Here is a 45,472-nt window from a genome sequence, read left to right as displayed (position 1 = left end):
ATTTATAAACTTGTTTTTTTACACTCTTGCCCTACCCTACGCTTTTCCGATCTGGGCCTTCGGCCCTCCGTTCGCGGCCGCCCTTCGGACGGCCGGCGGACCCGCTCCGCGTGTCCGTGACCTGACCTTCGGTCAGGTCGGCCCGGCTCCGCTCGGGCCTCGGCATCACTCCGCTTCGCTCCATGATGCCGATGGGCTGATGCCTGCTCAAGCCGTTGAGCAGGCATTTGGGCTGGACTCACGGCAGGCTGACTGGGGGGAGGGGGTGGGCGCCGGGGGCGCGTGCAGGTCGACTTCACTCCAGCCTGCGGGGGCTGGTTCACCGCCGGACCAACCCTGGGACCAGGACTGGTGGCGAGCTTGCCAGGTGACCGTACGTCAGCAAGTGTATCAGTTGTTGCCTGTCAGGAAACCCTGCCGGATGTGCGGTGTGGATCCTGACTCTCCGGGAATTCGCCGGGGCGGCAGAATTCCCTGCCCTGGCCTCCGCTGGGGTGTTTCAGAATTCGACTGTCGGGAATTCCTGCCGTTTTCCCTGCGCGGGTTGGACGAGGTGCGGTCCCGGGTGGCCTTGCGGCGGCCCGGGACCAGGGCGTCAGAGGTCGATCATGAGCCGCAGGTAGGTACGGATCTCGTCGGCTTCCTTGTCGATGACGGTGCCGAGCGGCCTGGATCCGAGGAGCCGTTGCTCGGAGATGGTGCGCACGTCGTCGGTGCGGGCCCAGCTGGGGCGGTCGAGGCCGGAATCGCGGGAGGTGACGGGGACGTGGTGGGGCAGGCCGCGGTCGGCGGTGGTGAGGGGGACCACGATGGCCATGGCAGTGGGGAAGGCGGCGAACAGGGGGCTGGAGACGACCACGACGGGGCGTCGGCCTGCCTGCTCGGAGCCGATGACCGGGGACAGGTCGGCCATCCAGACCTGCCAGGGGGCGGACTTGCGGCTCACGCCTCACCGCCCAGGCCGTCGCCGGCCACGCCGTCCCACTGGTCCAGCTCGTTCTGGTAGTCGGCCCAGGCGGTCCCGTCGGCCTCCAAGCGGGCGTAGGCGGCGAGGATCTGGCTCTTGCGGTGCTCGGTCAGCAGGTGTTCCAGGGCGGCGTTCAGCGTGACTCCGCCGAGGTCGTCGGCCGCCAGGCGCGCGAGCTCGTCGCGCACCCCGGCCTGCACCTTTATGGTCGTCATCGTCATACCGTCGAGGATACCCAGAGGTATACCGTCTGGCATCCCGACGGGGGCGCCTCCGGGGGTCCCGGGCAGGCCGCCGGGAGGCCGGCCGTCCGGGGTATGCGCCCTCGTTCTCCAGAGCATGGGTCTTCCTGAGCGCTTCTGCATCCCTGCTGGAGACGGGTAATTCCGCGACAGAAAACGCTTCAGCCGCTATGTCTGGAATCGACATAGCGGCCAAAGAATGAACATTTCTTCAATGCGCCGTTCTTGTCGCTCTACGGAATGGACCGTCCATACGGAATCTGAGTCATGCTGTAGGGGGTTTCTCCGTTGCTTCTGGTCTGCTTCGGCCAGCGTTTTGCGTGGAGAAGGCGTACCTGCCACCAGGGGTCGTCCTCGGGCGGGCTGTTCTTCTCGGCGCGGCGGAGGGCGCGGGCGGTGGGCAGCTCCAGGATGATCGGCCGCCCCTTGGCGGTTCGGCGCCGGCGGTCGCAGGACGGGCACTCCAGGCGGTCCGGGTCGGCGTTCGCGTCCAGCTCGTCCTCGGAGTCGTGGGCGCCTCCCAGCGGGCCCTTGCAGGTGTGGCACGGGTGCAGCGCGTCGTTGTGGGCGCGGGCGGCGAGCAGCCGGGCGCGGTACCTGGCGTCGACGGCGTCCTGCTCGGCCTTCTTGGCCCGCCGTTCCTCGGCTTTCTCCTGGTCCTCGCGTTCCTGGCGGCACTGGGCGATGAGGTCCCAGTTGGGTTCGTCGTCGAGGGCGTCGGTGAGGGAGTGCCGACCGGGCCGGCCGAAGCGCCACCAGGCGGGCCCTTGCCAGCCGTGCTCGCGCAGGCGCTCGACGGTGGTGCCGAGCACGGGGATCTTGCCGTCGAAGGTCGCGTAGGTGACGCCCTCCTGCTCGTGTGCCTGGCCCTGCCAGTGCTCCCGGGTGGCGTTACGCAGGTCTTCGAGGCGCTGTTCCAGGGCCTCGGGGCTGTAGCGGGGGCGGCTGCCCCTGGTCCCCTGGTCCAGGACGAACAGGACCGGCGGGCGGACGGCGCGGTGGTGCCGGTAGCCGTAGGCGGGTTCGGGGACGTTGTAGCGGACCTCGACCTCCAGGCGCTCCTGGCCGCCGTCCTGGACGGTGCGGTCGAAGTACCGCTTGTAGTTGTCGAGCTTGCCGGCGACCTTGCGGATGTCGGTCATGGTGCCCCGGTCAAGTTCCAGGAAGGCCACCGGGATGCCGAGCTCGGGCAGGCGGACGACGGCGTCGGGGATGACGTTGACCTTGCCGGTGATGGTATGGGGTGTCTCGGTGGCCCAGGCCTCGATACCGCCGGGCAGCGGGCCGGTGGGCAGCGCGCGGCGTGGCGGTGCCTGGCGCTTGTCGGTGCGGGGCGGGGCGCCGTGGGTGGTGGTGCCGGTGACGGCGGTGATGATGAGCTCGTTGACGAGCATGGCGTGCGGGGCGCCGGTGAGGCCGGCGCCGCGGGCGTGGCCACCCATGTCGCGGTCGTCGCCGAGGGCTTCGGCGGCGGCGGCCAGGCCGAGCGGGGTGAGGCCGACGATCTTCTCCGCTCCGGGCCCGCCCGGCTTCGGCTTCGCGGTCCCCTCGTCTCCTCCGGCTCCCTCAGCTTCTCCGGTGAGCGGGGCTGTCTTGGAGGCGGGGCGGCCCGGCGGCGAGGTGGTGCCGCGGACGTCGACCAGTTTGTGCTTCTCCAGGTCCCGAACCGCTTCGGCCACGTGCTCCACGCGGTGGTGGTCGCGGTACTCGTCGGCGGCGATCAGGGCGTGCAGCTGCTTGTAGGTGGCGATCTTCAGCACGCCCAGCGCCGCGAGGACGTCGGCGCGCAGCGGGGCCGTGCTGCCGTTGGGGTTGCGGGCGGAGCGGCGGAAGTGCACCCGGCCGGGCCGGGCCGGCTGTTCGTCGCCGTGCCGCTCGCCCTGGCCGCCGTGGTCGTCGTCCTGGTCGTGGTCCATGCCCTGCCCCCTGGTGTTCGTGGTGCTGATCTTCTCTGCTGTACCGCACACCACCGACACCGGGCCCGCCCCGCCCGCCGCTCGCCGCTCGCCGCCGCCCGCCTCACCGCGCGCCGACCTTCGGGAGGCGCCCGGCCTCCCCGGCCGGGAAGGGGGGAGGGCCCCAGCGGCGATGGAGCGGGTAGGGCAGCACTGGACCTGGCGGTGAACCCGAGCCCGCCCTACCCAACTGCACCACCAACCACCAACAGCTCAAAGATAGGGAAGGGAGAGGGTTGTCGGCAGCCCTGGGCGGCCCGAATGTTGGGGCTGAGCTGGGGAAATGTCGAAAGGTCGGCGGATGCTTCCCCCCGGGGCATCACCCGGGGACGGCCCCGGGGAGACACCCGGGGAACTCCAGCAGCCTCTTTCGCCTCGCCGGGCCCGTACGCGCGCCGTGACGGCGGCTCAGGCTCTGATCAGAACCGTACCCCGGGCAGGCCGCGCGCGCCGGGTCGGCCGGCCTCGTGCTGCCCGGGTCTGCGGTGCGGGGTGACGAATCGAGTGGCAGCGGCGTTGGAGCGGAGGTGAGCAGCACGAGCAGCACTTCCTCTCCCCGCCCTCGGCGCGGCGCCGGGTTGGGGCCGGGCGTCGCCGGGCGGGCCTTCACGGTCGTGGGCCGGGCGCCGCGGTCCCCGCTTCCCTGGTCGCAGGAGTCGGTCGACGACGGGCTGCAGAGCGTGCTGGTCGGCCATCAGCGGCTGGTGGCCGCGCGGTGGGAGGCCGTGTTCGAGGACCTGGACGAGGACGTCCTCGGCGAGGTCGCCCAGGAGGCCCGCCAGGACGGGCGGGACCCGGCCGGGGCCGTCGACGTCTTCGTGCGGGGCCTGGTCCGGCAGCTGGAGGACTGGAAGCAGGCCGACACCGCGCTGGCGAAGGCGCTGAACGAGGCGGCGCTCGGGCGACCGATGCCGGTGTGGGCGGCCGACGCCCTGGCCGCCGAGCAAGGCCGGCTGTGGGGCGCGCGGCAGGCGCTGCTGGAGGCGATCGCCCGGCACCACCATGGTGGTCCTGGCGCCTGGTGAGGGCCGGTCAGCGGGCGGGGGTCGGCCTGGTGGGCCGGTGGGCGCGCAGGATGGCGTCGAGCGCCAGATCCGCGGTGGGATGGGTCTTGGGGCGGGAGAAGTGGTCGACGAGGAGCCGGGCGGTGCCGCGCGGCTGGTAGAGGAGGGCGATCCAGCCGGCCTGGCCCCACGGTCCGTCGGGCAGGGGCGCGGTCCATCCGACCGGCCTGCTGTGGTGGCGCAGTTGGAGGACGCCCTTGGCGTCGGGGGTGAGCCAGGAGCCGAGTTCCCAGCCGGGGCCGAAGGTGACCTCCAGGTCGTCCAGGAGGTCGGGGAAGTCGAAGCGGCGCTCGGGATCGGTGCACGCCGCGCGCCGGGCTTCCTCGGCGGCGTCGGCCGCCGACTGCCATAGCGGCGCCTCCTCGGCGGCCACCTCGGTCGCGGCGGCCGGCTCCGGAGCGGGAGCGACCGGGTCGGGGGCGAGGGTTTCGCTCCGCGAGGCGTTTGTCTCCTCCGGGGCGGCGCCGTCGTCGTCCGGGCCGTCGAGGCCCCAGCGGTCGATCCGCTCGCGGGAGCGGGCAACGACGCGCTCGTGCGCGCTCAGGTGAGGCCAGCGGGCCTTGTCCCGGATGTCCTGCGCGGCCATGTAGGCGCGGGTGCCGTAGACGGGCAGCACCTTGGCCAGCTCTGCGAACGCGGCGGCCGGATCGCCGGCGGCGGTCTCCTCCATGAAGCGGGTCAGCCGGCGGCGCAGCGCCTCGGCGACGCCGAGGAGGTGTCGGCCGTCCTCTCCCCAGCGGGCCAGGACGTCGTCAGCCCCGACGGCCGCCGCCGGGGCAGCAGGTGCTGCATTGGGTGGTGCAGCGGCGGGGTCGGCTGCTGCACCGGGCGATGCAGCGGCCGGGGCGGGTGCAGCAAGGCCTGCCGCTGCTTGTGCTGCTTCGTCGCGGGCCTTGGCCTTGGCGCGGTCGACCTTGCTGCGGCAGGACCGCGAGCAGTAGGTGCGCGGCCGCCCGGTGGGGCCCTTGAGCGCCGGGTTCGAGCAGCCGGGCCGCGCACATACCCGGGCCTGGTCTGCCCCTTCGGCCGGCTGGTCGGTGGCGGTCGGCGGGGCGCTGTCCATAGCCGGGATCGTAGCCGCCGGGGCCGGCGGCCCGTCCAGGTTTCGCCCCACGCCCGGCGGCGGGGCGAAACCCCGGAGCCAGCTCGGCGGGGCAAGGGGTCTGTTGCGCTTCGGCACGAAGCCGCAGCAGGTGCAGCATGGCCTGGCGCTACTACCCGCGTAGTGGTGGCGAGGAGTTCGACGAGGCGAAACTCATCGGCCGGGCGGGGCGAAACTCGCTGGCCCGGCCGCTGACGTGGGCGCAGGCCGCCCGCCTTTCAGGTCACCGGATAAGACTCCGCAGGACAGGAATGCTGCCGCCCGCGCTCATCAACCCGGCGATGGGAGCCGCGGCTATGGGAGCACCGGTGAGTGCTGTCAGCCCTCCGATGATGAGGCCGATGACGAGCCCGGCGAGCAGGACCACCGTTGTGTGCAGCGACAGAAAGGGCGGTTCGGGCGGGCCGGGCTCGTCCGGGGCCGGCGAAGTGACGGACGGTCGATGCTGAGTACTCATGCCCCAAATATTTCTGGATGCCCTGACGCCCCCTCAGTAAACCCGTTGCCCCTGAAAACCTCGACGGGGCGAGAGCACCAGCTTGGCGGGGCGAAACTCACCGGCCGGGCGTGACCTTGATGGCGCTGGTGAGTTCACCGGTCATGACGAACCCGACTCCCCTGCCCGGCGGCCGGCACCACCGCGACGAACACGTTGGCGGTGGTGGCGCGGTGTCGGTCTTCGCCGCCGAGCGAGCCGCCTTCGAGGCCGCCCGCGCCGCCCGGGCGCAGCAGGACCCAGCGGAGGCGATGGAGGCGGCGCGGGTCGAGGCGCAGTACCGCGCGCAGGTCGCGGCCGCGGTGGGGATCGCGGCGGCCGCGGCCGGGCGGGCGGCGGCGTGGGTGGAGGGGCTTGCCGCCCGTACCGGCAGTCGGCGCCTGGCCGAGTACGCGGCCGCGGTGCTCGCTTGCGGCCGGGACCTGGCCCCTGAGGACGACGAGGACGGCGGCGTGGACGAGGACCTCGCCTTCGTCCTCAGCGGGCTGGTGCTGGTCCACGAGAGCAGCCTGACCACCGGCGAGGGCCTCGCCCTGGCGGCGGTGGGCGCGATCGCCCTCGCGATGCCCCGCACCATCACCGTCGACAACGACCCGGTCGGGCAGCTGCCCGAGCTCGCCCACCACCTCGACCAGGCCGTCGCCGCCGGCCGCGCCGCCGACGTGGCACCGCGCGCGGCGGGACCGGCGTCGCACCGGTCCTGACCTGCGGTGGGGAGTTTGGCGGGGCGAAACTCACCGGCCGTGCGTGACCTTGATGAGGGGGCGAGGTGGGCTGGCAGGCCGCCAGCTGGGAGGTCGTCCCGGGCGGCGACGGGCAGCTGTACGGTGCGCTCGCGTTCGCGGGCGGCCGCCGTCGGCTCCTTCTGCCGATCGCCGAGCCGACGGTGCCCGCCGGCGACGGCCCGTGGTTGTGCGTCCGGGTCCGGCAGGCGCCCCGGGGGCAGCGTAGCCGGGTTCGGCCCTGTGTCGGTGGTCGCCCGGCTGGTGGCGCGGTGGCATCCAGCGTGCTGCGGGGCATGGCTTCAAGGCTGGCGATCCGGTGCGCTGGTCACCGAGGGAGACTTGTGAACGGCCCGGGTGGCGACAGCGACATGCCACAGCGGATGTGCGCCTTTACTTTGAAAGCGCCCGACCTTGACAGGGCTGGGCGCTTTCAAGTTTTCCACTGCTGCAACCGCCGCAGTTCAGGCGGAATTTGCTATTCCACGCGCAGCGTTGTCCCGCTCGCGTAGACCAAAAATCCTACAGCAATGCTGCGGGAAGTGGAGGTGCCCACGGAAAGGCCAGTGCCAGTGCCACCACGAGCCCAGTTTGACCAGATCGTGTCATAGTCGTCTTGGATTGCCACCCTGTAGTCCACGTTCTTGGGGGTATATCCGTTCACCCACGCTTGCCCTTCCGAGCGCCAGTGCACGGCGACCCAGTCGCCGTTGTACCACCTGGAACCGGTGTAACTGATGCGGCAAGCTGTATCTCCGCCGCTCCAAACCTCATCAGGGCAGCGCTGATTACTTGCCCCAGTAAGGGCCGAAGCAGACATCTGGGATGCCGAGGCCGTGGTGCCTGCTCCAAGAGAAACGGCGGCGAGTGCCATTAGAGTGGCAGCCAGTGCCCCAACAAGCCTTTTCTGCACAACAGGCGATTTCCTCACCTCTCCATGCCGAGTTCGCGTGGAAACGCTGTCAAAATCTTCCAAGGCAGCTACCTCCTTGAGTGCGAGCACCTTCAGCCGCCCCTGGCGACCGGAAACTGTGATGCCAGCAAAGCATCTCCAGTAACAACGCGTAGGTGAACAACTACTCACAACTATGACCAGAAGAAGGCTTCGACTGGCCGGGCGCGTCGACTTGACACCCAGGCCGCCCACTCGACCCCCTTGCGGCCCCGGGAACGCTGGGAACCGCCCGAGCCTCCCACCGCGGGCTGGTACGGGGCCTTCACTTGGCCTGTGCTGCGGCCCGGGGTCGGCAGGCGCCTCGGGGGCCGCGTAGCCGGGCGGCCCTGGGTCGGTGGCCGCATTGGCACGACGGGGAGCCGCTCCGTACACGGCCTGCTCCTTCGCTGGAGCGGGTCACCGCCGCGGCCTGGGATGAAACCCATGCGGCGGGGCGAAAGGGGAGCCTTGGCGGGGCGAAACCCGTCGCCTCGCCCGTGACCTCGGCGGCCCCGATGAGTTCACCGGCCATGACGAACACGACCGTCCAGGTGGACAAGGTGGCTGTCGAGGACGACGGCCAGGAGCAGCGGGAGCGCGAGCGGCGGCACGCGGTGAACGAGGTGCTCGCCGAGGCGGGCGAGGCGGGGCGGCGGGCGGCCGGGTGGGTGCGCGGGCTCGCCGAGCGGCAGGTGGAGGAGCGGCACCGCATCGTGTTGGGGCGGGCCGCCGACGCGATCGAGCGGGCCGCCGGCCGGGAGGTCGTCCCCGGCGGCGAGGGGCAGCTGGACGAGGAGCTGGCCTACGACCTGTCCGCCGGCGTCGTCACCGGCAGCCCCTACGCCGAGGAACTGCCCGAGCTGGCGATGGGCGAGCGGATCGCGCTGGTCGCGGTCTGCGCGCTCGCTGCGGCGATGCCCGGCACGGTGCTCGGCGACCTGGAGCGCGAGCTGCTCGCCCTCGCCGCCACGATGGACGCCGCCGTCGAGGCCGGCCGCGCCGCCGCCCCCAACCCGCCGGTTCAGCGCCCGGCGCCCTGAAGAACGCCGGCCTCGGCGGCGGCCGGGCCGGTGCGGTCGGACGGCGGGCAGACGCGCGCCTCCAGCCGCTCCAGCTGCTGCGCGCTGTCCCCGCACTCGGCGGCGTCGCCGCCGAGTCCTCGCGCGTCCAGCTCGCGGCCGATCGCGAGGACGCCCTCGCGCAGGCACAGCAGCGCGCCGCTGGTGCGGGCCGGCTCGCGGGCCGGGGCGGGGTTCTTCTTGGTGGCGGGGAAGGTCTTGGTGTCGAGGTGGTCGACCGCATCCTGGACGCTCTCCCAGGCATCCAGGAGGAGGGTCTGCTGGGTGCTGAGCTGGGGGAGCAGGGTGACGGGGGTACCGTCGGCGGTGTGGCTGACCGCGCCGTCGATGCCAAGGGCCATGCTTCCGTGGACGGCGGCCAGGGTCTGGACGGCGGTCAGCAGCATGTCGGCGGCCTCGCGCAGGGCGGTGCGCGCCTTCCGGGCCCGGCGTCCCTCGGGCGTGTCCTCCTTCTCGGCTGCCAGCAGTGCCAGCGCCTCGTCACCGAGCTGGTCGTGGGCCGCCAGCAGCGCGATCACGGCTTCGGCGAGATGGCTCCCGTGAGTGGTCTGCTGGTCGGTCACCGGACTCCTTCGCTCTTCGATGTCTCAGGTCTGGGCGCGTTTCGCTGTGACCTGGGGAAACGGGGTGAGACAGTCCTAGGACCGTCCCAGCAAACCGGACATAGCGGGCGCGGTGGGACAGTGTTGGGACAGGGGTGTCCCAGGTCTGTCCCAGCCCCCGGGCAGCCGGGGCCGGCCCGCTGCTGGCGACGGTATCGGCCCGCGCTGCGGCCTGTGGGCCGTTCCGGTCGACCTCACCCCGCCGACACGGGCACGGCGCCGCTGGTCGCACGGGCGTGCGACCTACGATGGCCGCATGTCCGACTCCTCCGGTTTTCCCGAAGACCTGCTCGCCCTCCAGCGCCGCTGGTACGCCGCCGAGGCCGCCTGGAGCGCCGACCCGACCGAGGAGAACCGCTTCGCGCTCGCCGAGGTCGGCGCCGAGCTGTACGCCCACTCGTTCTGGGCCAAGGCCGGCAACCGGCACGAGGCCGCCATGAAGCTGAAGCAGGCCGCCCGGCCGGCGGACCCGGCGCAGGACCCGGCCGCGGCCTGACCCTCGCGGCCGGGTTCCGGCGCCCGAGCCGGGGAAGGGGTCGGGTATGGGCGAGCGCGGCGACCGGAGCCGGGAGCCCGTCGGCCCGGCCTCGCAGGCCGAGGCCCGGCGGCTGACCGGGGAACTGCGGGATGCGATCGAGGAGGTCCGCTCGGCCGTCCTGGTCCTCGCCGCGCGGGTGCGCGCCGCCCACCAGGCACGGGTGTGGACCGCGCTCGGGTACAGCGGGTGGGCCGCGTACGCGAGCGCCGAGTTCGGCGTGAGCCGCTCGACCGCCTACCGGCTGCTCGACCTGGCGGCCGCGGCCGAGGCGATCGAGGACGTCGTCGCCCGCCAGACGGGCCCCGAGCTGTCCCACGCGTGGGACACCGGCCTGGTGCTACCGGTGCGGGCGGTCGTCGACCTCAAGGGCCGGATCGCGGAGCTCACCGACCTGATCGCCGAGCGCCTGGCCGACGCCCAGGCCGAGGCCGGCGGCGCGCCGCTGGAGCCCGGCCGGGTCGGCGAGATCGTCGCCGGGGCCGTCGCCGAACTGCGCGAGCGCCCGGACGTGCCGATCGCCGAGCTCGCCGTCGCCGGCGGGCCCGACGGGTACAACACCGAGGCATGGCGGCGCCACGTCACCACCGGCCGAACCCTGGCCGCCGAGCAGCAGCAGAACGACCGGGCACTGGGCGAGATCGCCCTGCGCCTCGCGCCCGCGCACCTCTCGGACCGCAGCGCCCTGACCGTCCTCGCGGTCTACGCCGACGACGTCGGGGAGGACCCGGAGCTGTTCCTGGCCTGCCGCCGGTACCTCATCACCGGCGACTGGCGCGCCGTCGACGACGACTACCGCGCCCGCCAGGCCCGCGACTTCCTCGCCCGGCACGGCGAGAAACGGTAAGCGCCGCGGCGCAGCGGCCGGGACCGGGTGCGGGGCGGCGCGGGGGCGGTCAGGGTGCCGGGATGGTTCGGACGTCGTAGGCCCAGCCGCGCGGTACGGGGTTGCCCTGGTCCATGCGCAGCGCTTCGTAGATGTCGCATTCGAGGCGCTCGGCGGCGTCGGCAGCGGTGATCAGGTCGATCGGGTAGGGGCCGACGACCAGGACAGGGCGCTGCAGGCCGTCGTCGCCGTCCCGGCGGAAGTCGATGTGGAAGCGCTGGGCCTGCTCCTCGTCGGGCACCCGCAGCCGGGGGCGGACGGGCTGCTGGAGCCAGCCCGTGCCCTGGGTGTACTCGTCGAAGTGCTCGATGACGTCCCGGGCCTCCTTGCCGCCGGGAACGGCGGCGGTGAACGCGGCCAGGCCCTCGTCGAGGATCGCCCGGCCCTCGGCGGTGGTCAGGTGCTTGCGGCTCATCTGGGCGCCGCGCAGGACCATCCGCAGCGCCATCACCAGCTGGCGAGCGTCGATGATGCCGCTCTCGCCGTCGTCCTCGTGCAGGATCCTGCGCAGCTGCAGCCGCACGGTGCGCCCCCAGCACCACGCCTCGGTGTGCCCGATGGTGGCGCCGTGCTCGGTGCGCAGCCACGGCCGCTGCTCGGCGTCGGCGGTGTCGGTCGTCATCTTCTCCCCCTGGTCCGCGGATCGGTGAGCGGCTCAGCGTAGAGGCCCGGCCCGACTCCCGGCGACCGGGTTCTCCCGTGTGCGCCGCTCTGCGGAACGGGCGATGGTGGACAGGGAGAAGAAGCGGGTGCGGCGGGAGGCGGCGGTGAGCGAGGCCGGGGATGGCGGGAGCAGGGCGGGCGAGCGCGGGATGCAGGCGGCCGGGTCCCGGGGAACGAAGGGGGGGCGTTCTACGGGGCCCGGCCGGTGGGAGGCCAGCCGCACGGGAAGGACATGGCGCGACTGCTCTGCTCGGCGGCCCGGTAGTGCTGTGGCGGGGCCGCCGTGGCGGGAATGCTAGACCCGCTCCGCCGATGGTGGCCAGGGCTTTGACCTGCAAGATTTCGGCCGCGAACATGCCATCGGCGGGGCTCGATCCCGTCGGTTGGAATCCGGCCCCGCCGAACCTCGGGCCTACAGGTGCGGGCCGATCACCAGCACCGTGATGACCGGGACCGGCTCGCCCTGGTCGGTCTTCTCGTCCGGCCCGTACATCCAGTAGATCCGCCAGGCGGACGCGTTGTGGTTCTCCACGTAGGAGTCCCAGACCTTCTCCGTGGTGTGCCCGGGGAAGGCCTCGTACTGGTGGGAGTGCAGGCCGGGGTAGCGCGGGTCAGCCTGGAGCAGGGCGAGGGCCTTGCGGACCTTCCTCAGCTTGACCGGGTCGGCCTTGGCGCCCGCCGCCAGGCGCCGCAGCGTCTCGGCGGCGTCTTCGGTGAACCGCAGAACGTGCACCGTGCTCTATTCCTCACCGTCTTCGTGGTCGAGGTACTTCGAGAAGTCGCCGAGATCGACGGTCTCGCCGCGCTGCGCCTGCTCGATGCCGGCGCGGATGCGTTCGGCGAGCAGCGGGTCGGTCCACACCTGCATCTCGCGCTCCGGGATGGAGACGACGGGGGTCAGCAGCAGGACTCCGTCCGGGTTGGACTCCACCCGGTAGCGGCGGCCCGGCTTGGCGCCGGCCCGGCCGAGGGACACCCGGCCGCGGCTGTCGACTTCGGTCTCGGCGACGGTCTCGAACTCCTCACTCTGCATGATCGTCATAAAGCCCTGGCTCCCTGGTGGGCCCCCTGGGCGTAGAGCTAAAGGGGGTCGGTTCGTTGTCGGTAGAACCCACAGTACCCACTCCAGGCAAGTGGGTAAATCCCACTTACCCCAACTCGACCATAGCGGACCCAGCGGCAGACTCGGCCGGTCAGCGGTGCGGGCCGATCAGCAGCACGGTGAGCACCGCGCCGTTGTCCTGGCCGCCGGCCCCACGGTGGCCGGCGCCAGCGTCCTCGCCCCAGGTCCAGTAGATCCGCCAGGCGTCGGCGCCGGTCTCCACGTAGGAGTCGAAGACGCGGCGGTGGGCGTGGCCGGGCAGGGCGTGGTAGCGGTGGGTGCGCAGGCCGGGGTGGCGCGGGTCGGCGGCGAGCCGGTCGAGCGCGCGGCGTACCCGGCGCAGCTTCACCGAGTCGGCCCGCCGTCCGCGTTCCAGGCAGGTGAGGGTGCGGGTGGCGGCGGGGGTGTAGTGCAGTGTCGGCATCGCGGTCTCCTTCGTCCGGGGCATGCGAAGAGGGCCCGGCTCCCCGTGTGGGGAGGGCGGGCCCTCGGTGGGCGGGTCAGTCGGCGGGCAGGGTCAGCCGGCGGGGTCGGCTTCCCGGCCGGTGGCTGCGATGCACTGGACGTCGAGCTGGTCGGCGTAGCCGGTGAGGTCGGCGGCGTAGAACTCCGCAGTCCGGCGGCAGTCGGTGTCCTCGCAGGGGGAGGCGGTCCAGTTGGCGGCGATGGTGCGCAGCAGGAGGGTGACGGCGGCGGTCGGCATCATCAGCTGGCCGCTGAGCAGGTCGTGGACGACGGTCAGCGGCAGACGGTCGTCGTCGGTGTGGTCGAAGTGGTCGCTCATTTCGTTCTCCGAATTTCGTCGGTGTTTTCTGTTCGGGTCGCGTAAATAGAAAGTCCCGGCCGCTTGGGAGCGGCCGGGACGGTGTTTTTGGCGACACGGAGGGTGTCGGAGGGGGTCAGAGTTCGATGTCCATCCAGTTGAGGCTGTTGAGCTCGACCTTCGAGACGCCGCGGGCGCGGTGGCCGTTGTCCTTGAAGTAGTGCTCGCGCAGGGCGTTGGCGAGCAGCTCTTCCTGTTCGGCTTCGGTGGCTCCGGCGTCGCGCAGCGCGTAGAGGGCCTGGGCGACGCTGCCGGGCATCTTCAAGTTCTCCAGGACCCGGTCGCGGGGGTCGTCGGTAGAGCCGGCGGATGAGGTGAAGCCGAAGGCGCCGCTGATGTGGAGGGTGAAGCCGTTGGTCTCGGCGGCCTTGCGGGTGCGGTCCTTCACCCTGGGCTGCCACTTCGCCCGGACTTGCTGCTCGACCTTCTTCGCGGCTGCGGGCTTGGGGGTGCCCTGGCCCTTGAGCCAGCGCTGCACGGTGCGCTGGCTGACGCCGAGCTCCTGGGCGAGCTGCTTGGTGGAGCCCTTCGTGCCCTTGAGCAGGAACCGCATCCGGGCGGCGGTGGACTGCGGGATCGGGCGGGTGCGCTCGGCGCGCTCCAGGCCCTCGTCGATCTCCCCCATCGAGGTCTCCTTCCGTGGAGGGTGGCAGTGCGGTGGTGGGCGGCCTGCCCGGCCGCCGGTCGGCGACCGCTGCTGATGGCCACGGCCGGCCGGGCCTCGTGGCCTGGCCGGCCGGGTGCTACTCGTCGTCGGAGACGACGCCGCCCGGCTTGATGTTGCTGGCCGGGTTCGCCCCGTCCGCGAGCAGTTCGACGATCTCCGCGATCGGCCGGGAGCCCTCGAACTTCACGTGCCCGGGGCTGACGCCGAGGCGCAGCGCGGTGGTGAGGGTGCCGTCCGGCTTGGTGAGGACGTCGAGCGCGCCGGGGCCCGGGGAGGCGAAGACCGCGCAGTCGGACAGCACCGCGAGCGGGCGCAGGCCGGTCTCGCTGTGCATCTTGCGGAGCTTGCGGTGCAGGTTGATGGTGGCGGTGTCGATGACCAAGGCGCGGGTGAGCGGCTCCCAGGTCGGCCGCTCCAGGGCTGCCCAGGGCTCGCCCGGCTTGTAGTTGCGCTGGCCCCTGGGGCGCTGGCGGAAGGCGCCGATGGTGGCCTTCGCGGTCTGCTTGATGGCGGCCAGGACGGCCAGCTCGGCCGGGTCGCCAGCGCTCTTGAGGGCCGCCATCGCGTCGAGGAACGCGGCCGGGTCGCGGTCGGCCAGGTCGAGCGGGATGCCGAGAGCTGCCATGGTGTCGACGTACGCCGCCCGGAGGCGCTTGTGCCACGGGTCGAGGTAGGGCCCGTGCTCGTGCCGCAGCCACCCCTCGGTCGGCGCCACGTCGAAGCCGAGCTCGATCGCGTACGCGACCTTCACCGTGGTGTACCAGCCGGGGCCGGTCGGCCGCTCGCCGTCCTGGGAGAACGGCGAGGGGAGCAGCGGGTCCGTCTCCACGTGGGAGAGGTCGACCCACCAGGAGCCGGGGATGCGCTTGTCGAAGACGGGGTTCAGCTCGTGGACTGCGTCGGACAGGGGCAGGGAGAGCCGGCCAGCCGCCGCCAGGAAGGCGGTGTTGATGTCGAGGCCCACCGCGAACGGTGCCGCGGCTTCCTCGGTGGTGAGCTCGCGGAACCAGTCCCATGCCTCGGTGATCAGTTCTCCGTCGGCCGGGCGGCCCTGGGCAAGCGGGTGGATCGAGGGCACCTCTGGCGGCGCCGGCTGCAGCGCCCGCTGTCGGGAGCCTTCCACCGGCCCGGACTTCCAGCCGGCCTCGGTGCGCACCGCCATGGTCGGTGGGCGCAGCGCGGTGACGAGCTCCAGGCCGGAGGAGGCGGTGGAGCCGCGGGGGGTGAGGACGCGGGTGGCGTAGGTGCCGAGCAGGCGGGCCAGGTCGGCCGGGGCGAGGCCTGCGGGGATGTTCCAGCCGCTGGTGCCGCCGAAGGCGTGCCAGGCCGGGATGCACAGCTGGACGCACTGCCGCTTGCCGTCCTCGGGGGTGCGGTAGATCCGGGCCCAGGGCCCCAGGCCCCGCTGGGTCAGCAGCCATCCCGCCTTCTCGACCTGCTTCACGGCCTTGTGGGTCTTCGGCAGCTGGCCGAGCCGGGGCACGTACTCAGTCTTCTCGTCGCGGCCGAGCGGCGGCAGGCCGATCTCGGCCAGCGCGGTGTCGGTGAGCACCACCAGGGCGTCGCCGTCCCGGCCGTGCCGGTGCAGCCGGGCCGACCCGAGCTTCACCTCCAGAGCCCACTCGACGACGTCGGCCAGGGCGCGCCCGGCCGGGGTGGTCGGCGCCTGGGTGCCGTCGGCGAGGTAGGCGACCAGGCCCTTGCCAGACGGGGCGACGTCCACCACCGCGAGCGGCCCGGCCGGGAACCGCGCGGCCGCCGCGGCCTCCCAGTCCGCCGGGCCCGCCTCGGCGGCCGGCTTCTTCGCCGCCGTCTTCCGCCCCCGCGACACCGCACCGGTGGCGGGGCGGGACGGCGTACCACGCCGAACCGGCGTCGGCGCGGGGGCGCCGGGGACGGCCTGGCGGGGCGCAGCGACCGGAGCGACCGAGACGGCCGGCTCCGGCAACACCACGGCGGCCGCCGACTGTCCGGCGGGGGCGGGGGCGCACCAGCCGCCCATGTGCACCGGGCGGCCCTGCGAGCGGTACGGCGTCGGCCGGCCGCACCGCACACACGGCGCGGGCTCGGCGGCGACCAGGTCCCCGGCCGCCGTCCGGTCGAGTTCCACCACGGCCTGATCCGGCTGCCCGCCGCCGAACGCGGCCGGCGCCACCGGCGTCGGCTGCCCGGCCACCGCGGCGGCGGTGAACACCCCGGGCTCCGGCGGCGGGGCCACTGCAGCGGCGGCGGACTCCGGGACAGCCGGCTGCCGCGCCGTCTCGGCGGGTACGGCGGCCACGGCCGGGGCGGTCGGCGGCCGGTCGAGGGGCCGCACGAGGCCGGCGGCCTGCGCGCGGCGCAGCCACTCGGTGGGCTCGACCGTGCCATGCTGCAGCGCCAGCGTCGCGAGGAACCGGATGTACACCTCGCGCTTGGGCGGGCGGGGCTCGCTCGTCCCGGCCTCCCAGCGCACGATCGTCTCCCTGCGGGTCTTCAGCGCCGCGGCCAGCTCCTCCTGGGTGTAGTCGCCGGCCTTGCGCAGCCGCTCCCGCTCGGCCGGGACCGGCAGGTCTTCCACCGGCTTCGGCCGGGCCAGCAGCGCATCGATCGACGCGAACAGGTCCTCACTCATCGACACCTCACCTCCACCACACACCCTAGCGTGAAAGTAACTTATGGATCGCACATTTCAAACGAACATCACCGATTCGGGGCATGCCGAGGGCGCACTGCTGACAGCTGGGTCTGGTCACCAGCCACGCACGCAAGGCCTTCTATCGGGCGATCACGGCCCCGCCCGGCCCCTCCGGCGCGGGCGGGGCTGCCAGGCGCTCTGTGGGGCGCTCAGGCTGTTTCTCGCGCCCTTCAGGGGCCGAGGGCTGACGCCGCGTTGGAGCTGGGGCTCCACACACCTCACGTAACGTCGCGGGTCATATCGACGAAACGCGAGTAGTGGAGCTGCGCGGCCAGGGTGATCGTCGCGGTCGGGCCGTTGCGGTGCTTGCCGACGATCAGGTCGACCTCGCCCGCGCGGGGGTGCTCCTTCTCGTAGGCGTCGGGGCGGTGCAGCAGGATGATGATGTCGGCGTCCTGCTCCAGCGAGCCGGATTCGCGCAGGTCGGCGACCATCGGGGTCTTGTCGGTGCGCATCTCGGGGCCGCGGTTGAGCTGGGCCAGGATGATGATCGGAATGCCGAGCTCCTTGGCCAGCAGCTTGATGTTGCGGCTGATGTCGGAGACCTCCTGCTGGCGGTTGTCGTCGCCGCGCCGCTTGGTGCCGGCGGTGATGAGCTGGACGTAGTCGATGATGATCAGCGACAGCGCCGGCACGCGGTGCTTGAGCCGGCGGCACTTGGCCTGGATCTCGGGCAGCGACTGGGCGGACTCGTTGATGTAGAGCGGGGCGTCGCTGTAGCGCGGGGCGGCTACGGCCAGGCTGTGCCAGGACTCGTCGGTCAGGGTTCCGGCCCGCAGGTGGTGCAGCCCGACCTTGGCTTCCGCCGACAGGGCCCGCATGTTCAGCTCGTCGACCGACATCTCCAGCGTGATGAACGCGGCCGCCCTCCCGGCGCCCTCGATCGGCTGGTCCGCGGCGTTGCGCGGCATGGTGCAGGCCCGTGCGAAGTCCATGGCCACCGTCGACTTCCCGTGGCCCGGCCGTCCCGCGACGATGATCACCTGGCCGGGCTGCCAGCCCTGGGTGAGCGCGTCCAGGTCGGCAAAGCCGGTCGGCACGCCGGTGATGCCCGTCCGGGTGCCGGCGGCCTCGATGTTGTCGAGGGTGGTGCCGACGGTGTCGCGCGGCAGCACGAAGTCGTCCTCGCGGCCGCGGGTCTCCACCACGGCCGCGATCTCGGCCGCGGCGGCGGCGGCGATCTCGTCGATCTCGCCCTCACCGGCGTAGCCCATGCCGACGATCCGGGTGCCGGCCTCCACCAGGCGGCGCAGCACCGCCTGCTCGCGCACGCCCTCGGCGTAGTACTCGGCGTTCGCCGCGGTGGGCACCGAGTTGACCAGGGTGTGCAGGTACGAGGCGCCGCCCACACGCTCCAGCTCGCCGAGCTTGCCGAGCTCGCGGGCGACGGTGATCGGGTCGGCCGGCTCCTTGCGCTTGTGCAGGTCGAGGATCGCGCGGTGGATCGTCTGGTGCGCGGGCCGGTAGTAGTCGTCCGGGCTGAGCACGTTGGAGACGTCGATGATGGCCGACGACGACAGCAACATGCCGCCGAGCACGGACTGCTCGGCCGTCAGGTCCTCGTCCCGGCCGCCCGGCGGCACCCGCTCGAAGCCGGTCTCGGCCCGCTCCGGCTTCGCCTTGCGGCGCCGGGCCTTCGGCGACGCCTCCTCGGCCGGCGGCTCGGTGTCGGCCCAGTCGATCTCGTCCGGGACGTGCTGGGTGGGTACGCTCGCGGTGGATTCCACGGGTCACTCCTGGGGTCCGGACACGGCCACCGGGGCCTGGCGAGGTTCTTCCGGCGGCCGTGTCGTGCTGTCGAGGGTCGGGCAGGGTCAGATGTTCGGCTTGCGAAGCGAGGCCAGCAGATTGGCCACCTCGGCCGGAGCCGGGACCGGCTTGAAGTCCGGGTCCGCCTTCGGCAGCCGCGGCGGCCGGGACTGCCCGTTCTGGGACGGGATGCTGCTCACACCAGCCACGGCCTCAAACAACGGCAGGTCCGGGATGCGGTACTTCTCCAGCACCGAGCTGTAGTTGTTGACCTTCTCGGGGTTCTTGACCAGCTGGCCCACCAGCAGTCGGTGGGACCGGTCGTCCAGTTCGGTGATCCTCGGCCAACCCTGATCGGCCATCGCGTCCAGGAGCGCCCAGGCGAGGGCCTTGGCCTTCGCCCTACCGACCGACCACGGCGGCGGGAGCAGCTGGAGGAACCGAACGGCGGCTGCGGTTTCCTTCGGGTCGAAGACCCTCCCCTCCTCCTCCCCCGGCGCAGCCGGCACGCGACCGGTGGTGTCCGTGAGGGGGCTGGGGGAGGAGGTAGTTACCTCCTCCTGGAGGTGTGGAACCAATTCGCCATTGCCGGAAGCAGACCTGACCTGCGGAAACGTCCGTCGGCGGCCTCTGCTTTCGGCATTGCTGCTTCCGGCATTGCCGGAAGCAGGCCTGACCTGCGGAGATCGCTTTTTTGTGCCGGTTCGCTCTCTGCTTTTGGCATTGCTGCTTCCGGCATTGCCGGAAGCAGGCCTGACCTGCGGAGATTCGTCATCAGCCGGATCGGCGTCGGGCCGGTAGTCCGGGTTGTAGGCGGGCCACTCGTAGTACTCATAGGCCACGCCTGCGGAGTGTCGGCCGTCCTCGGACCGGAGGTTGATCCGGCGGATGTACCCCTTCTCGATGAGGCGCTTGAACGAGTCGTACACCGAGTTCCGGGAGACCAGGCCGGAGCCGTTGGCGCTGACGACGCCCTGGCCCTGGAGGCGCTCGACCAGCGCGGAAGGGGTGACGATCAGGGGGGCCGCGTCCTGCGGCTGGCGGGCCTGCTCACCGAACATGAAGCCGAGCTCCACCAGGATCAGCAGGTCTAGTGGGTACACAACTCGTGTAGGGCCGCCGCGCATGTGAGCGAACACCGACACCGAGGGGACCGGTCCGCGCTGGCTGATGGAGTTGCTCTCGGGCTGGCTCTGGGCGGTCTGGGAGCTCACCTGGTCACCTCCGATCCGGCGACGGGCACCAGGACCGGCGCGGCCTGGACGGCCGGACGGTGGCAGGGACGGATCTGGGTGGTGTGACCCGAGACGGGGTGACGTGCGTCACCGGTGAACGGCGCGGCCGGGACGACACGGCGGCGCCGGGGGGCGGGGCGGTGCAACGAGTGCTCTCTTTCCCGCTGTTGCCAGTCCGACGGCACCAGGTGATCGCCCGGCCGGGCGAGGAGACAGGTGTCTCTCGCCGGGAGCCGGGTACGACTGGTACCGTCGGACCGACAACAGCTAATTGGTTAGGTCAACGAGAGCGGCCCAGATTCTTGGCGGAATTGGTGGGGCCGCTTTCGCATGTTCATGTTCAGTTGTGATGGCAACAGTTCGTCAGGAGCCTAGACCCCCGATGAGACCGTTCACGAATGGCTGACCCCAGCGGGCGTGTCCGTCGGGGTCAGCGTGGGACGCCTCGCCTGTGGATAGAGTTCTCGGCTCTCAGGAACGCTTGATCCAGGCGTGAAGGGCCTCGGCGCGTTCCCGCATCACGTTCATCCGGGCTTCCCACTCCTCGCCGGTCGAGTGGTGAGGGTGGCGGGTGATCTGGTGCTCGTGAAGGCGGTACATCATGCCGACCTCCGGGATGAACCAGCCGCTGCTTAGAGCGTCGAGCCCGAGCAACAAGCCGGTGTCGCCGGAGGCCGGCAGGGCAAGCCAGCCCCCGAGCAGCGCGACCAGCTCGCGGCGGGCGCAGAGGGTAGCGGGGTGGACCTGGGCGCGGCGGTGCTGCTTCCAATGCTCCAGGACGGTGCCGCTGCTGAGGATTCCCTCCGGCGGGTCCATGTCGAAGCCGCGGGTGCTGCCGTCCTCCAAGAGGTCGAGCACCCGGGAGGTGGTCCAGCCGACCTCCGGGTGGTCCGTCAGGACCGTGATGTCTCGGTGCAGAGTACCGGCCGGGAGCAGGTCGTCGGCGTCGACCACTTTGATCAGAGAGCCGCATGACCGGCCGAACGCCACGGTCCTGGCCACCTGCGGGCCGCCTCGCCGGGAGGCGGAGATCCGGATGCGCGAGTCGTCGGTCGGCAGGTGGCCAGCCGCGCCGACGTCGTCGCCGTCTTCCTGGACGAGCCACTCCCAGGTCCAGCCATCGGGCAGTTCCTGGTCGAGCAGCGACTTGTACGCCTCCGGCAGGAACTGGACGCCGGGTCCGTAGACCGGGGTGACGATGGAGATCAGGTTGGTCACGAGGTTGCCTTCGCAGTGAGGTCGGTGGTGGGGGTCCAGTGCCAGCCGAGCTGGCGCAGCGCGTCGAGTCGGGTGAGCAGCACGGACGCGAGTGCGTCGCGCTCGGCCTGATCCCAGTGCGCCGCCTGGGCGGTCACCTGGGCCGGGTGCTTGCGGTAGATCTCGCCCGGCTCGGCCAGCATCCATCCAGGGGAGACCGCCTCCAGCAGGACGAGCAACGCCACGTCCTCGGAGGCCGGGACGGCCGGCCAGCCGCCGACCGCGTGCAGCAGATCGGTGTAGACCGTCACGGTCGTGCCCATCACGGCGAATGCCTCGGCGCGGTAACTGTCGGCGATCAGCCCTGGGGCCAAGAGTCCAGGCGGCGGGTCGATCGGCGATCCATGCAGCGTGCCGTCGGGCAGCAAGTCGAGTGCCGGCGAAACCACCCAACCCACCCCGGGGTGCTCGATCAGGGCCTCGATCCCCCGATGCAAGGCACCAGGGGGCAGGAGGTCGTCTGCATCGAGCGGTCGGACCACCGGGCCCTTGACTCGGGCCAGCGCCATCGTTCGTGCCATCGCCGCGCCGCCGCGGCGGCCCGTGCCGTACGAGATTCGCGGATCGTCGGGAAGCGCCCCCCTCGGAACTCCGGTTTCGCCGTCCTCCTGAACCACCCACTGCCAGCCCCAGCCGTCGGGCAGTTCCTGGGCCAGCAGCGACTCGTATGCCTTCCCGAGGAAGTGGTGTCCGCCGTCGTAGACGGGGGTGATCACGCTGATGATGTTCACTGTGACCACCTCGGGAGGGGGGTACGGAAGACCATCTCGACGCGGTCGCCGGGCAGGGGGATGAACGCCACCTCCACCGGCCGCCCGGTCGTGTCGTAGGTGACCTTTTGGATGTGGATCAGGGGCACGCCCGGCGGAATGTCGTAGTCGTGACTCTCCTCGGCCGTCGGCATTGCGACCGTGACGTGATCCACGATTTCCCCGGCTTCGATCCTGACGGTCCAGAGCTCGTTCATCAGTCCACCAGGCCAGCGAGCGAGCTTCTCCGCGTTGAGGAGGTCCGGGTTGTCCTTGATCAGTTCGTAGGGAACATACGCGGTGGACCGGCTCAGGCCGGCCTTCTCCTGGTGTCGACGTTCGTAGATGACCTGTCGGACCCTCTCGCCGGGGGCGAGGCGCAGGATGGCGGCGACGTCTTCGGGTGCCGGGATCACATCGACCTTGACGCCGTTGTGGTGTAGTGCGTCGACCTTGACACCGGTGTCGTACTCGCTGACGCCGAATGCACCGCGCTCGTTCAGATCCGTCAGTTGCGCGCGGCCCTTCTCGTCCAGGTATCGCTTCGTGTCGCGCACCGCCATGACGGGCGGCACGCGAACCCACGTCTTGCCCCCGGCCGCTCCGGAGAGGAGGCCGGCGCCCTTCAGCGCTTGGATCACCTTGCTGGCGGTCTGGGGGCTGACCCCGTGCTGGGTGGCGAAGGCGCTGGTTGTGGGGAACTGGTCGCCCGGCTGCAGCCCGGGTTGGTCACCGCGGGAGATGGCCTCCGTCAGCTCGGTGATCAGCCTCTGCGTAGGCCGAGGGTCTCGTGTGCTCATGGCTGAACCTTTTCACCCTGGAGACACGAAGGCAAGACCTTTCATGAAAGGTCCTTGCGTGTCGGCTGACGGTGTGCCAGTCTTCTTCTCGCAGCAACCTTTCGGGAAAGGTCGGATGTAGCGCCGACTCTTCATGAAAGGAAGCAGCCCTGACGATGCTTGCCGGCGGTCAGGGCTGCTCCACGGACCAACTCGTCAAGGGAGTGATCCGCATGACCAGCATCGCCTACAAGCACACGATCAGGAGCACCGGGGCCACCCTGACGCTCCACCCCCAGCAGCTCAGCGCTCACGGCATCGTCGACGCCCTCGCCACTCACCGCAGCGCCCCGTTGCAGATCCAGTACGAGGACCGGGTCCGGTCCCTCATCGCCCGAGACCTCGCGGCCATCGCCCCGACGGCCGACGAGACCACGGTGTCGGCGCTCGTCGCCGACGTCTGGCGGCAGGCCGAGGAACACCTCGCCAGGGCCGGCCATACCGGCTGGGCCCACCTGTCGTGGTTCGTCCAGAACGCCATTGCCCGGCTTCTCGGCGGCGCGCGGCCGCAGATGGCGGGGTGCTGACGATGTCGCAGCAGCCCGATGCGGTGCAGGCCGCGGCCCTGGACGCGGTGATCGCGGAGCGCCTGCGCTCCGCCCAGGAGGCCGCCGCGGCCGCGGAGCGGGCCCGCCAGGAGGCGGACCGGCTGCGCGAGCAGATGGCGCAGCAGGCGGGGGGTCGGTGATGGCTCTGTTCTCCCGCCGCTCCTCCGAGTCCCGGCCCGCCACCCGTACGGACACGCCCGACCACGTCGCCGCCGACGGCCGTGTGTGGACGGGGTCGGACTACGACGAGGCCCGCGCCAACGGCCGCCGGCTCGTCGCCCCCCGGACCACGGGCAGCGCGGACGGGTTCGGCCGGTCCTGCGACCTGCACGACGGTGGGGGTGCGCGGTGACGATCGGCCCCCTCTGCCGCAGCTACGCCGGCGGCGGTACCCCCACCCCGCCGAAGACCCCGCCCGCCGCCCCGAAGGGAGGCAGCCGGTGATCCTCTCCAACCAGGCCGACGAGGCGCTGCGCCGGATGCGCGAGGACCAGGCCCGCCGGGACGCCGCGAAGGCCGGCTCCGGCTCCGGCGAGTAGCTCCTTCTCCTCTTCTCTGCAGTTCGGTTTCCCGCCGCCTGCCACCGGAACCGCTCTGGCATGCACATGTCTGAGCGGGGCCGGGAGTGGTGCGGCGGGCCCGCCAGGGCCCCGCCACTAACCCCGCCCCACCCGATCCAGGAGGTACCGCCATGTCCCGCACGCTCACCGGCCGCCGCCAGGCCGCCACCGTCGCCCAGATCACCGCGACGACGTCGACCTGGGCCTGGGTCGCCGAAGCCGACGGCCAGGAGCGCACCCGCCGCGCCACCGCCCGCCGCATCGCCCGCCTGACCGACACCGAGCCCATCCGCTGGGACGGCGAGATCAGCGACGAGGACTGGCAGACCGTCCTGGCCGCCGGCGCCGACGCGCTGCTCGCCCACGCCGCCGCCGAGGAGGACGCCTTCGCGCTCGACCTGGTCGCCGCCGCCGAGGAGATCACCGCCGAGGCCGCCGCCGCGACCGACGCCGTGCTGGAGCGCACCACCGTCCTGACCGGCAGCCAGGTCCCCGTGCCCGGCAGGGCCGTCGCCGCGGCCGCCGCCTTCCCGGACCGCAGCACCTGGGAAGAGCAGCAGGTCAAGCGGTGGTCGCCCTGGCAGGACGGTCCGCGCTGGAGCGAGACCGCGCGGGCCCTGTCCGGCCCGCGCCGCCCCGCCGCCGACGACTAGCCACCCGACGCACAGCCAGCACCACCCCGTCGCCCGCACCGGCCCCGTTCCACCGGCTCCGTCCGGAGCCACCCGCCAAGACCCGTTCACCACCGCACAGACGAGGAGGCCTCGATGGCCGACCCGAAGTTCCCGATGACGCCCGCCGAGTACGACGCCTGGCAGGCCGACCTCGACCGCATGCACGCCGCGTACGAGGAGGCCGACCAGGCCGAGTACGAGGCCTACCTCGACGGGCTCGACGCCCGGGACGCGCAGAACGGCTGACGCCACCCGTCCGGGAGCCGCCCGCCACGGCGGCGCGGCTCCCGGACAGGCCACCACCCCTCGCACCACCACCCAGTCCCGCATGGAGCCGGAGGCCCACGATGAAGCACCGCGCCCGCACCTCCTCCCCCGCCCGCCGCGCGTACTACGAGGCGGACAGCACCCGCCGCTGGATCGCCCGCGCGATCGGCCCGCGCCGCGTCGGCGGCACCTACCGCGGCGCCTACCGCGGCGACACCCCCTACGAGGTCCTGGCGATCGACCCGGGCCCGCGCGAGGGCTGGCCGGTCTGGCAGATCACCGTGCGCACCGTCGGCGAGGACCAGGTCCGCCCGCACTGCACCGCGTGGGACCACGAGCGCGACGTCGTCGTCGCGCAGCCCGAGGACGAGGACTTCGCCCAGGCCTGGGCGGCCTGGCAGCTGACCCACTCCCCGGCCCCGTGGGCGCGGCGCGAGTCGGACAGCCCGGCCTGGCAGCACGTCCTGGACGAGATCGCCCACCCGGTGAGCACCAACGCGTTCCAGCACCTCGCCGCCCGGATCAGCTGACCGTTCGACCGGAGGTCGTCCATGGACCAGTTCTTCTTCACCTTCTTCGCCGGCAGCGCCGCCACCGCCTTCCTGGTGCTGGTCGCCGAGGCCGCCACCGCCTTCCTGAACCCGACAACAGAGGAGGAGGACTCCGATGGCTGACCAGCCGATCGAGCCGACCCGCGTCGTCCTGGCCGGCGAGCGCGACGGCGCCACCCCGCCGCCGCCCCCCGAGCCGCCGACCGTCGGCATGCCGGACGCGTTCCTGCCGCCGCCCAGGCGCGGCGGCGCCCCTCCGCCCCCGCCGTCGTCGGGCCCGCCGCCGGGCTTCGGTGGGCCGGCCGGGGGAGCACCGGAGCCGTGGGAGCCCTGGCGCAAGCCCGGCGGCGGGCGCGGTGGCGGGGTGGCGACGGCCCCGGCCCCGGTGTACGCGCCGCCGGTCGAGGTCCACCACCACTACTACCCGGCCGCCCCCGCGCCGGCCGCCCCCGCCGCGCCGCGGTTCGACGTCCGGCGGATCCACCCGGTCGCCAACGGCCTCGCGGCCGCGACCGGAGTGGTCCTCGCCCGCGGGCCGGTGAACGAGGCCTTCCACTGGGTCTCCGACCCGATCGGCCTGCCCGTGTGCGGCCTGGTCGTCGCCGGTGTCCTGGAGTGGTGCTGGCACCGCTACCGGGGCCTGTGCTGGCTGGCGCGGGTCTTCACCTTCTCGATGGTCGCCTCGACGGTCATCACCCCGGCCGGGCAGCAGCTGATCGGCTACCTCATGACGCGGGCCGCCTGGTGAGCCCGGCCCAGCTCTCCCTCGGCGGCCTGGCCCTGGCCGTCGCCGTCCTGGTCTTCACCGTCGCCCGCTGGTGGCGCCGCGGCTGCGAGATGCCCGGCGCCGCCGCCCTGGCCGCCGGACTGCTGACCGGCCTCCTCGCCGCCCTGTGCTCCGGAGGCCTGCTCGGCTGGGCCGCGCACCGCCTGGTCACCGAGGCCACCAACCCGCTCGGCAACCGCCTCGCGGGCACCGGCTCCGCCCAGCTCCTCCCCCAGGCCGCCCCGGCCGGACTGAGCATCGGCGGCGGCGTCGCCACCACTGTGCTCCTGGCCGTCGCCGCGCTGGCCTGGCGCTGCTGCGACTACCAGCTGCGCCGCCAGCTCACCGCCGGGATCGTCTCCGGCTCCGCGCTCGGCCTCGCCGGCGGCATCTCCGGCCTGGCCGCCATCACCCTCGTCCCCGCCGTCAACGCCCTGGGCGGCCAGATCCTCGCCGCCTTCCACTGACCGTCAGGAGACCACAGTGGACCTGCACCTGCTGTCCCCCGTCCCCGTACCGGCCGGCCTGCTCCTCGCGGGCCTCGCCGCCCCCTACCTGACCAACACGGTCCGGATCCTCACCCGGCGCCCGCGCCCCGCCGACCGCGGCGCCCGCCTGCTGAGCACCGCCCCCGGGCTCGGCATGGTCGCCGGCGTCGCCACCATCTGGTCCCCGTACCTGGCCGACGACGTGCCCCTGCCGTCCGGGCCCGCCGCCGTCGCCGCCGTCTACCTGCTGGGCGCCTGCGTCAGCTCCTGGCGGATGCCGGCGCAGCCCAGCCCGGCCCGCCGGGCCGTGTACCACCGGCTCGCCACCCCGCACGCCTGGATGGTCGCCGGCACCGGCCTGCTCACCGCCTCCTACCTGGCCACCAGCCTGATCACGGCCCTGAGCGGGATGTGAGCGGCATGGACCACCTCGACCGCCTGCCCCTGGCCGTCGCCCTCGGCGCCGCGTACGGCGCCCTCCTGCACCACTTCGCCCCGCGCCCCGCCTGGAAGACCACCCGCCTCGGCCGGCTGCGCCCGGTCCTGTGGGGCGCGGGCCTGGGCGCGGCGCTCGGCGTCGTGCGGTGCACACCGCTCCTGCGGCACGCCGCCTGGGTCGTCCTGATCGACCACCCCTGGTGGATCGACCCCGCCGTCTGTGGCGCCGCCGCGGCGGCCGTCGCCGCCCTGGCCGTCCGGATCCGGCGCCGGGAGCGCGACAACCCCGAGCAGACCGACCAGACCTGACCCTCTCGGCCCGCAGCGGCCGTCCTTCTCCTCGTCTCTCTTCTCCGGAGGTCACCACCGTGTTCGTCCCCGCCACCACGCTCACCATCGGCGGCCTGTTCGTCGGCATGGCACTGCCGCTGTGGCACATCAGCAGGTTCGCCGTCGGCAGCATCAAGGGCAGCGCCGGCGCGACCAAGGGCGCCCTGGACCTGCTGCCGCTCGGCGTCGGCATGCTCTACGGCGGCATCGCCACCGCCACCACCTCGGGTTTGATCGGATTCTCGACCGGCGCGATCACCTGGTTCGGCAACGCCGCCGGGAGTCTGACGATGTGGGGCGGCACCGGCGGCCACACCACCCTCAACGCCCGCTCCAGCCACCTGGAGCTCACGGGCATGGGCAACCTCGTCCTGCTGCTGCTCACCGTCGCGGTCCTGGGCGCCTGGAAGGCCGTCCCGAAGAAGGCCAAGCCGAAGATGCGCCTCGGCATCATCAGCGGGATCCTCCTCGGCTTGTCCGCCACCCTCGGCGGCCTGGTCATGGCCACCGTCATCCCGCTGGTCAACTCGGCCGGCGCCGCCCTCGTCGGCACCATCGCCTGACCCGGCCCGGACGCCACCGGTCGCCCACGCCCCGCACCGCGCCCCCAAGCGCGGCCGCGGCGCGCGGGCGGCCGCAACCGCCCGGACCGAACCCGCCCAGCAGAGCGCCCTGGAGACGCACCATGACGACCTATCCGCCCGAACGCGTCATCATCGACCTCGCCGACGAGGGCGAGTTCCTCGGCCCCGACGACCCGGGCCCGGACACCCGCACCGGCGCGGGCACCGACAGCCCGACCGCCGAGAAGGCCGGCTCCGGCTGGGCCGCCCGCCTCACCAAGACCATCGGCGCGGCCGTCACCGCGCAGGCCCGGCGCGAGTACGCCGCGTTCCGTGAGGGCTTGACCGTCCTCAAGGACGAGACCGGCGCTTGGGCGGCCGCCTCCCAGGAGACGCCCGCCCACCTGCGCGCCGCCCTGCTCAACCGCCGCTACTCCACCTGGCAGGTCAAGCGCAGCTCCGAGATCGAGGCCTTGGAGGAGAAGGCCGCCGAGTTGGAGAAGCAGGCCCGCCGCGCCGCGGCCGCCGGCCAGGTCGACGACGCCACCGCCGCCGACCACAAGCAGGCCGCCACCGCCGCCGCCGTGCTGCGGGAGGAGGCCGCGGCCTGGCGCCAGCGGGTCCGCGAGATCCACCAGCAGCCCTACACCGGCCACATCGACCCCAGCGACGACGAACTCGAAGGGCAACGCCGCCGCACCGCCAACCGCCGCTGGGCCGCGCTCGCCACCCTCGGCCTCGCCATCGGCGGATTCGAACTGGCCGTCGGCAGCCTGCTCCTCCCGGCGCTCACCACCACCGGCATCCTCCTCACCGGCTGGGCGAAGGGCCGCATCCCCGGCTGGCGCTGGGCCCTCCCCGACGTCCCCGCGCTCGCGTACGAGACCGAGAATGGCAAGCCCACCAAGGACAAGAAGGACAAGGACAAGGCGCGGGAGGAGAAGAAGGAGCAGGCGCGGGCGGCGGCCGGCCCGGCCGACGAGGACACCCTTCTGTTCCCCGGGGACACCGGCGCCCCGTTCCCGATCCACGACGTCACCGACCCGGCCATCGCCGCCGAGTGCGTGCGCCGGGCGATCCTCGCCCAGAACATCGACCTAGCCGAGATCACCGACACGGTGCGCACCCCGGTCGGCTGGTCGATGACGGTCACCGTCGCCTCGGGAGACCCGGCCGACATCGACACCGACCGCAACGCGGCCGCGATCCGAACCCTGCTCAAGCTGCCCCGCGGCGGCCTGGCCGTCGAGTGCTGGCCGGACGCCAGCGACACCGCCACCGTCCGCGCGCAGACCCGGCCCGGCTTCACCGACATGGGACCGATCCCCGAAAACCCGGCCCTCGCCAACTCGATCATGGACGCCGGAACCTTCGGACAGGGCCTGGACGGCACCGAGCTCGCCTTCCCGCTCGCCGGGGTGATGGGCTTCCTGGTCGCCGACTCCGGCGGAGGCAAGAGCAGCATCATGCTGGCCCTCGCCGACTGGGCCACCTCCTGCCGCGACGCCGTCGTGATCTCCGTCGACCCCCGCGGCGAGGGCGTCGAAGCCCTCGGCGACGCCGTCCAGCTCGCCGTCAGCGACGACAAGCACGTCCTCAAGACCCTCGACTGGCTCGACAAGCTGTGCGAGGGCCGCACCCGGCTGCGCAAGACCCTCGGCTACGGCAAGGTCTGGCGGCCCAGCCCCGAACACCCCGCCGTCATAGTGTTCGTCGACGAGTGGCACGACCTGCCCACCAAGGCCAAGGCGAAGCTCCTGCGGCTGCTGCGCATCGGCCGCAAGGAAGCCGTGTGGATCATCGGAGCCTCCCAGTTCGGCACCGTGCAGGACCTCGGCTCCGCCATCGCGCCGAAGATGTCGCTCAAGATGGCCGGCTGCTGCCGGGGCGCCGACGTCACCGGCCTGTTCGGCCAGGGCGCGCTGCGCGAGGGCTACCGGGCCGACCGGCTCCAGCCCGGCACCCACACCGACCCGGCCGACGCCGGCACCGTCTACATCCAGGGCCTGCCCGGCCAGCGCAACCGCCCGATGCGGTGGAAGTTCCGGCACCTCACTGACAGTGACGCCACCCGCCGGGGCAACCAGCGGGCGCGGGCGGGCCTGCCGGACCTGACCGCCAGCGCGGCGGCGGTCGGCCTGGACTGGCCCGCGCTCCTGGTCTCGCTCGGTGCGAGCAGGCCCACCCCGGCCTTCACCCCCGGCACCGGCCCCACCGTCGCCGCCGCGCCGTCGATCCTGGACGTCCTCGACGCGATGGGCGGGGAGCGCACCATCCACACCGGCCCGCTCCTGGAGCGCCTCGCCCAGGCCCGCCCCGACGTCTACGGCGGCTTCACCGCGGAGGACCTGGAGGACCTGCTCGCCCCGTACGGCGTCGAGTCCCGCCAGGCCCGGGCCGTGACGGAAAGTGAGGGCGTCAAGAACCGCATGGGCTACTACCTCGACGACCTCCAGAACGCCCTCGACGCCGACGACGAGGACGACGAAGACGACCCGGACGAGGACGACGAGGCGTAGCCGGACGCTCTACACCCCCTCTACGGGCCCGCTACACACAAGATCACGTAGCGGGCCCGTAGAGCACCAGTAGAGGCCCTACAAGCCATCTGACCTGCCATGTAGAGCTGTAGAGCCCGTAGAGCCGCCCCACCCTTCCGGGCCCGAAACCGGCTCCCGGGGCCGCGGAGACCCCCGGCCCTGCGCCGCTCTACAACCCCACCACCGTCCCGCCCGCGCCCCGGCCACGAGCCGCGCCGCCGCCCCGCACCAGGGTCGCCGCGCTGCCGCTCCGGGCCACCCGGAACCGCCACGCAAAGTCACCGCTCAGGACAGGAGTCCCCGGCCATGACCCCGGCCCGCACCACCACCCGCCGCACCCGCGGCACCACCCCGAAGCCCCCCACCAAGCCCCGCGCGCAGAAGCCCGCGGACCGCCCCGGTATCCCCGCCGAGGCCTCCGTAGGGGTGCCCGCGGCCATCACGGCGCGCCCGGCCGCCGACCCGGTCTTGGCCGACGCCGCCGACCGTGCGGCTGACGTTCTGGCCCTCGCCGAGGACCAGGCCCTCGCCGTCCTGGCCCGCGCCGCCAACGCCGCCGGCCGCGACACGGCCACCGCCCAGCAGTGGGCCGAGGAGGCCCAGCAGCTGCGTGCGGACGCCGTCGCCGAGGCCGAGACGGTCACGCAGCGTGCCGAACTGGCGGTCCGGCGGATCCTGGACCTGGCCACCGACCAGGCCGACCTGATCCGCCAGGCCGCCGCCGAGGACGCCCAGGCGCGGCGCGAGGAGGCCGACACCGACGCCCACACGGCGGCCGACCGGCTGCTGGAGGACGCCACCGAACGGGCCGGCCGGCTGCTGGCCGACGCCGAGCGGCGCGCCACCGCCGTCCGTACCCAGGCGCAGCAGGACGCCGTGCGGATCGTCGCCGACGCCGAGGAGCGCGCCCAGGCCGTGGCGGCCGGCATCACCGCCACCGCTGAGGAACAGGCCGCCAAGGTGCTCGGCGAGGCCGGCCGTGAGGCCGAGCGGACCCGCCGTCAGGCCGCCACCGACCTCACCGACGCCCAGGACCAGGTCGCCGACGCCCGCCACCAGCTGGCGCGCACCCGGGAACTCGCCGCCACCGACCGCGCCCGGGCCGAGCACGAGCTGACCGGCGCCCGGGAACTCGCCGCCACCGTCCAGCGCGACGCCACCTCGGCCGCCGACCGGACCCTGACCGAGGCCGCCACCGAGGCCGAGGCGATCCGCACCCGCGCCGCCGCCACCGCCCGACAGATCCTCAAGACGGCCGAGGACCGGGCCGAGGAGACCCGCGAGGACGCCGAGGCGACGGCCGGGCGCGTCACCGAGGCCGCCCGAGCCGAGGCCGACACCGCCCGGGAGGAGGCCGCCGCGGCCGCCGACCGGATCCGCGAGGACGCCGAGGCCGAGGCCGCGGAGCTGCGCGAGGAGGCCGGACGACAGGCCGCCGAGCTGCGCCGGCGCGGCCTGGCCGAGGCCCAGGAGCTCCAGGACGACGCCCAGGAGCAGATCGAGCAGGCCCGCCAGCGGGCCGGGGAGCAGCTGCGGCAGGCCGGCTCCGTCCGCGGCAAGGCCGAGGCGGACGCCCAGCGCCTGCTGGTGGCCGCGCGCCGGGACGCCGAGCAGGTCACCGCCACCGCGCTGGCCGAACTCGCCGAGACGCAGGAGCAGGTCGCCGCCCAGCGCGCCGAGCAGGAGCAGCTGGATCAGCGCCGGGCCCAACGGCAGCAGCGCTGGTGGCGCCGGACGCTGCGCCGGGCGGCGGCGAACCGGGCCGGCCTGGTGCCGTTCCTGCTGACGCGGGCCGTGCTCGGGTCCGGCCTGGCGTACACCTCGTACAAGGAGCACCAGCTGGCGGTCACGGCCGGCATGCACTCCGCGCTGGCCTGGCTGCTCGCGGTCTGCCTGGACGGGTGGGTGGTCGCCGCGACCCGCAGCAAGCTTCAGCGGGAGATGCGGATCGCGCTCGCCGTGATGGTGCTGTGCCAGATCGCCGCGATCCTGACCGACCTGCACGTCGTCGGGGTCGAGCTGGACGCTGACGGACAGTGGCGACTGCAGGGGTGGATGGCGATCCCGCTCGCCACGGTCGTCCCGATCGCCATCTGGCGCGTGCACGAGATCATCGACCACGCCAAGGGCGCTCGCGCCGGGCACCCGGTGAGCGCTCCGCCCGCCGGACCGCTCACCGGCCCCGACAGCGGCGCTCACGACGACCAGGGCCAGCGCCCGCCGCACGACGGCCAGCCCCTGCCCACCGCCCACGGCGAACTGATCCCCGCGCAGAGCGTCTACGTCCCACGCTCACCTGAGCGCGAGATCACCGCAGGTGGCGGGACCAGCAGCGCTCACCGCACACTCACCGGCACTCACCCGCAGGACACCGACGCGCACCCGACGGAGACCCTGTCCGGACCCGCGCTCACCTACGCCCGCCGCGCAACCGTCCGCCAGCTCTACACCACTCTCGACCGCCGCCCGCTCGTCTCCGAGATCCACGCCGCGCTCACCGCCAAGCGTCTGATCACCGGCGACGAGAAGACCACGCGCTCAACCTGCCAGCGGCTGCGCGCAGACGTCGAGAAGGCGGAGCCCGCGCTCGCCCCGGCCGTTCGCTCTGCGTAACCGAGCGCTCAAGCACGACGGCCTCCGGGATGAAGAAGACACCCCGGAGGCCAGCCGCACCCGAGGGTGCCGGCAGGCCGGTCTCGCCACCGGCCCGCCCCCATCCTCCCGCACCCGAACCGCACACCACCCCCGTCCCCGGAAAGGACCGCCGCACTCTTGATCACCATCGAGCGTGACACCCGGATCGCCGCCCAACGCCAGCTGCTCCATGAGCGCAGCCAGACCCTCGCCAACCTCCCCAAGGGCTCCCGCCCCCACGCCCGGACCCTCGCCGAGTGCGAGGACATCAGCGACGAGATCGACCGCCTCCAGCGGTGCATCGACATCCCGCGCCCCGTCGCCATGGCCGTGCCCACGCTGCTCGCCGTCCTGCTGCTCGCCCTCATCAGCCGCTGACCGGAAGGGAATTCCGTGCGCTTCGTCTACCTGCTCGGCATGTTCGCACCCCTCGTCCTCCTGGTCGTGCTGCTCGCACGCTGACCGGACGACCGGCCTCGCCCCCGGACCGCACCGCCTGCCCGTCGTACCGGCCGGTGGGCGGCACTGCGTCCGGTGGCAGGGGCCGGCCGCCCGGCCGACACCACCCGCAGAAGGGATCCGCGATGCAGCCCACCGTCCAGCCCCACACCACCCAGACCCCGCCCCGACCCGCCGTCGGCGCGTTCGTGCTCTACCGCGACGCCAACCGGTTCCTCACCGGCCGACCGGACCACACCCGGGTCTGCCAGGTCCTGCGCCACAGCTCCCGTCGCCTTCACGCGCCCGCTCGACCCGGCCGAGCTGATGCACGACATCGACACCGCCCCGCTCGACGCCCTCGGCGACGGCCGACTGATGACCGCGGCCGGCGCCTGGCTCGCCCTCCAGCACCGCCAGGCCACCACCGAGCCGACCACCAAGGCGCTCCCGCCCGGCCGCAGCTGACACCCCACCCGGCCCAGCCGCAGCCGACACCCGACCGGGTGCCGCGCCGAGCCGCTCGGCGCAGCACCCGGCCCCGATTCGCCCACCCCGGACCACCGCAGTGCGCACCGACCCGCCCCCGGCCGACCGACGGCGAGCGGTTCGGCGCGCGCCGCGGCCGCCCGGCCGACACCACGACCCGCTGAACAGAAAGAAGACCACCGTGCAGATCGACGTCCGTGCCCATGCCGTCGGCGAGGCCCTGACGATGTTGCTCGCCGGCCGCCCGGCCGACCCGTTCGACGGCCTGCTGGGCCGGGACGACGCCTACACCGTCGTGCTCGGACTCCTCGACCACCTGGACACCTCCGGCCGCCGCCGCACCACCGTCGGCGAGCTGCACACCTGGGCCCACGGCACCCCCGGCGGCCAGGCCCTGGGCGGACACGACCGCCTCCTGGCCCTGCTCCGGCAGGCCGCCGACCACGGCCGCATCCGCCTGGACCACGGCCAGGTCCGCATCGGCGACGCCCCCCAGGGCCCCGGCCTCGGCGCCGGGAGCGGGCACCTGTGGGCCCGCTACGCCGGCCGGTGCGGCGCGGTGGTCGAGATCACCGGCGCCACCCCGTGGCCCAGCGGCCAGGACCGGCCCACCGACACCCCGACCGGCGACCCGCTGGCCTGGTGGTGGTGCACCGGCTGCCACGACGGGCACCGCTGGGACGGGCAGCCGCTCGCCACCGCCCGCGAGCGGGCCACCGGCCACGCCGCGACCTGCACCGCCCTGCCCGCGCTGCCCGACAGCCGCTGACCCCAACCGTGCCCCGGCCCCCACGCCGGGGCACGGCACCCCCGACACCACACACCCACCCAGAAGGAAGGCAACGAGATGACCTCCGAGTCCATCCGCTACACCGCCGACGTCGTCGCCACCACGCCGGACGGCCGCGTCCTGCTGATCGAGCGCGGCTGGCCCCCGTACGAGGGCGCCTGGGCGCTGCCCGGCGGCCACGTCGACCCCGGCGAGACCAGCCGCGAAGCCGCCGCCCGGGAACTCGCCGAGGAGACCGGCGTGCGGGTGGACGCCGCGGACCTGGTCCAGCTCGGCGTTTGGGACGCCCCCGGCCGCGACCCGCGCGGCCGGTACGTCACCGCCGCCTACCGCGCCGTCGTCCCGGACGACACCCCGACCACCGCCGGGGACGACGCCCACGCCGCCCGCTGGTGGCCGCTCGACGGCCTCCCGCAGCAGTTGGCGTTCGACCACGCCGAGATCCTCACCGCGGCCGTGAGCGCCGAGGTGACCACCATCAGCCCCTCCGGCACCACGGCCTGACAACGCCTCGGCGCCGCTCCACACCAGCCAGGCCGGGACGGCAGCGCGCGGCGGTGAGCTGCGCGCCCACCCCGGCCCACCCGTCCCCGATCCGAAAGGCACCACCCGTGAACACCACCTTCGTCCCCGTCCCCGGTTCGCTGATCGTCCTGGTCGGCGGCAGCGGCGCCGGGAAGACCACGTTCGCCAGCCGCTGGCCGGCCACCTGGCGCCTGAGCCTGGACGACTACCGGGCCATGGCCACCGACTCCGCCGCCGACCAGTCCGCGACCCCGGTCGCCGACCAGGTCCAGACCCTGCTGCTCGACGCCCGGCTCTCCCGCAACCTCACGACCGTGGCCGACTCGACGGCTCTGCTCACCCACGTGCGCGCCGGTCTGCTCGCCCGCGCCCGCTACTGGCAGCGGCCGTGCGCGGCGGTGCTCTTCGACGTCTCCCTCGACCGCCGCCGCGTCCAGAACGCCGACAGGGAGCGCGTCGTCCCGGACCACGTCCTGGTCGACCAGGAACGCCTGCTGCCCACTGCCGAGCAGCTGCACAGCGAGGGCTTCGCCCGCGTGGAGACCGTCACCGCCACCGACCCGGCCTACCTCGAACCGGCCCGCTGAGCGGACCGCAGCCGCTCCTGGGCCTGACCGCATCGGGCCGTTCCGGGGAACCCGAAGACACGCCGCACCCGGTCCGGCCCCAGCCGATGGCCCAGGCCCGCCCGCGACCGCCCCACCCGCTCTTCAACCCCAGCTTGGAGGAACCCGCTGTGCACGATCCCTGGCCCGACGACAAACCCGTCAACTTGATGTGGCTCGACCTCGCCGACCGCGGCCTGCTCGACTACGACCGCGACCGCTACCGCGTCCACGGCGTCCCCAACAACGTCGTTGCCATGATCTGGGGCGGACTGCTCGCCGACCACCCCGATGGCCCCCGCCTCACCGACGCCGGCCGCGCCCGCCTCGCCGCCGAGCGCGCCCGCGACAACCCGGACACCGGCGCCCGCGAACCCGACGCCATGCCCCCGCAGGCCGCCGCGTGGGTGCGGGAGAACGTCTGGCCCGCGAGCTGGCTGCGCTCCTTCGAACACATCCCCGGCCCGTTCGCCGACTGCGCCTGCCACAGGCCGCCGTCCGTCGAGTGCCAGGCCGACCGCCACGGCGAGTGCCGCCACGACGGCCGCCCGACTCGCGAGACCGTCATCCAGGCCGGCCCGAACCGCCACGCCCACCACCCCGAGCCCCACCAGCACGCGTCCCCGGACCTGCGCTCCGGCGTCAACGACCTCGCGTGGGTGTGGATCGCCGGACCGCCCTGCCGCCAGATCTGCCGCTGCGCCTGCCACCACCAGAAGCCGCTGATCCAACAGGCCCGCGGTGAGACCCGGCCCGGCTGGTGGTGGGTCAACTGCTGCGGGCGGATCATCACCCGTCGAGCGCTGAGCGACGACGCCTGGTGCCGCACCGCCGCCGACGCCCAGGCCCTCGCCGACTGGCACATCGCCGGCGAGAAAGGCCCCGCGCCCGCCGACTCCCCCGGCCTGCCCGACCTCGCCCCCGCCCCGGGCGGTGCGCAGCGCGAGCAGCTCGCCTTCTTCTGACCGAGCCCACCGCCCCAGGAGCAGCCGAGCGTCAGCGTCCGCGAGTCGGTCCGGCGCCGGGCCCGCGCCCTGACCGCCCCCGGCGGCTGGCTCGACCGGCGCCGTCGACGCCATCACGAAGGCCAGCGGGCACCCGGCCCGGCGGGCGGCGCGCGTCCGGGGACAGAGGCCGGCCGTCCGGCCGACGTCACCGCGCCCGCTGTCCCCGCCACCCATGGCGGGGCGGCCGTGCCGCCACCCGGCGCGGCCCGGACCGCAACCCCACCGCGACCCGACCGAGAAGGAGACACACCCCTGATGATCAAGAGCAACGAGACGGCCGTCGCCGACCTGCTCGCCTCGGGCCGGGTCTCGGGTGAGATCCGGCTGACCGGCACCGTCACGCGAATCCAGCGGCACACCACCCGCGCCGGCCACGAGTGGGCGATCCTGACGGTCGCCGACGGCGCCGGGTGGATCGAGGCCCGGGCCCTTCCGCGGGCCTGGGCGTCGTCGGACCGGGAGGCCGTGGCGGTCGGGCGGGCGGTGACGGTCACCGGCCTGATCAACGCCGCCGGCGGCGACGGCCCGGTGGAGATCTACTGCACCGGCCTCGCCCCGGCCCCCGTCACGCTCGCCGTCCCGGCGGCCACACCGTGCGGACCCGTGGCCGTGGACCCGCCCGTCGCCTGGTACACCAACGTTGACCTCGACGGCGCCGTCTACCCGACCCGTACCCGGGTGGACGGGCCCGAGTGGGCCGTACCCGACAGCGCCCACTTGCTGCACGGCCTGACCCGGCGGGAGACGGTCCTGCTGGACGCGGTGCACGAGGCTGGCCACGCGGTGGCCGCGCTCGGGGTGGGCGCCCACCTGCACCACGTCCTGGTCGGCGCCGTCGCGCACAACGCCAGCGCCCGCGGGTACACCGAGGCCTGCGGCCTGGCCCGGGGCCGGGCGCTCGCGGCGTACTGCGGCGCCGGGGAGCGCGCCGCCGACCGCTGGCTGCGCGAGAACGGCCTGTGGACGCCCGTCCGCGGCGTCGCGGTCGAGCTGGAGGCCGCGGGCGACCGGCGGACGTACCGCGAGCACCACCCCGACGTGTCCTTCGGCGGCACCGGTCCGGACTACCGCGGGGTCCACGACGCGGCGGACGCCGTGTTCGACCGGCACTGGCCGGCGGTCCGCGCCGTGGCCGCCGCGCTGGTGGACCACCGCCGCCTGGACGGCGACGCCGTCGCCGCCATCACGGGCCTGCCCAACGGCCCGCGCACCCACCCCGACCCGCACGACCGACGCATCCCGATCACGATCCGCCCCTACACCCAGGAGAGCCCTTGACCGTCGTCCCGCTCAACCCCGACTCCCCCGCCAGCCACGCCGTCGGCGTCGACTTCGACCTCACGCTGATCCGCCACGACAAGGGCTGGCAGGACGGCCAAATCTACGGCGATCCGATCCCCGGCGCCCTCGAAGCCCTGCGCGCCCTCCAGGCCCACCGGTCCGTTTTCGTCTACACGGCGCGCGGCCGAGAGCACCACCCGGCCATCGCGGCCTGGCTGATCGCGCACGGCTTCGACGCCATCGTCAATGACGACCCCGACCGCGCCTACTGGCAGGGTAGCGAGATCATCGTCACCAACCTGAAGCTCGGCGCGGCGTTGTACATCTGCGACCGCGCGCTCTTCTTCGCCGGTGACTGGGACGCCGCCCTGGCCGAAGCGCTGTACCGCATCGGCGAGGGCGGCGCCCCGGCAGCGCGGCCCGTCGCCGACCTCCCCGCCCTGACGATCCGCCAGCCCTGGCTCGCGGCGATCCTCGCCGGCGACAAGCGCACCGAGAACCGCAGCTGGCCGACCAAGCACCGCGGCGCGGTCGTCCTCCACGCCGCCCGCGCGCTCGCGCGCGACGGCCAGGCCGACCCGCTCGTCCAGGCCGCCCTCGCCCGCCCCAACACCCCCGCCCTCACCACCGGCGCCCTCGTCGCCACCGCCTCCATCACCTCCTGCCACCGCGACACCGGCTGCTGCCGCCCCTGGGGCCTGCCCGGCCTGTGGCACTGGACCATCGCCGACGTCCAGGCCCTCGCCGACCCCATCCCCGCCGCCGGCCGCCTCGGCCTCTGGCGCCTCGACCCCGGCCAGCACGCGCTGCTCCACCGCCACCAGGCCGCCAGCCGGCCCGTCCTCGCCCACCACTGATCTGCCCCGCCCCGGCCGCGCGCCCAGCCGGCCGGGGCCGCCACGAGAGGAGAGCCCGTTGACTACCACCCAACCCGCCCCGGCCACCGAGGGCGTCGACCGCACCGAGCAGAACACCAACGAAGCGCTCACCCACGTCATCGGGGAGGTCGCCCGGACCGACAGCAAGGCCGGCTTACTCCTCGGCCTGGACGGCGTCCTCGCGGCGGCCGTCGCCATCCTCGCCCAGGCGCAAGGTGCCAGCCTCCCCGTCATCACCCCGGCCGCCAGCATCCTGCTGATCGCCACCCTGCTCGCGGTGCTCGTCGTCCGCCCCCGTATCACCGCACGCGACCGCAGCTCCTACGCCCACTGGGCCGCCTGCTCCCCCACCGAGCTGCGCGCCGAGCTCGTCCCCGACCGCCGCCTGGACCGACTGCGCGTCCTGTCCGCCCTGTGTCACCGCAAGATGCTCCTGCTCCGCTGGGCGGCGGACCTCACGATCGCTGCCTTGGCGGCCCTCGCCGCGGCCGCCCTCCTCACCGCCGCCTGACCCTCCAACAGAACGACGAATGCCCGCACCCCGGCAGTGGGTGCGGGCATTTGCGGTTCGGGAGCAGTCGGATCGGCGGCGGTTTTACGGCCGTAAAACCGCCGCGCCGCAGCAAGCCTCATCGGTGCTCCATTGCTCATCTGAGATGATGCTCTTCGTCCATCCGAAGTACCGGGTTCCCGGGAAGTAGTCGGAGAGCAGTACATGCCTTACGTCACCGTGCTCTTGAACCGTAAGGGCGGGGTCGGCAAGTCTCTCTTGTCGGTCAACCTCGCCGCGGTCTACGCCGAAATCCTCGGCTGCGACCCCGAGGCCACAGGCGACGGCCCGTCCGTCGCGGTCGTCTCAATAGACCCTCAGGGCACCAGCATCGAGCACGCCGAAAAGGTCAGGAAGAGCGGCAGGCCCGTCCCCTTCCGCGTGGTCGATGCGAGCCAGAACATCGACAGGCTGCGCCGTCTGCGTAACGCCAAGGCCGACATCATCATCGTCGACACCCCAGGTTTCATGCCGCTGAAGGCCGACGACGACGAAGACGAGTCCATCGACCCCCTCGGCGACGGAACCACCGGAGATGCGCTGCGAGCCGTCCTCGACGTTGCCGACGACGTCATCGTCCCTCTTGAAGCAGAGGGCTCGGCCTTCACCCCGACCAGGGTTACCGTGGAAAGGGTCCTCATCCCCCGCCAGATCCCCTACGGGGTCGTCGTCAACAACTGGGACCCCCGGGACGGCACCGCAGACCGGGACCGCACCATCAGCCTCGTCCAGCGCCGAGGCTGGGAGCTCTACAACGCCACCGTCCGTCACTACAAGCCGCACACCCGCGGCATTACCAACGGGCGGTTCTGCACCCAGTACGAGTCCAACCACATCGCCACCAAGGCCAAGCAGGACTTCGTGTCCCTGGCCCTGGAGCACCAGCTCCGCCGCCAGAAGTACGCAGGAGTCCGATAGATGGCCACACACGATGAGTTCGACGACTTCTTCGGCGATGACGATGACGCTCCAGTCGTCGACACCCGAGCCGACGGCCGCCTGCTCCGGATTCCTCTCGGCCGGCTTGCTCCCAACGGCGTCAATCCGCGTATCGACTTCGGAACCGAAGCCGAGCTGATCGACCTCGGTAGGAGCCTGCGACGCCGCCAGATCCAGGCCTGCCCGGCCGTCAGCCGCGGCGCCTACCTGAAACTGTGGCCCGACCACGCCGAGAAGATCGGCGATGTCGACTACGTACTCGTGACCGGTGAGCGCCGATACCGTGGCGCCACCGCCGCCAGCAACCCCACCCTGAACTGCGTCGTCGATGACGGTCTGGCCATGGACCGCAAGGTGTTCATGGAGGCCGTGGTCTCCGAGAACGTCGACCGGCAGAACTTCAACCCCATCGAAGAGGCGTACGCCGTCCGAGCTCTCGTTGCCGAGTTCGGCTCCAACCGCGCCGTAGCCCAGCACTTCGAGCGGGTCGACGGATGGGTCACCCAGCGCGTTCTCCTCACCCACCTGGCCCCGGGAGCACAGGACCTGGTGCGGAAGAAGATCATGCCGCTCGAAGCTGCCCGGTCGCTGGGCAAGCTGGCCCGGGACAACGAGTGGGGTCCCTCGGCCCAACTGGCATGGTGGCAGGAAGAGCAGAAGCAGAGGGCGACGGCGTCCGCTGAGCGGTCGGCCGCGAAGAAGGCCGTCAAGAAGGCCGCCGTCCGCACGCCTCCGGCAAGTGAGCCGGCCGCCCCTGACCAGCCGGGGGCCGACCCGTTTTACGGCCGTAAAGCGGACCAGGCCGACCCCGTGCTGGCGGAACCGGCTCCCCGGGAACAAGAAGCCCCTGTCGGCGCAGGGCAAGAGCACGTGCCAGCCGTTCCTGCACAGGCCAGCCCGGCCGAGACGGCGGGGGAACGGCGACCCGACGTCTTCCCCTACGCGGACGGCGTCGCGGCGGCGCGGTGCCTGATCCACGAGATGTCGGCCGACGAGTTCGGCAAGATGCTGGACCTGCTCAACAAGCACAGCGAACATCCGGCCGTACCTGCCAGTTGACTGGCCTGGCCTGAGCAACTTCACGGAATCGGCGGCGGCCCCACCAGTAGAGGTGGGGCCGCCGCCGTGCTTCCACGCGAAGCGCGAAGACCACCGCGACGCGTCCAGAGCTCGATCCGCCCCCGGGCTGCCGATGGCGAGGCCGCCTCGATCGTCTTCCGAAGACGACCCCCGGCCGGCACCCCACAGGCAATACTTGATCCCACCGAACGAGCGAGCCGGGGAGCAACGCGGTGTCGTGGAGAGACGCGGTTCAGCCAGCGCTGCGGGTGATGCTGCAGGGGGAGGCCTACCCGGACCCCTATCTGGAGCTGCTGCGCGTCGGTGTGGAGCACCAGGACGTCGCCGAGGGCGTCGTCGTGACGCTGGTGGTGGACGGGGTGCTCGTCACGGGGACCCTGATCCCGACCGTGGTGTGGGAGGACCTGTACTTCCGTCAGGTCGCGGAGGCCGACTACTACGGGATGCGCAAGGTCGTGCGGGAGGTGCTCGGGCACCTGGACCAGGCCGTCGAGGACGGGCGTCGCCGTCGGGTGTCCGACCCGCGGTTCCTGCACCTGAAGGATGTCACCGTCCGCTCGGGCCGGACCGCCCGGAGGCTGCCGGTCTGGCGCGGGCCGGTCGCGGCGGTCAGCGGCTGGAGCCTGGGCGAGCCGGACGAGCGCTGAGAGCACGGCTGGCCCGCACACCCGGCGGGGACTGGCGTCGTGCGGGCGGCCGTCGGCGCCGGGCTGTCAGCTGCGACCGCCGTGGCCCGGCGGCACCTCGGGAGCCCGGTGACTGGGCAGGTGGACGGTGGGCGGATACGCCGGTCGGGGAGGAATCAGCGCGGGTCGGACCGGAGAGTCGGTGGGCGCGGGCGGGGCGAGGGCGTAGTCGTCCTCGGGGCCGGTGCGGTCGGCCGCCGACGCTTCGGCCAGGCCGGGCTGCGCCGTTGTGGTCGTCGGTACGGCGCGGGGCGGTGGTGGAACCGCGCTGATGGTGGGAGTCGGCGTCCGCGGAATGGCGTGGTGCTCGGCCCAGGTCGGGGCCGGCGCCGGTTCGGTCTGTCCGACGCCCTGCGACGGCGCAGGTGGTTCCGGAAGAGGGATGCTGGCGGGGGCGAGTTGCGCGGGCAGGGGCGGCTGGTGGCGGTTCTGGTAGAGCGCGGCGGCTGCCCGCTGCCGGGCGTTCCACCGCCCGGTCTGGACTCGTTCCAGGGTGCGCATCAGGTCCCGGGCGGCGGTGAGGGTGAACACGCCGCGGGTGCGGGTGAGCTCGTCGAACGTGGTCGGGGCGAGGCCCCAGCGGGTCGCGTCCGGCGCCGGGACCGGGTGGCTGATCCACCAGTCGTGGCGCCAGTTGCGGCGGCCGCCGGTGAAGTTCCAGTCCTCGCCGGGCTTGGGCTCATGGGTGAAGTCGTGCACGCCGTAGGGGATGAGGACCTTGGCGCCGTCGAGGAAGTACACGCCGCCGCCTGCGGCGACGACGGCGAGCTGCTGCTCGGTCGGTGCGATCGTCATGTGGTCGACCAGCGGGCCGCCTCGGCCCTGCGGGGCGACCTGCAGATCGGCGAGCCGGCCTGCGGACGCCGCGTCGGCCGCCCAGAACCACACGTGCCGGGCGCCGGCGCCGTAGCGGGCCTGCACCGTGCGGATCCGCTCCTGGACCTCGCCGATGTCGACCGGACGGCGGGGCCGCTCCACCACCGACACGTCCCGGCCGTCCGGGCCGCTGCGGACCACGACCGCCGGTGGCAGCACCCCCAGGGGCCCCTCGGCGCCGCCCTCGTCCAGGCCGCCGGGGAACTCCAGCACGCAGTGCGCGCCGGGCCACGCCCGGGTGATCCGCTGCTGGAACTCGATGACGATCCGGTCGTCCAGCTCCAGCTGCTTGCGCACCGCCGGCGCGGCGGAGCAGTCCGTGCCGCGCCGGTGGGAGAAGTGCGGCCTGTTCACAGCGCCGGGCCTGACGCTGCGCAGCATCAGGTTCTCCTGGCAGGCCCGGCACACGTACCGGCCCCCGGCCTCGCCGGGTTCCAGGCCAGTGGTGCCCCGGGAGAGGTCGACCCACCACTTCGTCACCCGGTCGTACACCCACGGGGCCGTCGTCTTGTCACCCATGAGGGGATCATGCCCGCTGCGCGCCATGGCGTCCGCCGGTTCACGCACTCCGCCCCCATCGAGGAACCGTGCTGGCGCTCCGGAGAGATGCCGGTGCTGCTGCGACTTGGGGAATTCCCCGGCAGCGCCCCGCGGTCCGATGCTTGACTACAGCAGAGCGCAATGTCGAGAACACAGGGAGTAGCTGTATGGGAGTCGGCACCACGTACCTCAGCAAGACGGAAGTCCAGGAGCTGCTCAAGGTCAGCTCGTTCGGGCTGAGGCGGCTGCCCCGCCAGCACAAGGACTTCCCCGCCTCCGAGGAGAACCCGCACCACCGCTCCTACGACCCGGAGCCGGCCGGACAGGTGTGGGACGGTACCGCCCTCTACCTGTGGGCCGCCGGTACCCCGGAGTTCCGCCACCGCGGTGCCCTCCTGGCCCGCCCCCTGCCCGGCCAGCGCCAGGCCGGCCGACACCTCGGCTACCGCGACACCCCGCACGGTCCCGCCACCGACTGGCACACCGGCATCGGCGTCATCCGCATGCTCCACACCACCGACAGCGGCGCGGCGTCGTCGGCCGCCATCGACCTGGCCGCCGAGTTCAACCGGGAGATCGTCACCGTGTGCGCCCTGTACGGCGACATCGGCTTCACAGGGCCCGCCCTGGTCGCCGCCGACACCGCCCAGCCGCGCATCGAGTACGAGGCCCGGTGGGGACACGTCGCCGACCTCGTCGGACAGCCACTCCCGTGGTGGCCCGGCCTGCTGCGCCGCCCGGAGGTCGTCCGGCAGTGGCAGCCCGGCGCCGCCGCGGTGGTCGCCGGCGTTCCGGCCGAACAGCGCGAGACGGCCCTGCGCAAGGCCGCCCGCAACCCCGCCTTCAGCGCGGCCGCGCGCACCGCGCTCACCAACATGGCCGACCAGATCCGCAACCAGCGCGTCGAGGACGTCGCCTCGGACATCCAGATCTTCGGCGACCACGCCGCCCGGCACCAGACCCGGATGGTCATCGCCGCCCGGCACGACGAGACCGCTCACCCCATCGACGTCCTGGAGGAGGACGACGACGTCGACGACGTCCTCGCCAGGGGCTGGCGGGAGATCGTCACCAGTACCCAGCCCGACGCGGTCGCCGCCACCGACGTCGCCCTCGGCTACCACCCCGGCCTGCTGCCCTACGGGCGGTTCACCGACGTCCGGGACAAGGAGGGGACCATCGCCGCGCGCTGGTCCCGCAGGCTCACCGTGTGCGACCCGACCGCCGCCCACGCCACGCTGGCCGAGGGCAAGCAGGTGGAGGCGTTCTTCGTCGACCCCCTCACCGACATGCCCGTCGTCCGCACCAGGAACGACGGCGACAAAGGGCCCAAGTGGCTCTTCTACGCCCCGCTCGCCCTGCCCGCCGGCTGCGGCGAACTGGCGTCCGCCGTCCTGTACGGCACGGTATGGATCACCACCACCGACGGGCAGGTCCACCCCGCCCCCTGCAGCCCGGGCGACCACCTGTGGTGGGGCGACGGCTGGGGCGACCGGCCCACCGAGGCCGCCCACGTCGTCAACCAGCTCCTGGACGACCCGGCCCGCCCGGTCAGCCTCCGCGACCACTGGTCGAAGGCCCCGGCCGGACTCACCGCCCTGTTCAACGAGGAACACAAGCAGGGCACCGAACTCACCCGCGCCACGCTGCTGCACGCGCGCATGACCCCGCCGGCCCCGCGACGCTGACCAATCACACCGCGAACGCAGCGGGCCCGAGGAAGCGCGCGACGCGGTAGAAGCCGGGGGCCGCCACCCGTAGGTGACGGCCCTCCAGCGTTCCCCCGGCCCCCCGGCAGCCTGCCGCCGGGCAACGACAGTGCTCTGGCCGGGACGGCCCGCCAAGCCCACTCGGCGCCGTGCTCGGCGAACTGCGCAAGGCACCCGCAGTCCACGCGGCGGCCAGCTCCTGGCCCTCCTCGATGACGACCGCCGCGAGCAGGTCCTGCTGCTCCTGGTCGCGCTCGGCCCCACACCTGGCCGCCCGGGTCCCTAGATGAATGAGTCCGATGTCCTCAGTGGTCATAGGCGATGAGTGAGCGCTTGATCGCGGCGCCGGTGTTCCAGTTGTGCCAGATCGCGGCG

The 45,472-nt window shown here is 73.1% G+C and carries 51 protein-coding genes; 32 read left to right on the top strand and 19 right to left on the bottom strand.

The features are described 5' to 3' along the window. Window positions 1–595: 595 nt before the first annotated feature. The 3 genes from ACWDD9_RS40095 to ACWDD9_RS40085 all read right to left on the bottom strand — a co-directional run bounded on the left by ACWDD9_RS40095 (window position 596) and on the right by ACWDD9_RS40085 (window position 3,125). Window positions 596–946, bottom strand: a complete 351-nt coding sequence (locus ACWDD9_RS40095) for a type II toxin-antitoxin system PemK/MazF family toxin (RefSeq protein ID WP_449814341.1) — start codon at window positions 944–946, stop codon at window positions 596–598. Beyond that, window positions 943–1,188, bottom strand: a complete 246-nt coding sequence (locus ACWDD9_RS40090; RefSeq protein WP_449814340.1) for a hypothetical protein — start codon at window positions 1,186–1,188, stop codon at window positions 943–945. The genes ACWDD9_RS40095 and ACWDD9_RS40090 overlap by 4 nt, the downstream gene beginning before the upstream one ends. 254 nt (window positions 1,189–1,442) lie before the next feature. Then, entirely contained in the window at window positions 1,443–3,125 is a 1,683-nt protein-coding gene (locus ACWDD9_RS40085) for a replication-relaxation family protein (protein ID WP_449814339.1), read from the bottom strand. 566 nt (window positions 3,126–3,691) lie between these two features. Here ACWDD9_RS40085 and ACWDD9_RS40080 point away from each other — a divergent pair. After that, complete coding sequence (locus tag ACWDD9_RS40080) at window positions 3,692–4,189, top strand: hypothetical protein (protein ID WP_449814338.1); 498 nt, start codon at window positions 3,692–3,694, stop codon at window positions 4,187–4,189. A gap of 7 nt (window positions 4,190–4,196) precedes the next feature. Here ACWDD9_RS40080 and ACWDD9_RS40075 read toward each other — a convergent pair whose 3' ends face one another. After that, window positions 4,197–5,291 (bottom strand): hypothetical protein, encoded by a 1,095-nt coding sequence (locus tag ACWDD9_RS40075; protein ID WP_449814337.1) that lies wholly within the window; start codon window positions 5,289–5,291, stop codon window positions 4,197–4,199. A gap of 262 nt (window positions 5,292–5,553) precedes the next feature. Continuing rightward, window positions 5,554–5,787, bottom strand: coding sequence for a hypothetical protein (locus tag ACWDD9_RS40070; RefSeq protein WP_449814336.1), 234 nt, complete (start codon window positions 5,785–5,787; stop codon window positions 5,554–5,556). A gap of 143 nt (window positions 5,788–5,930) precedes the next feature. Here ACWDD9_RS40070 and ACWDD9_RS40065 point away from each other — a divergent pair, with 143 nt between their 5' ends. Next, window positions 5,931–6,530: a hypothetical protein gene (locus tag ACWDD9_RS40065; protein WP_449814335.1), complete on the top strand. Its 600-nt coding sequence runs from the start codon at window positions 5,931–5,933 to the stop codon at window positions 6,528–6,530. Window positions 6,531–8,012: 1,482 nt separating this feature from the next. Then, complete coding sequence (locus ACWDD9_RS40060; RefSeq protein WP_449814334.1) at window positions 8,013–8,522, top strand: hypothetical protein; 510 nt, start codon at window positions 8,013–8,015, stop codon at window positions 8,520–8,522. On the opposite strand, the gene ACWDD9_RS40055 is transcribed toward ACWDD9_RS40060, so the two are convergent. Then, complete coding sequence (locus ACWDD9_RS40055) at window positions 8,504–9,124, bottom strand: hypothetical protein (protein ID WP_449814333.1); 621 nt, start codon at window positions 9,122–9,124, stop codon at window positions 8,504–8,506. The genes ACWDD9_RS40060 and ACWDD9_RS40055 overlap by 19 nt on opposite strands. A gap of 295 nt (window positions 9,125–9,419) precedes the next feature. Between ACWDD9_RS40055 and ACWDD9_RS40050 the strand changes: the two genes are divergently transcribed. Both ACWDD9_RS40050 and ACWDD9_RS40045 read left to right on the top strand, forming a co-directional pair. Further along, window positions 9,420–9,659 (top strand): hypothetical protein, encoded by a 240-nt coding sequence (locus ACWDD9_RS40050; protein ID WP_449814332.1) that lies wholly within the window; start codon window positions 9,420–9,422, stop codon window positions 9,657–9,659. A 46-nt stretch (window positions 9,660–9,705) separates the two neighbouring features. Then, complete coding sequence (locus ACWDD9_RS40045) at window positions 9,706–10,545, top strand: hypothetical protein (protein ID WP_449814331.1); 840 nt, start codon at window positions 9,706–9,708, stop codon at window positions 10,543–10,545. A gap of 49 nt (window positions 10,546–10,594) precedes the next feature. On the opposite strand, the gene ACWDD9_RS40040 is transcribed toward ACWDD9_RS40045, so the two are convergent. The 12 genes from ACWDD9_RS40040 to ACWDD9_RS39985 all read right to left on the bottom strand — a co-directional run bounded on the left by ACWDD9_RS40040 (window position 10,595) and on the right by ACWDD9_RS39985 (window position 22,306). Next, complete coding sequence (locus ACWDD9_RS40040) at window positions 10,595–11,206, bottom strand: hypothetical protein (protein ID WP_449814330.1); 612 nt, start codon at window positions 11,204–11,206, stop codon at window positions 10,595–10,597. Window positions 11,207–11,659: 453 nt separating this feature from the next. Further along, window positions 11,660–11,980: a hypothetical protein gene (locus tag ACWDD9_RS40035; RefSeq protein ID WP_449814329.1), complete on the bottom strand. Its 321-nt coding sequence runs from the start codon at window positions 11,978–11,980 to the stop codon at window positions 11,660–11,662. A 6-nt stretch (window positions 11,981–11,986) separates the two neighbouring features. Beyond that, window positions 11,987–12,289 carry a hypothetical protein gene (locus ACWDD9_RS40030; protein ID WP_387831134.1) on the bottom strand — a complete coding sequence of 101 codons (303 nt, stop codon included), beginning with the start codon at window positions 12,287–12,289 and terminating at the stop codon, window positions 11,987–11,989. Window positions 12,290–12,440: 151 nt separating this feature from the next. Next, a complete protein-coding gene (locus tag ACWDD9_RS40025) occupies window positions 12,441–12,773 on the bottom strand; it encodes a hypothetical protein (RefSeq protein WP_449814328.1) in 333 nt (110 codons plus the stop codon). A 93-nt stretch (window positions 12,774–12,866) separates the two neighbouring features. After that, window positions 12,867–13,133 (bottom strand): hypothetical protein, encoded by a 267-nt coding sequence (locus tag ACWDD9_RS40020; protein ID WP_449814327.1) that lies wholly within the window; start codon window positions 13,131–13,133, stop codon window positions 12,867–12,869. Between the two features lie 115 nt (window positions 13,134–13,248). Beyond that, window positions 13,249–13,797, bottom strand: coding sequence for a telomere-protecting terminal protein Tpg (tpg, locus tag ACWDD9_RS40015; RefSeq protein ID WP_449814326.1), 549 nt, complete (start codon window positions 13,795–13,797; stop codon window positions 13,249–13,251). Between the two features lie 118 nt (window positions 13,798–13,915). Continuing rightward, window positions 13,916–16,453, bottom strand: coding sequence for a telomere-associated protein Tap (gene tap / locus ACWDD9_RS40010; protein ID WP_449814325.1), 2,538 nt, complete (start codon window positions 16,451–16,453; stop codon window positions 13,916–13,918). A gap of 281 nt (window positions 16,454–16,734) precedes the next feature. Continuing rightward, a complete protein-coding gene (dnaB, locus tag ACWDD9_RS40005) occupies window positions 16,735–18,243 on the bottom strand; it encodes a replicative DNA helicase (RefSeq protein ID WP_449814324.1) in 1,509 nt (502 codons plus the stop codon). A gap of 87 nt (window positions 18,244–18,330) precedes the next feature. Further along, window positions 18,331–19,479 carry a hypothetical protein gene (locus ACWDD9_RS40000; protein ID WP_449814323.1) on the bottom strand — a complete coding sequence of 383 codons (1,149 nt, stop codon included), beginning with the start codon at window positions 19,477–19,479 and terminating at the stop codon, window positions 18,331–18,333. Window positions 19,480–19,971: 492 nt separating this feature from the next. Further along, complete coding sequence (locus ACWDD9_RS39995; protein ID WP_449814322.1) at window positions 19,972–20,718, bottom strand: glycosyltransferase family 2 protein; 747 nt, start codon at window positions 20,716–20,718, stop codon at window positions 19,972–19,974. Continuing rightward, the gene (locus ACWDD9_RS39990) at window positions 20,715–21,488 is read right to left on the bottom strand and encodes a glycosyltransferase family 2 protein (RefSeq protein WP_449814321.1); all 774 of its coding nucleotides are present in this window, start codon (window positions 21,486–21,488) and stop codon (window positions 20,715–20,717) included. The genes ACWDD9_RS39995 and ACWDD9_RS39990 overlap by 4 nt, the downstream gene beginning before the upstream one ends. Next, window positions 21,485–22,306 carry a GntR family transcriptional regulator gene (locus tag ACWDD9_RS39985; protein ID WP_449814320.1) on the bottom strand — a complete coding sequence of 274 codons (822 nt, stop codon included), beginning with the start codon at window positions 22,304–22,306 and terminating at the stop codon, window positions 21,485–21,487. Before ACWDD9_RS39985 ends, ACWDD9_RS39990 begins: the two co-directional genes overlap by 4 nt. Window positions 22,307–22,518: 212 nt before the next feature. On the opposite strand from ACWDD9_RS39985, the gene ACWDD9_RS39980 reads away from it, so the two are divergent. The 26 genes from ACWDD9_RS39980 to ACWDD9_RS39855 all read left to right on the top strand — a co-directional run bounded on the left by ACWDD9_RS39980 (window position 22,519) and on the right by ACWDD9_RS39855 (window position 41,933). Further along, on the top strand, window positions 22,519–22,872 hold the full coding sequence (locus ACWDD9_RS39980; protein WP_449814319.1) for a hypothetical protein: 354 nt from the start codon (window positions 22,519–22,521) through the stop codon (window positions 22,870–22,872). Window positions 22,873–22,874: 2 nt separating this feature from the next. Further along, on the top strand, window positions 22,875–23,033 hold the full coding sequence (locus tag ACWDD9_RS39975) for a hypothetical protein (protein ID WP_449814318.1): 159 nt from the start codon (window positions 22,875–22,877) through the stop codon (window positions 23,031–23,033). Beyond that, window positions 23,033–23,245: a hypothetical protein gene (locus ACWDD9_RS39970; protein WP_449814317.1), complete on the top strand. Its 213-nt coding sequence runs from the start codon at window positions 23,033–23,035 to the stop codon at window positions 23,243–23,245. The genes ACWDD9_RS39975 and ACWDD9_RS39970 overlap by 1 nt, the downstream gene beginning before the upstream one ends. 339 nt (window positions 23,246–23,584) lie before the next feature. Beyond that, window positions 23,585–24,106: a hypothetical protein gene (locus tag ACWDD9_RS39965; RefSeq protein ID WP_449814316.1), complete on the top strand. Its 522-nt coding sequence runs from the start codon at window positions 23,585–23,587 to the stop codon at window positions 24,104–24,106. Window positions 24,107–24,220: 114 nt separating this feature from the next. Continuing rightward, the gene (locus ACWDD9_RS39960; protein WP_449814315.1) at window positions 24,221–24,373 is read left to right on the top strand and encodes a hypothetical protein; all 153 of its coding nucleotides are present in this window, start codon (window positions 24,221–24,223) and stop codon (window positions 24,371–24,373) included. Between the two features lie 101 nt (window positions 24,374–24,474). Further along, window positions 24,475–24,924, top strand: coding sequence for a hypothetical protein (locus ACWDD9_RS39955; protein WP_449814314.1), 450 nt, complete (start codon window positions 24,475–24,477; stop codon window positions 24,922–24,924). A gap of 21 nt (window positions 24,925–24,945) precedes the next feature. Further along, a complete protein-coding gene (locus ACWDD9_RS39950) occupies window positions 24,946–25,068 on the top strand; it encodes a hypothetical protein (protein WP_255357488.1) in 123 nt (40 codons plus the stop codon). Continuing rightward, a complete protein-coding gene (locus ACWDD9_RS39945) occupies window positions 25,061–25,693 on the top strand; it encodes a hypothetical protein (protein ID WP_449814313.1) in 633 nt (210 codons plus the stop codon). Before ACWDD9_RS39950 ends, ACWDD9_RS39945 begins: the two co-directional genes overlap by 8 nt. Next, window positions 25,690–26,178, top strand: a complete 489-nt coding sequence (locus tag ACWDD9_RS39940; protein ID WP_449814312.1) for a hypothetical protein — start codon at window positions 25,690–25,692, stop codon at window positions 26,176–26,178. The genes ACWDD9_RS39945 and ACWDD9_RS39940 overlap by 4 nt, the downstream gene beginning before the upstream one ends. 16 nt (window positions 26,179–26,194) lie before the next feature. Further along, window positions 26,195–26,614, top strand: coding sequence for a hypothetical protein (locus ACWDD9_RS39935; RefSeq protein ID WP_449814311.1), 420 nt, complete (start codon window positions 26,195–26,197; stop codon window positions 26,612–26,614). 5 nt (window positions 26,615–26,619) lie between these two features. Beyond that, complete coding sequence (locus tag ACWDD9_RS39930) at window positions 26,620–26,946, top strand: hypothetical protein (protein ID WP_449814310.1); 327 nt, start codon at window positions 26,620–26,622, stop codon at window positions 26,944–26,946. A gap of 59 nt (window positions 26,947–27,005) precedes the next feature. Beyond that, a complete protein-coding gene (locus tag ACWDD9_RS39925) occupies window positions 27,006–27,530 on the top strand; it encodes a hypothetical protein (RefSeq protein ID WP_049650116.1) in 525 nt (174 codons plus the stop codon). A 122-nt stretch (window positions 27,531–27,652) separates the two neighbouring features. Further along, entirely contained in the window at window positions 27,653–30,049 is a 2,397-nt protein-coding gene (locus ACWDD9_RS39920; RefSeq protein ID WP_449814309.1) for a hypothetical protein, read from the top strand. 327 nt (window positions 30,050–30,376) lie between these two features. Next, window positions 30,377–32,683 (top strand): hypothetical protein, encoded by a 2,307-nt coding sequence (locus tag ACWDD9_RS39915; RefSeq protein ID WP_449814308.1) that lies wholly within the window; start codon window positions 30,377–30,379, stop codon window positions 32,681–32,683. A gap of 159 nt (window positions 32,684–32,842) precedes the next feature. After that, window positions 32,843–33,082, top strand: a complete 240-nt coding sequence (locus ACWDD9_RS39910) for a hypothetical protein (protein WP_449814307.1) — start codon at window positions 32,843–32,845, stop codon at window positions 33,080–33,082. Window positions 33,083–33,469: 387 nt separating this feature from the next. Continuing rightward, complete coding sequence (locus ACWDD9_RS39905; protein WP_449814306.1) at window positions 33,470–33,610, top strand: hypothetical protein; 141 nt, start codon at window positions 33,470–33,472, stop codon at window positions 33,608–33,610. Between the two features lie 202 nt (window positions 33,611–33,812). Further along, entirely contained in the window at window positions 33,813–34,400 is a 588-nt protein-coding gene (locus tag ACWDD9_RS39900) for a hypothetical protein (protein ID WP_449814305.1), read from the top strand. Between the two features lie 78 nt (window positions 34,401–34,478). After that, window positions 34,479–34,925: an NUDIX domain-containing protein gene (locus ACWDD9_RS39895; protein WP_449814304.1), complete on the top strand. Its 447-nt coding sequence runs from the start codon at window positions 34,479–34,481 to the stop codon at window positions 34,923–34,925. 107 nt (window positions 34,926–35,032) lie between these two features. Then, the gene (locus ACWDD9_RS39890) at window positions 35,033–35,533 is read left to right on the top strand and encodes an AAA family ATPase (protein WP_449814303.1); all 501 of its coding nucleotides are present in this window, start codon (window positions 35,033–35,035) and stop codon (window positions 35,531–35,533) included. Between the two features lie 149 nt (window positions 35,534–35,682). After that, window positions 35,683–36,516: a hypothetical protein gene (locus ACWDD9_RS39885; RefSeq protein WP_449814302.1), complete on the top strand. Its 834-nt coding sequence runs from the start codon at window positions 35,683–35,685 to the stop codon at window positions 36,514–36,516. Between the two features lie 297 nt (window positions 36,517–36,813). Then, window positions 36,814–37,836, top strand: coding sequence for a hypothetical protein (locus tag ACWDD9_RS39880; protein ID WP_449814301.1), 1,023 nt, complete (start codon window positions 36,814–36,816; stop codon window positions 37,834–37,836). Beyond that, window positions 37,833–38,696: a hypothetical protein gene (locus tag ACWDD9_RS39875; RefSeq protein ID WP_449814300.1), complete on the top strand. Its 864-nt coding sequence runs from the start codon at window positions 37,833–37,835 to the stop codon at window positions 38,694–38,696. The genes ACWDD9_RS39880 and ACWDD9_RS39875 overlap by 4 nt, the downstream gene beginning before the upstream one ends. Before the next feature lie 58 nt (window positions 38,697–38,754). Next, a complete protein-coding gene (locus ACWDD9_RS39870) occupies window positions 38,755–39,228 on the top strand; it encodes a Pycsar system effector family protein (RefSeq protein ID WP_449814299.1) in 474 nt (157 codons plus the stop codon). A gap of 204 nt (window positions 39,229–39,432) precedes the next feature. Beyond that, a complete protein-coding gene (locus tag ACWDD9_RS39865; protein WP_449814298.1) occupies window positions 39,433–40,185 on the top strand; it encodes a ParA family protein in 753 nt (250 codons plus the stop codon). Further along, window positions 40,186–41,265 carry a hypothetical protein gene (locus tag ACWDD9_RS39860; protein WP_449814297.1) on the top strand — a complete coding sequence of 360 codons (1,080 nt, stop codon included), beginning with the start codon at window positions 40,186–40,188 and terminating at the stop codon, window positions 41,263–41,265. A 272-nt stretch (window positions 41,266–41,537) separates the two neighbouring features. Next, window positions 41,538–41,933: a hypothetical protein gene (locus ACWDD9_RS39855; RefSeq protein WP_449814296.1), complete on the top strand. Its 396-nt coding sequence runs from the start codon at window positions 41,538–41,540 to the stop codon at window positions 41,931–41,933. Between the two features lie 66 nt (window positions 41,934–41,999). On the opposite strand, the gene ACWDD9_RS39850 is transcribed toward ACWDD9_RS39855, so the two are convergent. Further along, window positions 42,000–43,367, bottom strand: a complete 1,368-nt coding sequence (locus ACWDD9_RS39850) for a competence protein CoiA family protein (protein WP_449814295.1) — start codon at window positions 43,365–43,367, stop codon at window positions 42,000–42,002. 188 nt (window positions 43,368–43,555) lie between these two features. Here ACWDD9_RS39850 and ACWDD9_RS39845 point away from each other — a divergent pair, with 188 nt between their 5' ends. Then, the gene (locus tag ACWDD9_RS39845) at window positions 43,556–45,076 is read left to right on the top strand and encodes a hypothetical protein (protein ID WP_449814294.1); all 1,521 of its coding nucleotides are present in this window, start codon (window positions 43,556–43,558) and stop codon (window positions 45,074–45,076) included. Window positions 45,077–45,472 lie beyond the last annotated feature (396 nt).

The sequence above is a fragment of the Kitasatospora sp. NPDC001119 genome, from assembly GCF_053598475.1.
Note: the sequence above shows the minus strand (reverse complement) of the source record. Positions and strands in the feature narration are given on the sequence as shown.

Coding starts and splice junctions, on each gene's coding strand:
- ACWDD9_RS39845 (WP_449814294.1), top strand. CDS start 43,556: ATGGGAGTCGGCACCACGTACCTCAGCAAGACGGAAGTCCAGGAGCTG.
- ACWDD9_RS40090 (WP_449814340.1), bottom strand. CDS start 1,188: ATGACGATGACGACCATAAAGGTGCAGGCCGGGGTGCGCGACGAGCTC.
- ACWDD9_RS39895 (WP_449814304.1), top strand. CDS start 34,479: ATGACCTCCGAGTCCATCCGCTACACCGCCGACGTCGTCGCCACCACG.
- ACWDD9_RS39860 (WP_449814297.1), top strand. CDS start 40,186: ATGGCCACACACGATGAGTTCGACGACTTCTTCGGCGATGACGATGAC.
- ACWDD9_RS40030 (WP_387831134.1), bottom strand. CDS start 12,289: ATGACGATCATGCAGAGTGAGGAGTTCGAGACCGTCGCCGAGACCGAA.
- ACWDD9_RS40070 (WP_449814336.1), bottom strand. CDS start 5,787: ATGAGTACTCAGCATCGACCGTCCGTCACTTCGCCGGCCCCGGACGAG.
- ACWDD9_RS39955 (WP_449814314.1), top strand. CDS start 24,475: ATGAAGCACCGCGCCCGCACCTCCTCCCCCGCCCGCCGCGCGTACTAC.
- ACWDD9_RS39855 (WP_449814296.1), top strand. CDS start 41,538: ATGCTGCAGGGGGAGGCCTACCCGGACCCCTATCTGGAGCTGCTGCGC.
- ACWDD9_RS39960 (WP_449814315.1), top strand. CDS start 24,221: ATGGCCGACCCGAAGTTCCCGATGACGCCCGCCGAGTACGACGCCTGG.
- ACWDD9_RS39930 (WP_449814310.1), top strand. CDS start 26,620: ATGGACCACCTCGACCGCCTGCCCCTGGCCGTCGCCCTCGGCGCCGCG.
- ACWDD9_RS39865 (WP_449814298.1), top strand. CDS start 39,433: ATGCCTTACGTCACCGTGCTCTTGAACCGTAAGGGCGGGGTCGGCAAG.
- tpg (WP_449814326.1), bottom strand. CDS start 13,797: ATGGGGGAGATCGACGAGGGCCTGGAGCGCGCCGAGCGCACCCGCCCG.
- ACWDD9_RS39985 (WP_449814320.1), bottom strand. CDS start 22,306: ATGAGCACACGAGACCCTCGGCCTACGCAGAGGCTGATCACCGAGCTG.
- ACWDD9_RS39980 (WP_449814319.1), top strand. CDS start 22,519: ATGACCAGCATCGCCTACAAGCACACGATCAGGAGCACCGGGGCCACC.
- ACWDD9_RS39880 (WP_449814301.1), top strand. CDS start 36,814: ATGATCAAGAGCAACGAGACGGCCGTCGCCGACCTGCTCGCCTCGGGC.
- ACWDD9_RS39975 (WP_449814318.1), top strand. CDS start 22,875: ATGTCGCAGCAGCCCGATGCGGTGCAGGCCGCGGCCCTGGACGCGGTG.
- ACWDD9_RS39920 (WP_449814309.1), top strand. CDS start 27,653: ATGACGACCTATCCGCCCGAACGCGTCATCATCGACCTCGCCGACGAG.
- ACWDD9_RS40060 (WP_449814334.1), top strand. CDS start 8,013: ATGACGAACACGACCGTCCAGGTGGACAAGGTGGCTGTCGAGGACGAC.
- ACWDD9_RS39850 (WP_449814295.1), bottom strand. CDS start 43,367: ATGGGTGACAAGACGACGGCCCCGTGGGTGTACGACCGGGTGACGAAG.
- ACWDD9_RS39905 (WP_449814306.1), top strand. CDS start 33,470: ATGCACGACATCGACACCGCCCCGCTCGACGCCCTCGGCGACGGCCGA.
- ACWDD9_RS40025 (WP_449814328.1), bottom strand. CDS start 12,773: ATGCCGACACTGCACTACACCCCCGCCGCCACCCGCACCCTCACCTGC.
- ACWDD9_RS39945 (WP_449814313.1), top strand. CDS start 25,061: ATGGCTGACCAGCCGATCGAGCCGACCCGCGTCGTCCTGGCCGGCGAG.
- ACWDD9_RS40040 (WP_449814330.1), bottom strand. CDS start 11,206: ATGACGACCGACACCGCCGACGCCGAGCAGCGGCCGTGGCTGCGCACC.
- ACWDD9_RS39950 (WP_255357488.1), top strand. CDS start 24,946: ATGGACCAGTTCTTCTTCACCTTCTTCGCCGGCAGCGCCGCCACCGCC.
- ACWDD9_RS40020 (WP_449814327.1), bottom strand. CDS start 13,133: ATGAGCGACCACTTCGACCACACCGACGACGACCGTCTGCCGCTGACC.
- ACWDD9_RS39965 (WP_449814316.1), top strand. CDS start 23,585: ATGTCCCGCACGCTCACCGGCCGCCGCCAGGCCGCCACCGTCGCCCAG.
- ACWDD9_RS40075 (WP_449814337.1), bottom strand. CDS start 5,291: ATGGACAGCGCCCCGCCGACCGCCACCGACCAGCCGGCCGAAGGGGCA.
- ACWDD9_RS40045 (WP_449814331.1), top strand. CDS start 9,706: ATGGGCGAGCGCGGCGACCGGAGCCGGGAGCCCGTCGGCCCGGCCTCG.
- tap (WP_449814325.1), bottom strand. CDS start 16,453: ATGAGTGAGGACCTGTTCGCGTCGATCGATGCGCTGCTGGCCCGGCCG.
- ACWDD9_RS40065 (WP_449814335.1), top strand. CDS start 5,931: ATGACGAACCCGACTCCCCTGCCCGGCGGCCGGCACCACCGCGACGAA.
- ACWDD9_RS40085 (WP_449814339.1), bottom strand. CDS start 3,125: ATGGACCACGACCAGGACGACGACCACGGCGGCCAGGGCGAGCGGCAC.
- ACWDD9_RS39970 (WP_449814317.1), top strand. CDS start 23,033: ATGGCTCTGTTCTCCCGCCGCTCCTCCGAGTCCCGGCCCGCCACCCGT.
- ACWDD9_RS40050 (WP_449814332.1), top strand. CDS start 9,420: ATGTCCGACTCCTCCGGTTTTCCCGAAGACCTGCTCGCCCTCCAGCGC.
- ACWDD9_RS39915 (WP_449814308.1), top strand. CDS start 30,377: ATGACCCCGGCCCGCACCACCACCCGCCGCACCCGCGGCACCACCCCG.